52 protein-coding genes, 3 tRNA genes and 1 pseudogene (2 of these 56 only partly in view) are annotated in these 56,038 nt (G+C 66.2%); 26 read left to right on the forward strand and 30 right to left on the reverse strand.

Annotated features, from left to right (window positions below):
* Positions 1 to 10 carry the 5' end (the start) of an RNA chaperone Hfq gene (gene hfq / locus PXJ20_RS15835; RefSeq protein WP_421029425.1) on the reverse strand. Its footprint begins 479 nt before the window's first position, so the window shows 10 of its 489 coding nt (coding positions 1–10); it begins with the start codon at positions 8 to 10; its stop codon lies off the left edge, out of view.
* Positions 11 to 460: 450 nt separating this feature from the next.
* Here hfq and PXJ20_RS15840 point away from each other — a divergent pair, with 450 nt between their 5' ends.
* The 6 genes from PXJ20_RS15840 to PXJ20_RS15865 all read left to right on the forward strand — a co-directional run bounded on the left by PXJ20_RS15840 (position 461) and on the right by PXJ20_RS15865 (position 5,067).
* Entirely contained in the window at positions 461 to 601 is a 141-nt protein-coding gene (locus PXJ20_RS15840; RefSeq protein ID WP_413212002.1) for a hypothetical protein, read from the forward strand.
* A gap of 11 nt (positions 602 to 612) precedes the next feature.
* Positions 613 to 1,152 (forward strand): RNA polymerase sigma factor, encoded by a 540-nt coding sequence (locus PXJ20_RS15845; protein ID WP_017776579.1) that lies wholly within the window; start codon positions 613 to 615, stop codon positions 1,150 to 1,152.
* On the forward strand, positions 1,149 to 2,003 hold the full coding sequence (locus tag PXJ20_RS15850) for an anti-sigma factor family protein (protein ID WP_421029424.1): 855 nt from the start codon (positions 1,149 to 1,151) through the stop codon (positions 2,001 to 2,003). The genes PXJ20_RS15845 and PXJ20_RS15850 overlap by 4 nt, the downstream gene beginning before the upstream one ends.
* A 304-nt stretch (positions 2,004 to 2,307) precedes the next feature.
* The gene (locus PXJ20_RS15855; RefSeq protein WP_421029423.1) at positions 2,308 to 2,808 is read left to right on the forward strand and encodes a hypothetical protein; all 501 of its coding nucleotides are present in this window, start codon (positions 2,308 to 2,310) and stop codon (positions 2,806 to 2,808) included.
* 163 nt (positions 2,809 to 2,971) lie between these two features.
* Positions 2,972 to 4,552: an FAD-binding oxidoreductase gene (locus PXJ20_RS15860; protein WP_421029422.1), complete on the forward strand. Its 1,581-nt coding sequence runs from the start codon at positions 2,972 to 2,974 to the stop codon at positions 4,550 to 4,552.
* 44 nt (positions 4,553 to 4,596) lie between these two features.
* Entirely contained in the window at positions 4,597 to 5,067 is a 471-nt protein-coding gene (locus PXJ20_RS15865; protein WP_421029421.1) for a hypothetical protein, read from the forward strand.
* A gap of 81 nt (positions 5,068 to 5,148) precedes the next feature.
* On the opposite strand, the gene PXJ20_RS15870 is transcribed toward PXJ20_RS15865, so the two are convergent.
* The 8 genes from PXJ20_RS15870 to PXJ20_RS15905 form a co-directional block, all read right to left on the reverse strand.
* Positions 5,149 to 6,177 (reverse strand): DUF1571 domain-containing protein, encoded by a 1,029-nt coding sequence (locus PXJ20_RS15870; protein ID WP_421029420.1) that lies wholly within the window; start codon positions 6,175 to 6,177, stop codon positions 5,149 to 5,151.
* 289 nt (positions 6,178 to 6,466) lie between these two features.
* Positions 6,467 to 8,257 (reverse strand): AMP-binding protein, encoded by a 1,791-nt coding sequence (locus PXJ20_RS15875; protein WP_421029419.1) that lies wholly within the window; start codon positions 8,255 to 8,257, stop codon positions 6,467 to 6,469.
* 65 nt (positions 8,258 to 8,322) lie between these two features.
* Positions 8,323 to 9,624, reverse strand: a complete 1,302-nt coding sequence (locus PXJ20_RS15880; RefSeq protein WP_421029418.1) for an acetyl-CoA C-acetyltransferase — start codon at positions 9,622 to 9,624, stop codon at positions 8,323 to 8,325.
* Positions 9,625 to 9,688: 64 nt separating this feature from the next.
* Positions 9,689 to 10,672, reverse strand: a complete 984-nt coding sequence (locus PXJ20_RS15885) for a MaoC family dehydratase (protein WP_421029417.1) — start codon at positions 10,670 to 10,672, stop codon at positions 9,689 to 9,691.
* Entirely contained in the window at positions 10,645 to 12,060 is a 1,416-nt protein-coding gene (locus tag PXJ20_RS15890) for a 3-oxoacyl-ACP reductase (RefSeq protein ID WP_421029416.1), read from the reverse strand. The genes PXJ20_RS15885 and PXJ20_RS15890 overlap by 28 nt, the downstream gene beginning before the upstream one ends.
* A gap of 150 nt (positions 12,061 to 12,210) precedes the next feature.
* On the reverse strand, positions 12,211 to 14,721 hold the full coding sequence (locus PXJ20_RS15895; RefSeq protein ID WP_421029415.1) for an acyl-CoA dehydrogenase: 2,511 nt from the start codon (positions 14,719 to 14,721) through the stop codon (positions 12,211 to 12,213).
* A 355-nt stretch (positions 14,722 to 15,076) separates the two neighbouring features.
* Positions 15,077 to 16,015, reverse strand: coding sequence for a TetR/AcrR family transcriptional regulator (locus tag PXJ20_RS15900; RefSeq protein ID WP_421029414.1), 939 nt, complete (start codon positions 16,013 to 16,015; stop codon positions 15,077 to 15,079).
* 395 nt (positions 16,016 to 16,410) lie between these two features.
* Positions 16,411 to 17,631 (reverse strand): MFS transporter, encoded by a 1,221-nt coding sequence (locus tag PXJ20_RS15905; RefSeq protein ID WP_017776591.1) that lies wholly within the window; start codon positions 17,629 to 17,631, stop codon positions 16,411 to 16,413.
* Between the two features lie 480 nt (positions 17,632 to 18,111).
* Here PXJ20_RS15905 and PXJ20_RS15910 point away from each other — a divergent pair, with 480 nt between their 5' ends.
* The gene (locus PXJ20_RS15910; RefSeq protein ID WP_421029413.1) at positions 18,112 to 18,543 is read left to right on the forward strand and encodes a carboxypeptidase regulatory-like domain-containing protein; all 432 of its coding nucleotides are present in this window, start codon (positions 18,112 to 18,114) and stop codon (positions 18,541 to 18,543) included.
* A 155-nt stretch (positions 18,544 to 18,698) separates the two neighbouring features.
* On the opposite strand, the gene PXJ20_RS15915 is transcribed toward PXJ20_RS15910, so the two are convergent.
* From PXJ20_RS15915 to PXJ20_RS15970, 12 genes are all read right to left on the reverse strand, one after another.
* The gene (locus tag PXJ20_RS15915) at positions 18,699 to 19,019 is read right to left on the reverse strand and encodes a hypothetical protein (RefSeq protein ID WP_421029412.1); all 321 of its coding nucleotides are present in this window, start codon (positions 19,017 to 19,019) and stop codon (positions 18,699 to 18,701) included.
* A 388-nt stretch (positions 19,020 to 19,407) separates the two neighbouring features.
* The gene (gene opgC / locus PXJ20_RS15920; RefSeq protein WP_277596304.1) at positions 19,408 to 20,514 is read right to left on the reverse strand and encodes an OpgC domain-containing protein; all 1,107 of its coding nucleotides are present in this window, start codon (positions 20,512 to 20,514) and stop codon (positions 19,408 to 19,410) included.
* A gap of 366 nt (positions 20,515 to 20,880) precedes the next feature.
* Positions 20,881 to 20,965, reverse strand: a tRNA-Leu gene (locus tag PXJ20_RS15925).
* Between the two features lie 101 nt (positions 20,966 to 21,066).
* Positions 21,067 to 21,756 carry an SDR family NAD(P)-dependent oxidoreductase gene (locus tag PXJ20_RS15930; RefSeq protein ID WP_413211990.1) on the reverse strand — a complete coding sequence of 230 codons (690 nt, stop codon included), beginning with the start codon at positions 21,754 to 21,756 and terminating at the stop codon, positions 21,067 to 21,069.
* A 46-nt stretch (positions 21,757 to 21,802) separates the two neighbouring features.
* Positions 21,803 to 22,585: a DeoR/GlpR family DNA-binding transcription regulator gene (locus PXJ20_RS15935; RefSeq protein ID WP_421029411.1), complete on the reverse strand. Its 783-nt coding sequence runs from the start codon at positions 22,583 to 22,585 to the stop codon at positions 21,803 to 21,805.
* 165 nt (positions 22,586 to 22,750) lie between these two features.
* A complete protein-coding gene (locus tag PXJ20_RS15940; RefSeq protein ID WP_421029410.1) occupies positions 22,751 to 23,956 on the reverse strand; it encodes a sialidase family protein in 1,206 nt (401 codons plus the stop codon).
* A 62-nt stretch (positions 23,957 to 24,018) separates the two neighbouring features.
* Positions 24,019 to 25,440: a sodium:solute symporter family protein gene (locus tag PXJ20_RS15945; RefSeq protein ID WP_421029409.1), complete on the reverse strand. Its 1,422-nt coding sequence runs from the start codon at positions 25,438 to 25,440 to the stop codon at positions 24,019 to 24,021.
* Positions 25,441 to 25,533: 93 nt separating this feature from the next.
* Positions 25,534 to 27,963: a 4-hydroxythreonine-4-phosphate dehydrogenase PdxA gene (gene pdxA, locus PXJ20_RS15950; protein WP_421029408.1), complete on the reverse strand. Its 2,430-nt coding sequence runs from the start codon at positions 27,961 to 27,963 to the stop codon at positions 25,534 to 25,536.
* Positions 27,960 to 29,129, reverse strand: coding sequence for an iron-containing alcohol dehydrogenase (locus PXJ20_RS15955; protein ID WP_421029407.1), 1,170 nt, complete (start codon positions 29,127 to 29,129; stop codon positions 27,960 to 27,962). Before PXJ20_RS15955 ends, pdxA begins: the two co-directional genes overlap by 4 nt.
* A gap of 109 nt (positions 29,130 to 29,238) precedes the next feature.
* On the reverse strand, positions 29,239 to 30,126 hold the full coding sequence (dapA, locus tag PXJ20_RS15960) for a 4-hydroxy-tetrahydrodipicolinate synthase (RefSeq protein WP_421029406.1): 888 nt from the start codon (positions 30,124 to 30,126) through the stop codon (positions 29,239 to 29,241).
* 42 nt (positions 30,127 to 30,168) lie between these two features.
* Positions 30,169 to 31,317: a porin gene (locus PXJ20_RS15965; RefSeq protein WP_199539909.1), complete on the reverse strand. Its 1,149-nt coding sequence runs from the start codon at positions 31,315 to 31,317 to the stop codon at positions 30,169 to 30,171.
* Positions 31,318 to 31,791: 474 nt separating this feature from the next.
* Positions 31,792 to 31,876: transfer RNA gene (locus tag PXJ20_RS15970), tRNA-Leu, on the reverse strand.
* A 274-nt stretch (positions 31,877 to 32,150) separates the two neighbouring features.
* On the opposite strand from PXJ20_RS15970, the gene rnr reads away from it, so the two are divergent.
* The 3 genes from rnr to rpiA all read left to right on the forward strand — a co-directional run bounded on the left by rnr (position 32,151) and on the right by rpiA (position 36,307).
* On the forward strand, positions 32,151 to 34,643 hold the full coding sequence (rnr, locus tag PXJ20_RS15975) for a ribonuclease R (RefSeq protein WP_277596298.1): 2,493 nt from the start codon (positions 32,151 to 32,153) through the stop codon (positions 34,641 to 34,643).
* A 34-nt stretch (positions 34,644 to 34,677) separates the two neighbouring features.
* Complete coding sequence (rlmB, locus tag PXJ20_RS15980; RefSeq protein ID WP_017776605.1) at positions 34,678 to 35,427, forward strand: 23S rRNA (guanosine(2251)-2'-O)-methyltransferase RlmB; 750 nt, start codon at positions 34,678 to 34,680, stop codon at positions 35,425 to 35,427.
* A 184-nt stretch (positions 35,428 to 35,611) separates the two neighbouring features.
* On the forward strand, positions 35,612 to 36,307 hold the full coding sequence (gene rpiA, locus PXJ20_RS15985; RefSeq protein WP_421029405.1) for a ribose-5-phosphate isomerase RpiA: 696 nt from the start codon (positions 35,612 to 35,614) through the stop codon (positions 36,305 to 36,307).
* 99 nt (positions 36,308 to 36,406) lie between these two features.
* On the opposite strand, the gene PXJ20_RS15990 is transcribed toward rpiA, so the two are convergent.
* Positions 36,407 to 37,687 carry a glycosyltransferase family 4 protein gene (locus PXJ20_RS15990; protein ID WP_421029404.1) on the reverse strand — a complete coding sequence of 427 codons (1,281 nt, stop codon included), beginning with the start codon at positions 37,685 to 37,687 and terminating at the stop codon, positions 36,407 to 36,409.
* Positions 37,688 to 37,850: 163 nt separating this feature from the next.
* Between PXJ20_RS15990 and PXJ20_RS15995 the strand changes: the two genes are divergently transcribed.
* The 8 genes and pseudogenes from PXJ20_RS15995 (at position 37,851) to PXJ20_RS16030 (ending at position 43,981) form a co-directional block, all read left to right on the forward strand.
* Entirely contained in the window at positions 37,851 to 39,179 is a 1,329-nt protein-coding gene (locus PXJ20_RS15995) for a glycosyltransferase family 4 protein (RefSeq protein WP_421029403.1), read from the forward strand.
* A gap of 73 nt (positions 39,180 to 39,252) precedes the next feature.
* Positions 39,253 to 39,675, forward strand: coding sequence for a helix-turn-helix domain-containing protein (locus tag PXJ20_RS16000; protein WP_026121818.1), 423 nt, complete (start codon positions 39,253 to 39,255; stop codon positions 39,673 to 39,675).
* Positions 39,676 to 39,767: 92 nt separating this feature from the next.
* Positions 39,768 to 40,286 (forward strand): annotated as a pseudogene (locus PXJ20_RS16005) (hypothetical protein).
* Between the two features lie 193 nt (positions 40,287 to 40,479).
* Positions 40,480 to 40,695, forward strand: a complete 216-nt coding sequence (locus tag PXJ20_RS16010; protein WP_421057427.1) for a hypothetical protein — start codon at positions 40,480 to 40,482, stop codon at positions 40,693 to 40,695.
* Positions 40,696 to 40,902: 207 nt separating this feature from the next.
* On the forward strand, positions 40,903 to 41,373 hold the full coding sequence (locus PXJ20_RS16015; protein WP_421057428.1) for an FCD domain-containing protein: 471 nt from the start codon (positions 40,903 to 40,905) through the stop codon (positions 41,371 to 41,373).
* A complete protein-coding gene (locus tag PXJ20_RS16020; RefSeq protein ID WP_421057432.1) occupies positions 41,259 to 41,753 on the forward strand; it encodes a flavin reductase family protein in 495 nt (164 codons plus the stop codon). Before PXJ20_RS16015 ends, PXJ20_RS16020 begins: the two co-directional genes overlap by 115 nt.
* Before the next feature lie 385 nt (positions 41,754 to 42,138).
* Positions 42,139 to 42,858, forward strand: a complete 720-nt coding sequence (locus PXJ20_RS16025; protein ID WP_421029388.1) for a FadR/GntR family transcriptional regulator — start codon at positions 42,139 to 42,141, stop codon at positions 42,856 to 42,858.
* A gap of 145 nt (positions 42,859 to 43,003) precedes the next feature.
* Positions 43,004 to 43,981 carry a Gfo/Idh/MocA family protein gene (locus PXJ20_RS16030; protein ID WP_421029387.1) on the forward strand — a complete coding sequence of 326 codons (978 nt, stop codon included), beginning with the start codon at positions 43,004 to 43,006 and terminating at the stop codon, positions 43,979 to 43,981.
* 186 nt (positions 43,982 to 44,167) lie between these two features.
* Here the strand turns inward: PXJ20_RS16030 and PXJ20_RS16035 are convergent, their stop codons facing one another.
* The 5 genes from PXJ20_RS16035 to PXJ20_RS16055 all read right to left on the reverse strand — a co-directional run bounded on the left by PXJ20_RS16035 (position 44,168) and on the right by PXJ20_RS16055 (position 47,917).
* Positions 44,168 to 45,193, reverse strand: a complete 1,026-nt coding sequence (locus PXJ20_RS16035) for a quinone-dependent dihydroorotate dehydrogenase (protein WP_421029386.1) — start codon at positions 45,191 to 45,193, stop codon at positions 44,168 to 44,170.
* Between the two features lie 148 nt (positions 45,194 to 45,341).
* Positions 45,342 to 46,154 carry an arginyltransferase gene (locus PXJ20_RS16040; RefSeq protein WP_017776637.1) on the reverse strand — a complete coding sequence of 271 codons (813 nt, stop codon included), beginning with the start codon at positions 46,152 to 46,154 and terminating at the stop codon, positions 45,342 to 45,344.
* Positions 46,155 to 46,323: 169 nt separating this feature from the next.
* Complete coding sequence (aat, locus tag PXJ20_RS16045) at positions 46,324 to 47,061, reverse strand: leucyl/phenylalanyl-tRNA--protein transferase (protein ID WP_161978081.1); 738 nt, start codon at positions 47,059 to 47,061, stop codon at positions 46,324 to 46,326.
* 11 nt (positions 47,062 to 47,072) lie between these two features.
* On the reverse strand, positions 47,073 to 47,618 hold the full coding sequence (locus PXJ20_RS16050; protein WP_017776639.1) for an NUDIX hydrolase: 546 nt from the start codon (positions 47,616 to 47,618) through the stop codon (positions 47,073 to 47,075).
* A 222-nt stretch (positions 47,619 to 47,840) separates the two neighbouring features.
* A tRNA-Met gene (locus PXJ20_RS16055) sits at positions 47,841 to 47,917 on the reverse strand.
* 273 nt (positions 47,918 to 48,190) lie between these two features.
* Between PXJ20_RS16055 and PXJ20_RS16060 the strand changes: the two genes are divergently transcribed.
* On the forward strand, positions 48,191 to 48,688 hold the full coding sequence (locus PXJ20_RS16060) for a heme-degrading domain-containing protein (protein ID WP_017776640.1): 498 nt from the start codon (positions 48,191 to 48,193) through the stop codon (positions 48,686 to 48,688).
* A gap of 4 nt (positions 48,689 to 48,692) precedes the next feature.
* Entirely contained in the window at positions 48,693 to 49,031 is a 339-nt protein-coding gene (locus tag PXJ20_RS16065; RefSeq protein ID WP_017776641.1) for a DMT family transporter, read from the forward strand.
* Between the two features lie 103 nt (positions 49,032 to 49,134).
* On the opposite strand, the gene PXJ20_RS16070 is transcribed toward PXJ20_RS16065, so the two are convergent.
* Positions 49,135 to 49,335 carry a hypothetical protein gene (locus PXJ20_RS16070; protein WP_017776642.1) on the reverse strand — a complete coding sequence of 67 codons (201 nt, stop codon included), beginning with the start codon at positions 49,333 to 49,335 and terminating at the stop codon, positions 49,135 to 49,137.
* Positions 49,336 to 49,574: 239 nt separating this feature from the next.
* On the opposite strand from PXJ20_RS16070, the gene PXJ20_RS16075 reads away from it, so the two are divergent.
* Positions 49,575 to 49,964, forward strand: a complete 390-nt coding sequence (locus PXJ20_RS16075; protein ID WP_421029385.1) for a hypothetical protein — start codon at positions 49,575 to 49,577, stop codon at positions 49,962 to 49,964.
* Between the two features lie 126 nt (positions 49,965 to 50,090).
* A complete protein-coding gene (locus tag PXJ20_RS16080; RefSeq protein ID WP_017776644.1) occupies positions 50,091 to 50,369 on the forward strand; it encodes a DUF1488 domain-containing protein in 279 nt (92 codons plus the stop codon).
* Between the two features lie 46 nt (positions 50,370 to 50,415).
* On the opposite strand, the gene PXJ20_RS16085 is transcribed toward PXJ20_RS16080, so the two are convergent.
* Positions 50,416 to 51,396, reverse strand: coding sequence for an NAD-dependent epimerase/dehydratase family protein (locus PXJ20_RS16085; protein ID WP_421029384.1), 981 nt, complete (start codon positions 51,394 to 51,396; stop codon positions 50,416 to 50,418).
* Positions 51,397 to 51,501: 105 nt separating this feature from the next.
* Between PXJ20_RS16085 and PXJ20_RS16090 the strand changes: the two genes are divergently transcribed.
* Entirely contained in the window at positions 51,502 to 52,386 is an 885-nt protein-coding gene (locus PXJ20_RS16090) for a TetR/AcrR family transcriptional regulator (RefSeq protein ID WP_421029383.1), read from the forward strand.
* A gap of 38 nt (positions 52,387 to 52,424) precedes the next feature.
* Entirely contained in the window at positions 52,425 to 53,567 is a 1,143-nt protein-coding gene (locus tag PXJ20_RS16095) for an enoyl-CoA hydratase/isomerase family protein (protein WP_421029382.1), read from the forward strand.
* A gap of 61 nt (positions 53,568 to 53,628) precedes the next feature.
* Here the strand turns inward: PXJ20_RS16095 and PXJ20_RS16100 are convergent, their stop codons facing one another.
* Complete coding sequence (locus PXJ20_RS16100; protein WP_017776648.1) at positions 53,629 to 54,057, reverse strand: hypothetical protein; 429 nt, start codon at positions 54,055 to 54,057, stop codon at positions 53,629 to 53,631.
* A gap of 398 nt (positions 54,058 to 54,455) precedes the next feature.
* Between PXJ20_RS16100 and ssuD the strand changes: the two genes are divergently transcribed.
* Both ssuD and ssuC read left to right on the forward strand, forming a co-directional pair.
* The gene (ssuD, locus tag PXJ20_RS16105; RefSeq protein ID WP_421029381.1) at positions 54,456 to 55,613 is read left to right on the forward strand and encodes an FMNH2-dependent alkanesulfonate monooxygenase; all 1,158 of its coding nucleotides are present in this window, start codon (positions 54,456 to 54,458) and stop codon (positions 55,611 to 55,613) included.
* Positions 55,614 to 55,674: 61 nt separating this feature from the next.
* A protein-coding gene (gene ssuC, locus PXJ20_RS16110; protein ID WP_017776650.1) for an aliphatic sulfonate ABC transporter permease SsuC crosses the window boundary here: on the forward strand, positions 55,675 to 56,038 show its beginning. Its footprint extends 500 nt past the window's final position; only the first 364 of its 864 coding nucleotides appear in the window; the start codon lies at positions 55,675 to 55,677; the stop codon falls past the right edge of the window.

Here is a 56,038-nt window from a genome sequence, read left to right on the forward strand (position 1 = left end):
CGGAAGGCATGGATGTTCGAGGCGGGCGGCGCAACGCCGCAGTAATGGGAAAACGATTGCTCGCCGCGATTCTACCCTGTGTAGGGCGAGCGCGCGCTGACTGGACAAAACACGCCCACTATAGACGCTTGCGCCGGCCTGCGCACTACGAGAGCGTCATGTTACGTCTCGTTACGAACCGAACGCCTCTGGACCGCCTGCCGACCGGCGCGAGTGGCGTGTCTTGTCGCTTGCGCTTGCCTGTGTCCGCGGCATCGGTTTAGGTCGTGCCCGCGATGCGCGTCCGCGCATGCCATCCGGCCGTGCGCCGCCGGAAGAAAAACGGCTTGCCTGGAATAAATGTGTTTGCCCGCGCGTTCAGGTGACAGGTAGCGCATCTGCGGCTGCCTCCCTTGCCCACCGCCATCGTGGCGTGCGGCTTTGCCGCCGCCTGCCGCGAGACGTCTTTCGGAGACGACACATGAAATCGCCACGCCTTTTCTCTCTTTTCGTGATGCTCTGCGCGCTCGCGCTGTCCTCGCTTGCCACGGCGTGCTCGACCGGCAGCGACATGAACTCCAGCAGCAGCGGCCAGTCGAGCGGCAGCAGCGGCGGTTATTGACGAGCCGCGATGTGCTTCGCCGTCCGCCGCAGGATTTCGAATCTGAAGTCGTCAGCTGGTTGCCGCAGGTGCGCCGCTACGCACGTGCCCTGACAGGGGACTCGGCATGGGCCGACGACCTCGTGCAGGACACCGCCGAGCGTGCGCTTTCGCGCTGGTCCGCGTTTCGTCCGCATAGCAATCTGCGCGCGTGGCTGTTCACGATTCTGCGCAACCTCTATGTGGATCAGCTGCGCGGCCGCCGCGAGTTCGCCGTCGATGACGAAAGCGCGCCCTGGCGCAACCTGGAGGCGCCGCGCAGCGAGGTGGATGGACTCGTGCTGCGCGATGTGGAGCGCGCGCTGTACTGCCTGACCGTCGAGCAGCGCGAGGTGTTGCTGCTCGTCGGCGTGGAGGAACTCAGCTATAGCGAGGCGGCCGCCGTGCTCGGCGTGCCGGCCGGCACGGTGATGTCGCGGCTCTCTCGCGCACGCGAGCATCTGCGCATGCTGCTCGCCGCCGGGCCCGCGGCGCGGCCCTGTACGTTGACCGTAGTGAGCAATTCGCGATGAACAACGACGACCACAGCCAGGGCCGGGGCCACACCAATCACGCCGATCCGCCCGCCGACGCGCTCGATGCCCGCACCTTGCAGGCGTTGTCCGCGTTCGTCGATGCGGAACTGCCAGAGCGCGCGCGCACGGAGATCGAGACGCGACTGGCCGCCGATCCCGCCGCCGCGAGCCGCATAGCCGCCTACCGCGCGCAGAGAAACGCGTTGCGCGCGCTGTGTGCGGCGCAGTCGGGTGAAGCGGCATACGAATCGGGCAGTGAAACGGCCTATGTCGTGTTGCGCGCACGCGCGCCGTGGTGGCAGCGCGCGGGGCTGGCCGCGTGCTGGCTCGTCGCGGGCGCGGGACTTGCCATGACGCTCGCCGCGCTCGTTCCGCCGCTCTTCGAACACCACGACGGCTACGGCAAGCCCGCCGCGTTCGCGCAGCGCGCCGACGTGGCCTACGCAGTCTATTCGCCGGAGCGCCGTCACCCCGTGGAAGTGGGGGCGGACGATCAGGCACAGCTCGTCGCCTGGCTTTCGAAGCGGCTCGACCGGCCGCTCTCCGTCCCGTCGCTCGGCGATTACGGCTACACGCTCGTGGGTGGCCGTCTGCTGCCGGGTGACACCGGCCCGGCTGCGCAGTTCATGTACGAGAACGCCGCCGGCACGCGTCTCACGCTTTACGTCACGGGCGCCGCGAACCAGGCGGCCGCGCTGCGCACGTTGCGCGAAGGCGAGCGGCGCACCATCTACTGGATTACCGACCGCACCGGCTATGCGCTCTCCGGCCAGCTTCCCGAAGGCCGCCTGCATGCCATCGCCGTGGACGTCTGCACCGCGCTCGGCGGCAAGCCCGAACAGTGGTGAGCCGCGAAACATCGCGTAATAGGGCCCGCAACGGCCGCGCTGCGCTGCCGGAATAGCGTGGCCCCGGCGAGGCGTTTACAACGTGCAGACCCCGCCTCACGGCGCACGACCGTTCCGACGCGAAGGTGCCTTCGCGACGTTGCTTCAGGCAGGCAGCGCAGCCGAAGCCACGCCGAAGCCCAGCTCGCCAACCGTGCGCCGACGACAGGCGCGGGCCGTTGCAAGACTCAACCGTCGACGGCTTTGCATGGCCTGCGCATGCAGACGCGTGCCCGTTGGCGGTCCTGTTTGCAGGACGAACGTCATGCCGAATACCTTTGCTCGTACTCTGGGATTCACTCTCGCCGCGACGCTGTACGGCTGCGCCGTGCCGCCGCCGAGCGAGACCCTGCCACCCGTGGCAGCCGTGCCGCTGAACGACACGCTGTGCCGCACCATCACGACGACAGCCGAGATAGACGGCCAGCCGCAAACCGTGCGCGGCACCGCCTGCCGCCAGCCGGACGGCACGTGGCGCACGGACGCCAGTCCGCAAGCCACGGTCGTCTATCCGGGCCCCTATGCGGACTACGCCGACTACTATGATGACGGGTGGTACGGCGCCGCGCCTGTTACGGTGGTGGGCGGCGGATTCGTATTCTTCGACGGCTTTCATCACCACCATCACGGGTTCCATGGCGGCGGTTTTCACGACCACGGTTTTCACGACCATGGCGGCTTTCATGGCGGTGGATTCCACAGTGGCGGCATGCACGCCTGGGCCGGCGGCGGCATGCATGGCGGCATGGGCGGCGGGAGGCGTTGAAATACGCCGAGGCGTGCCGACGGGGGCACCGATGAGGGCGCCGATGCGGGCGCCGCCGATGCGCCCCGCACTCAGGACCCCATACCCAGTCTGCCCGAGCGTGAATGACGAAACCAGACGAAACGAGACGAAACCCGACGAGACCCAACCGCTGCCGCGCAACATGACGCCCACCTTGCCACCCCATGTTTCCGCCGCGCGCTTTGCGCAGGCCCTTGCCGCGTTCGGCGCCATCGTCGGTGCGAACCAGGTGTCGACCACGGCCGCCGAACTCGCGCGCTACGCCGACCCGTTCGCGCCGGGCGACGGCGAGCGCGCGTTCACCGCGTCGGCCGTGCTCACGCCGGCGTCCGTCGATGAAGTGCGCGCCGTTCTGCGCGTCGCCAACGAATATGGCGTGCCGCTGTGGACCGTCTCGACGGGCCGCAACTACGGCTACGGCGGCGCGGCGCCGCGTCTGGCCGGCTCCGTGGTGCTCGATCTGCAGCGGATGAACCGTATTCTCGAAGTCAACGAGCCGCTCGGCTATGCGCTCGTGGAGCCGGGCGTCAGCTACTTCGACCTGTACCAGCATCTGCGCACGCACGGCTACCGGCTCTGGACCGACCCGCCCGCCGCGGGTTGGGGCAGCGTGATGGGCAACACGCTCGAACGCGGCTTCGGCTACACGCCTTACGGCGATCACGCGGCCACGCAGTGCGGCATGGAAGTGGTGCTCGCGAACGGCGACGTGGTGCGCACCGGCATGGGCGGCATCGATACCGGCACGGCCTGGCAGCTCTATCGATACGGCTACGGTCCGCAGTTCGATCCGCTCTTCATGCAGTCGAACTACGGCATCGTGACGAAGCTCGGCGTGTGGCTGATGCCGGCGCCGCCCGCGTACTGGATCGTCGAAGTGCAGTTTCCGCGCGAGGACGATCTCGCGCCGCTCATCGAGACGCTGCGGCCGTTGCAACTCGCGGGCACGATCGGCCAGCATGCGGTGATAGAAGGCGCGATTCGCCGCGCCGCGGGCCTCTCGCCGCGCGAGCACTGGTACGACGGGCCCGGCGCCATGCCCGAGAGCGTCGTGGCGTCGATGACGAAGCAACTCGGCGTGGGCCGCTGGAACCTGCATTTCGGGCTCTACGGCGAAGCGGAAGTGATGGCCGCGCAGTACCGCATCGTCGAGCGCGCGTTCGCGTCCGTGCGCGACGCGCGGTTCATCGTGACGAAGTACAGCGGCGACGAACAGCCCACGGCGGGCGGCGCCCGCAACCGCGCGGGCATTCCTGCGATGAGCGCCTTTCGCATGCTCGACTGGCGCGGCGGCACGGGTGCGCACGTGGATTTTTCGCCGCTCTGTCCCGCCACGGGCGGCGACGCCATGCGCCAGTACACGCTCGTCAAGACGCGCGCCGCCGAGTACGGCTTCGACTACTACGGCGGCTTCACCGCGGGCGGGCGGCACCTGCATCACATTTTTTCGGCGATCTTCCCGTCCGGCGATGCGCTCCTCACGCAACAGGCAAGCGACCTCATGCGCGCGTTGATGAGCGACGCGCGCGCCGCGGGCTACGGCGTGTATCGCTCGCATCTCGCGTGGATGGACTTCGCCGCCGCGCAGTACGGCTTCAACGACGGGGCGCTGCTGCGCCTTGCCGAAACGATCAAGGACGCACTCGATCCGCAAGGCGTGCTTTCGCCGGGCAAGCAGGGCGTGTGGCCGCGCGCGTGGCGCAGCGCACGCGGCTATACATGAACGTGCAGAGAGCAGGCAAACGCAGGGACAAAAGAAGGGGCGACGTGGACAGACGCAGGTTCGTGATGACAGGAGGAGGGCTTGCTGCCGGCCTGTGCCTGCCGCCGTGGACGGTGCGGGCGGCGGGCAAGGCCCGCGCCATGGTCCTGTTCGACGAGGCGCTGGTGGCGAAACACGGGTTCGCGCGCTATGTGCGCGACGCGGGGTCGACGGGTTACGCCGCGCTGGACCGGCTGTCTTGCGTGCCGGTCGGCGAGGACATCGCCGAGGCGTGGTACGGCGTGTTGTTGCCCGACTTGCTGCCCGACTTGATGCGCGCGCAGAGCCTGCCGCGCGAGCCGTGGACGTTGGTCGGCTTCACGCGGCCTGCGGATTTCTTCGTGCTCTCGCGGCTCGCGCACATGCAGCGCAGCTTCAGATGGCACGTGCACAGCGAGACCCTGGGCGGCGTACGACGCGACGATCTGCGCAGCGGGCTCGATGAACACGTGTGGTTCACGATCGTGGCTTCATAAGCGTTATTAAGCGTTATTACGCGTGCAGCAAGCCGCGTGGCCGTGGTGTCTTCCGTCACGACACGTCGGTACTACCTTCACTCAAAACCGGTACTCCGGATTTTTCGGGTCGAACGTGAGGTCGTCGAAGGTCTTCGGCGAAATGTGTTCGAACACGATGCGCTCGAAAATCCTGCCGTCGTTGTCGTAGGACTCGATGGTGCGAAACCACGGATGCCGCAGGTCGAGCCCGAGCACTTCCTTCTTCGCGTAGAACGCGGGCCGGCCCGTCGGCGTCTCCCACGTGAACGCGACCACGCGCACGCCGTTCATCGTCTTCACTTCGATCTGGCTCGGGTGCGTGATGCCCGCCTCGGCGAACTTCCTGCCTTCTGTGAGGTACTGATGAACGATGAACGCCGTGCCCAGATCAGTCACGCGATGGTTCGACTGCGCACGCGCGAGCACGCCATCGAGCGAGGCCCATAGCGGCATCACGTTGAGCAGGCCGCCCAGGTGGCCGTACATTTCGTCGCGGCGCTTCGACGCGTCGTAGATAATTTCCTGGCCTGCGTGCGCACCGTCAGGCAGCCACTTCGCGTAGATGCGCAGCGGCTCGTGCGCCTCGTGCACGAGGCGCACGAGCATGTGATCGGGTTTGCCCGGCCAGATGCCGCGCACGCGTTCGCTGCGCCACATCGTGAATTCGCAGGAGGGGTAGCCGCCCGAACCGGTGGCGAGATAGCGCGGCAGCGTGAGCGGATCGAGCGATTCGAACAGCGAGACGAGCTGGCCGTCGTCGAGCTTTTCGAGCAGACCGCTCTTCGCGGCATGCGCGAGCCAGGCGACCTGCGCGTCGGGCGCGAGCTTGCCGGCCTCGCCGGGCGGCACGTTGGCGATACGGGGCGAGGTGGGGGAGGTGGTGGAGGTGGTGGAGGTGGGAGGCAGTGCCGTTGCGGCCACTTCGGCGGGGGCGTTCGCCGGGGCATCGGCGGAAGCGTTCGCGCTGCCTGCGTCTGCTTCTGCGTTTGAGTCCGCGTCGCTTGCGGTTTGAGCAGCGACTGCATGCGCGCCGGACGACTCGGCAGCCAGGGCTGCGGGCACCGGCGCCAACGCGGCGGGCACTGCCATGGTCACCGCCAACGCCACCGCGGTAGCGAACGCGGCGACACGCGCGCCGATATGCCGGGTCAGTGCAGCAACGCCACTGCGCGACGAACCCCTGGCTGCTTCAGCGGCAACCCCGTCAACTCCGGCAGCGGCCGCAACATCACCACGCCCCCACAACCCCTGCAAGACAAACGCAAGCAAGGCGTGGCCACGCCCTGCCGCCGGTGGATGCTTCATCGTTCACTCTCCATGTTGGGCGAAAGGAGCCGCCACAGGCTCCTCGGCGCCGGCAAATGGAAGAGTAAACGGTTCAGCCGCGCGTTTGCTTCCGCAATTCCTCGTCGCGCAATTCGCGGCGCAGGATCTTGCCCACGTTGGTCTGCGGCAGCGACTCGCGGAACTCCACTTCCTTCGGCACCTTGTAGCCGGTCAGGTGCTTGCGGCTGAACTGGATTACCGCCTCGGCCGTGAGCGACGGGTCGCGCCGCACCACGAACACCTTCACGTGTTCGCCGTGCGCGGGGTCGGGCACGCCGATCGCCGCCACTTCGCGCACGTCGGGATGCATCGCGATCACGTCCTCCACTTCGTTCGGATACACGTTGAAGCCGGAGACGAGGATCATGTCCTTCTTGCGGTCGATGAGCCGGATGAAGCCGCGCGCGTCCATCACGCCGATGTCGCCCGTTGCGAGCCAGCCGTCTTCGTCGAACACCTTCGCGGTTTCGTCGGGGCGGTTCCAGTAGCCCTTCATGACCTGCGGACCCTTCACGCACAACTCGCCCGGCTCGCCGATGTTGGCCCAGTTGCCGTCGTCCTTCCTGAAACGCACCTGGGTGGAGGGCGCCGGCACGCCGATCGAGCCTTCGAAGTCGTGCAGGTTCGACAGATCCACGGGGTTCATCGCGACGATGGGCGAGCATTCCGTGAGCCCGTAGCCTTCGATGATCGGCTTGCCCGTCACGGCCTTGAAGCGCTCGGCCACGGCCTTCTGCGTGGCCATGCCGCCCGCCATGGCGAGCTTGAGCCCGGAGAAGTCGCGCTTGCGGAATTCCTCGTTGTCGAGGAACGCGTTGTAGAGCGTATTGACTGCCGTGATGCCCGTGAACTTCTCGTGGCGGATGATCTTCATCACGCGCGCTGTGTCGCGTGGATTCGCAATCAGGATATTGCGGCCGCCGAGGCCCATGAAGATGAGTGCGTTCACCGTGAGCGAGTAGATGTGATAGAGCGGCAGCGGCGTGAGCACCGTTTCCACTTCGCCCGTGAGCTGACCCGCGGACCACGCCTTCGCCTGCAGCAGATTGGCGATGATGTTGCGATGCGTGAGCATCGCGCCCTTCGCCACGCCCGTGGTGCCGCCCGTGTATTGCAGGAACGCGATGTCGTCGTGGCCTGCCTGCACGGGCGTGTGCGGGCGGCTGTAGCCGAGCGCGAGCGCATCGAGCAGCCGCACCGCGCCGGGCAGCCGGTACTCGGGCACCATCTTTTTCACGCGCTTTAACACGAAGTTGATGAGCCGGCCCTTCAGGTTGAGCCCGTCCGCGAGCAGGTCGCCCAGCGCCGTCACGATCACGTTGCGCACCTGCGTGCCGGGCAGGGCGTCCTGCACGGTCTTCGCGAAATTCTCGAACACGATGATGGTCTGCGCGCCGCTGTCCTTCAGTTGATGCGCAAGCTCGCGCACCGTGTAGAGCGGATTCACGTTGACGACGATGCCGCCTGCCTTGAGCACGCCGAAGAGCGACACGGGGTACTGAAACGTGTTGGGCAGCATGATGGCCACGCGGTCGCCGGGCTTCACGCCGATGGACTGCAGATACGCCGCGAGCGCCGTCGCCTTGCGCGCAAGTTCGCCGTAGGTCATGTCCTCGCCCACGCTCACGTAGGCCACGCGCTCGCGAAACTGCGCGATGCATTCGTCGAAGAACTGGACGATGGACGCGTACTGGTTGACGTCGATCTCGTGCGGCACGTCGGACGGATACGAGGCATACCAGATGCCGTCGGTGTTGGGCGCGGGCCTTATCGAGCCGGCGCCCGCAGCGGGCACGGTGGGCGCTGTCGGCACGGTAGGTGCCGTTGGGATAGGTTGGTTCATCGCTTCGTCTCCTGACTATTCTTGTAGGGAAATCGTGTGCACGCGTGCTTGCCTGAACGGCGAGCTTAGCGCTCCAGTATCGCGACCACGCCCTGGCCTCCCGCCGCGCAGATCGAGATCAGGCCGCGTGCCGTGCCTTCGGGTTTGCCGAGCTGGGTGAGCATCTTGGCGAGGCTCGCCACGAGCCGGCCGCCCGTGGCCGCGAACGGATGCCCCGTCGCGAGCGACCCGCCGTTCACGTTGAGCTTCGCCGCATCGATGGGGCCGAGCGGCGCGTCCAGTTGCAACTGCGTGAGGCAGTACTCCTCGTCCTGCCAGGCGGCGAGCGTGCAGAGCACCTGCGCCGCGAAGGCCTCGTGGATCTCGTAGAGGTCGAAGTCCTGCAGCATGAGGCCGACGCGTGCGAGCATGCGCGGCACGGCGTAGGCGGGCGCCATCAGCAGGCCTTCCTTCTTCTCGAAGAAATCCACCGCGGCGGTCTCGTAGGCCGTCAGATAAGCGAGTACCGGCAACCCGCGCGCCGCGGCCCAGGCCTCGCTTGCGAGCAGCACGGCCGAGGCGCCATCGGTGAGCGGCGTCGAGTTGCCGGCCGTCATCGTGCCGGCGTCGCGGTCGAACGCGGGCGTAAGCGAGGCGAGCTTTTCGGCGCTCAGGTCGGGACGCAGATTGTTGTCGCGCGTGAGGCCGCGGTAGGGCGTCATGAGGTCGTTGAAGAAGCCGCGCTCGTAAGCGGCGGCGAGCTTGCGATGGCTGTCCAGCGCGAGCGCGTCTTGCGCCTCGCGCGCGATGTTCCAGCGCTTGGCCATCAGTTCGCAATGCTCGCCCATCGAAAGCCCCGTGCGCGGCTCGACGTTGCGCGGCAGCTGCGGCTTCACGAGCATGCCGGGCCGCAGCTTCGCGAGCGCACCCACGCGCGCGGCGGTGCTTCGGCCGCGATTCGCTTCGAGCAGGATCTTGCGCATCTTCTCGTTCACGCCGATAGGCGCATCCGAGGTCGTATCCACGCCGCCCGCGATACCGGCCTCGATCTGCCCGAGCGCGATCTTGCCGGCCACCAGCAGCGCGGCTTCGAGGCCCGTGCCGCAGGCCTGCTGCACGTCGTAGGCGGGCGTTTCCTTCGCGAGCGTGGTGGAGAGCACGGACTCGCGCGTGAGGTTGAAGTCGCGCGAATGCTTGATGACCGCGCCCGCGGCCACCTCGCCCAGGCGCTCGCCATGCAGGTTGAAGCGATCGACAAGCCCTTGCAGCGCGAACGTGAGCATGTCCTGATTCGACGCGGTAGCGTAGGCGGTGTTCGAACGGGCAAACGGAATGCGATTGCCGCCGACAATTGCGACACGGCGCACGGCGGGAAGCGGCAGAGTCATGCGGGGCTCCTGGTCGTGGTTTTACAGCCAATCGTTGTACGGGCTTTGCGGCGGCGCGCGGCATTCATCGCAGCACCCATTGGAACCGGCCGCGCAGATGCGGCTTCTCGCCTGCGGCGTCGCGCACCTCGAACTCGCGTTCCACGAGCGAAGTGGCCGCGCTCCAGAGCGATGCTTCGCCCGGCAGCGCGAGCGGCAGCTTGAATTCGGCGCTGGCACTCGCGCTGGCGAGCGGCTTCGGCGGCTGCAGCGCGGCGCACGCGCGCCCGAGCGTCCACATGCCGTGCGCGATGGCACGCGGGAAACCGAATACTTTCGCGGAGAGCGCGGTGAGGTGGATCGGGTTGTAGTCGCCTGAGACGCTCGCATAGTCGCGGCCCAATTGACGCGGCAATTGCCAGCGCGCCAGCCGCGCGAGCGCGTCGCGCTCGAACGCCATGCTGTCGAGCGGGTCGCCCGTTGCGGCGATGCCGCGCTTCAGGTACACGCTCTCGCCGTCCCAGACCGCTTCGCCGCGCCGGTACACGCGCGAATTGAGCACGAATGCCTGGCCTTTTTCGTGGCGCAGCAGCGCGCCGAACTCGGCCTCCACGCGCAGCACGTCGCCTTCGGCAAGCGGTTTGCGCAGATGCACGTGATTGGCGAGATGCACGATGCCGGGCGCGGACCACGGAAACGCCGGGTCGGTGAGCAACATGAGATGCAGCGGGAATGCGAGCACGTGAATGAACGTGAGCGGCACGCCGTGCTCGGGAATGAAGCCGCACACGCGCGCGTAGCGCTCCATCGCGAGCGGGTCGAGCGTGACGGCAGGGCGTACCAGCCGCAGCGCCGGCAACACGTTCACGCGATGGCGTCGCATGAGCCCCGCGAGTGCGCGCGCGTAGAGCACCGCAGGAGCGGGGACGCGTTCAACGACGACGGTCTTCGGACGCCGCGTTGCGGAGGGCTCGCCATGTTGCGATCCGTTTCCGCCTGCGTGTCCTGGTCCCTTGCCGAATGGCTGCCCGCTGTTCACGGCTACGCTCCAATCAGGCTCTGACCGCATACGCGCACCACCTGGCCCGTCACGCCCGCGCTGCCTGGATGCGCGAGCCATGCGATGGTCTGCGCCACGTCCACGGGCTGGCCGCCCTGGCTCATCGCGTTCATGCGCCGGCCGGCTTCGCGAATCGCGAGCGGCATCTTCGCGGTCATCTGCGTTTCGATGAAGCCGGGCGCCACCGCGTTGATCGTGATGCCGCGCGCACGCAGCGGCGCGGCCATGCTCTCCACGCGCCCGATCACGCCGGCCTTCGAGGCCGCGTAGTTGGTCTGGCCCACGTTGCCCGCAATGCCGCCAATCGACGACACGCACACGATGCGTCCGCCGTCGCGCAGCGTGCCGGCGTCGAGCAGCGCGTCGTCGATGCGCTCCTGCGCGCTCAGGTTGATGTCGATCACACTGCGCCATGCCTCGACGCTCATCTTCGCCACGGTCTTGTCTTTGGTGATGCCCGCGTTGTGCACGACGATGTCGATGCCGTTTTCGTCGAGCGCCGCGGCGATGTCGGCGGGCGCCTCGGGCGCGGTGATGTCGAAGGCGAGGGCGGTGCCGGCGATCTGGCGCATCGTCGAGTCGAGCGCGTCGCGGGCCGCGGGAATGTCGATGCCCATCACGTGCGCGCCCTGGGCGGCGAGTTCGTGCGCGATCGCCGCGCCGATGCCGCGCGCGGCGCCCGTCACCATCGCGCGGCGGCCGGCAAGCGGGCGCTGCCAGTCGAATGTGTCGGGCAGGTCCGGCATAACGGGTGCATGTTCGATGCGCACGACCTGGCCCGACACATAAGCCGAACGCGGCGAGAGCAGAAAGCGCAGTGTCGATTCGATGCCGTGCGCGGCGTCCGGCGCCACGTAGACGAGATTCGCGGTGATGCCGCGCCGCGCTTCCTTGCCGAGCGAGCGCACGAAGCCTTCGAGCGCGCGCTGCGCGGTCCACTGCCGCGCGCTCGCGCAGTGCTGCGGCGTGCGGCCCAGCACGACGAGACGCCCGCAGCGCGCCACCGAGCGCAGCGCGTCGTGAAAGAACGTGTAGAGCGGTTCGAGATGCCGGCTGTCGTCGATGCCCGATGCGTCGAAGATCAGCGCGCTCACGCGCGCGGGCGAGCCCGCGTCCACGGGCTCGAAGCGGCCCGTCATGAGACCGTGCCGTGCCGCGAGCGGCATCCACAGCGCAGCGCTCTCGTGCGCCACGCTCGTCATGCCGAGCCGCGCGATCATGCCGGCGAGCGCGTCGAGCCATTGCGGCTCGCGGCCCGCGCCGATCGCGACGAGCCCGTCGAACTCGGGCTGGTCCGCGCGATAGCGGCGCAGCACTTCCGGCTTCGGCAGCCCGAGCGAGCGCACGAGCTTGCCGCCGAGCGGCGAGTTCACGAAGTTCAGGTAAGCGTCGTTCATCTTCGTGGTGGTCCTCGTAAGGGGCGCGCGTTGCGTTGGATTCTCGTTGGATGTCGTGGTGGCGGTGACGCTAGCGGGCGTTCGTAGTCTCGTGTCTTCACGCGCGTGCCTGCGCGCTTGTCCTCGTGCCCGTCCGCGTGTTGTGCCCGCTCATGCGGCCAGATCCATCGCCTTTTCCAGTGCCTCGCGGCGTTTTTGCAGGCCCGTGAGCATATCGAAGTCCGGTGCGAAATCGTCCACCTTGACGGCCTCGGCCGCGTAGCGCGCGTAGTCGTCGAGCGTCTGCCGTTCGTCTGCATCGATCAAGCCTTGCTGCTGGGCGCTCGTGGTCCAGGCGGCGAGCGCGGCCATGCTTTGCGGCATCGGCGCGAGCCTGCCCGCGTGCACGGCGTCGCGCAGCCTGCGCTCGATGTCGGCCACGCGCGGGCTCAGCGCAAAGACCAGTTCGCCGTAGCCGATCGCGTCCACCTCGACAGGCGGCACGTACGAATCCGCGACGAGGCGCTCGCGTGCGGCGCCGGGCGTCTGCATCAGCTCGGCAATCTGCGTGCCGAGTGCATCGGACGGCGCGCGATGCGGCAGGCCGAACGGGAACGCCAGCGCGCGCACGAGCCACGCGACGGCGCGGTTCGGGTAATTCGCGAGCACGCCGTCAATGGCCTGCTGCGCCGTGAAGAGCGCATCTTCCACGCCCCAGCGCACGAGCGGCAGGTCGTCCTGCTGGCGGCCTTCGTCCTCGTAGCGCTTGAGCGTCGCCGAGATCAGGTAGAGCTGGGCGAGCACGTCGCCGAGTCGCCCCGAGATGCGCTCGCGCCGCTTGAGGTCGCCACCCAGTACGAACATCGAAACGTCCGCGAGCAGCGCGAACACGACGGATAAGCGTGTGGCCGCGCGATAAAACGGCGCGAGCGTGGCGTCGGCGCGCTGTGGCGCGCGAATGAAGCGGCCGCCTGTCAGTCCGTAGACGAGGCTGCGCACGGCGTTCGAGAGCGTGAAGTTGAGGTGCCCGAAGAACGCCGCATCGAACTCGCGCAGCGCGCGTGGATAGTCCGCTTCGCTATGGCTCTCGCGCGTTGCAGTCATTTCCTTGAGCACGTAGGGATGGCAGCGTATCGCCCCCTGGCCGAAGATGATGAGGCAGCGCGTGAGGATATTCGCGCCTTCCACGGTGATCGCGATGGGCACCTGCTGATAGGCGCGCGCGAGGAAGTTCGACGGTCCCATGCAGATGCCTTTGCCGGCGACGACGTCCATGCCGTCGTTGATCACTTTGCGGGCGCGCTCGGTGATGTGATATTTCGCGATCGCCGAGATCACCGACGGCTTCTCGCCCAGATCCACGGCTTGCGCGGAGAGCCGGCGCGCCGCGTCCATCACGTAGAGATGACCACCCATGCGGCCGAGCGCTTCCTGCACGCCCTCGAAGCGGCCAATCGCCGTGCGGAACTGGCGGCGCACGGCGGCGTAGGCGCCGGTGCCGCGCACCGCGAGCTTCGCCATGCCGACGTTCGATGAAGGCAGCGAGATGGCGCGTCCCGCGGCGAGGCACTCCATCAGCATGCGCCAGCCGTTGCCCACCTGAGCACGGCCGCCGATCACCCAGTCGAGCGGAATGAAGACGTCCTTGCCCCAGTTCGGGCCGTTCTGGAACACGGCGTTGAGCGGCCAGTGGCGCCGGCCGATCTGCACGCCGGGATGCGTCGTGGGAATCAGCGCGCAGGTGATGCCGGGCTCGTCGTCGGGGCCGAGCAGATGGTCGGGGTCGAGCGCGCGAAATGCGAGACCCAGCACGGTGGCGATCGGGCCGAGCGTGATGTAGCGCTTTTCCCAGGTCACGCGAAAGCCGAGCGTCTCGCGGCCCTCGAACAGCCCCTTGCAGACAATGCCGACATCGGGAATGGCAGCCGCGTCGGACCCGGCATAGGGGCTCGTGAGCGCGAAGCACGGAATTTCTTCACCGCGTGCGAGACGCGGCAAGTAGTGATTCTTCTGCTCTTCGGTGCCGTAGTGCATGAGCAGTTCGGCGGGGCCGAGCGAATTGGGCACCATCACCGAAACAGCCGCCGCCGAACAGCGCGTGGCGAGCTTCATGATGACCTGCGAATGCGCGTACGCGGAGAATTCCTTACCGCCGTAGCGCTTCGGAATGATCATGCCGAGAAAGCCCTGCTCCTTGATGTAACGCCACGCTTGCGGCGAGAGGTCTTGCCAGACAGCCGTGGTGTCCCAGTCGTTCGCGAGATGGCACAGTTCCTCGCATTCGTGGTCGAGGAATGCCTGCTCCTCGGCGGTGAGCGTGGCGGGGCCGTGTGCAAGCAGGGCGTCCCAATGCGGGCGTCCGGCGAAGAGTTTGGCATCCCACCACACGGTGCCGGCTTCGATGGCATCGCGCTCGGTGGGCGACATCTCCGGCAGGATGCGGCGGAACGTATCGAGCACGGACCTTGTGAGCCATGTGCGGCGCAGCGGCTTGAGCGCGAGCACCAGCGCGGGCAGCACGACGACAACAGCGAGCAGCACTGTGCCCAACGTGCCCGCAACACCCGCAAGGTGCGCGGCGGCAACCCACACGATCGATGCGGCGAGCCACCACCCCGCATGGGCCTCGACGTAAAGCAGCGCGGCCGCGCCGATGACGAACGCAACGATGAACCACGACATGGCGTTTTCCTCCCTGATTAGCCTGTCTGCGACCTGTTCACGTCGATGCCGGCGGGCGAGTGCAAGCCCGTGACTGGCGTGAAGCAGTTTTGTTGTTGTCGGTGTGGGCCGCTCAGCCGGTCTTATAGCCGTCTTGTTAGCGGACCGTGTTTGTCGATTGTGTTTGTCGATTGTGTTTCTGCGGCCATGTTTCCGGTGTGCGAGGCGTGGCCACACCCGCGCCTCGCACACCGACGCCCGCTTGTCCTCCCACTCAGGTGCCTTTCCAGGTGATGCCGCGGGTGCCTCGCGGGTGCGGTGCAGGTGCAAAGCAGGCGCCTGCTAAGCGCCCGCTAAGCGCCTGCTTTGCCCGCGATCACATCGCGCCGCTTGCGGCCCGATGCAGTGTCGATCCCGAGGCCACGCCGCCGCCCGGACGCTCCGCTTCACGCGCCGCCGAACCCGGCGGCGCCGCGGACGAGGTGGCCGATGCGTCGCCGGACGGCGCAGGTGGCGTGCTGCCTTCCGCCTTCAGCGCGGGCGCCGACGCCGACGCCGACGCCGACGTCGTGGCTGCGGCTGCCGTGCTGCACGCCATCGCCTCCACACCATCGCCCGCGTCGCCCAGCACGGCCGCGAACATCGCGAGCTGTGCCGAGTCGGGCAGCGGGGCTTTCAGCGCGGACACCATCAGCGAGGCGAGCCGCGCGATCAGTTGCAGGTCGTTCATCGACTTGCCCTGCGAGAACTCGGAGATGAGGCGGTCCGTATCCGCGCCCGCGAGCACGCCGGAGAGCGCGCCGATGGCGAAGTGCAGGCGCCAGCCCAGTTCCTCGCGCGGCAGGTGGGGCAGCGCACGCTGAAACGCGGCGAAGAACCGCTCGGCAACCGACGCGTAATGCGCATTCAGAAAGTCGCGAATGAACGACGACGGGTCCGTATAGGCACGGCCCAGGAGCCGCAGGAACGCGCGTCCGCCCACGAGCGGATCGCGCGAAAGACGCAGCGCGGGAATGAACATCGCGCCCAGCACGTGCTCGCAGGTGAGCCGCTCGCCGAGCAGCGCGTCGAAGCGGTCGAGCAGTTGAAGCCGTGCTTCGTTGAGACGGTCGAGCCGGCGCGAGAGCATTGCGTGGATCAGCGCTTCCTTGCTGCCGAAGTGATAGTTGACCGCGGCCAGATTGACCTCGGCGCGCGACGTGATCTGCCGCAGCGACATCGCTTCGTAGCCGAACTCGACGAACAGGGTCTCGGCGGCATCGAGGATGCGGGTTTTCGTGTCGCCGGTGGCCCGGCTCGTGTTGCGGACTGCCATGTTGCGCCTCCATTGCCGGTGGCCCGGCACGCAAACAAGCGATTCAAATTTTTAATTGAAACAGGCGTTTTACCGAGAATACGAGACAGCTTGGTCGAGCGTGAAGAGGTGAGCGTGGACGGACTCCTCTAAAAAGGCGGCCCTATGACGTGCCGCAATGCAGGTGCACTGCACAATGTGCTACGCGAAACGCGCTCCGATACTCGACGAGCGCGCCGCGGCACAACCGAAAAATCGACGAAAAACAAACGAAAAAAGCCGTCCCGATTCGTCATCGGGACGGCCTCGTAAGAACTGCTGTGGCCGGCGGACCAGTGGTCCGCCTGATTGAATGCTTGTGGTGTTGCTGCGTTGAAACGGGCGTACGCCGCGTTGCTGTCCGAACGATGGACCCGCTAGTCGATCGACAGCACCTGTTTCGCGGATTGTGTCATATCTATGCCGCGCCGTTCACGGCTGAAAAGAATCAGCGCGGCGATGACGACCGCCACGGTGCCGGCGACGGCCGCGAGCGCAAACGAGTAGTCGTTGCCCCGGCTCACGGCAATGGATGCCTGCATCGTGGCATTGACCGAAGCCAGCAGGTTGCCCAGCTGATAGACGAGCCCCGGGAACGTCGCGCGAATTTCGTCGGGCGAAATTTCGTTCAGGTGCACGGGAATCACGCCCCATGCGCCTTGCACGGAGATCTGCATCAGGAAGGCGCCAGCCGCGAGCGCGACTGCACCGCTCGAAAACGCCCACAGCGGCAGCACGGGCAGTGCGATCAGGGCCGCGATGAAGATAGCCCAGCGACGACCGATCTTTTCGGAGAGCGAGCCAAAGAACAGGCCGCCCACAATCGCCCCGACGTTCAGCACAATCGCGATGAGCGAAACCGTATGCGCGTCGAAGTGATGCTGTTCACGCAGGAAGGTCGGGTACAGGTCCTGGCTACCGTGCGAGAAGAAGTTGAAGCAGGTCATCAGCACGATGGCGTAGAGCGAGAGGCCCCAGTTGCGCTTGAGCGTCTCGACGAGACCGGGCCGATGCTTCTTTTCCATGGCCTTCCACGCCGGCGATTCGGGCACGCTTGCACGAATGTAGAGCACGAGCAGCGCGGGCGCTACGCCCACGAAGAACATGCCGCGCCAGCCGATGTACTGATAGAGCACGCCGAACACCACGCTCGCCAGCAGATAGCCGCTCGGGTAGCCCGCTTGCAGGAGACCCGAGACGAAGCCGCGCGCGTGCGCGGGCACGGTCTCCATGGTGAGTGCCGAGCCCACGCCCCATTCGCCGCCCATCGCGATGCCGAAGAGCGAGCGCATGACGAGCAGCGTGGTGAGATTGGGCGAGAAGCCCGAGAGCAGTTCGAGCAGCGAGTAGCACGCGATGTTGACCATCAGCGTGGGACGACGTCCGAATTTGTCCGCCAGCCGCCCGAAGATCAGGGCGCCGATCGGCCGCATGGCAAGCGTCAGGGTGATGGCAAAGGCAACGGCGGGAATTTTCGTATTGAATTCCGCAGCGATATCTTTCAATACGAAAACCATGAGAAAGAAATCGAATGCGTCGAGCGTCCAGCCCAGATAGGCGGCGATCGTTACGTTTCTCTGTTCTCGCGTCCAGCTCATTTGATTTTTCTCCTGTGTCTGCGGTGCTCCGCGCAGTTGGGCGAAAGCAGCGAGGCGCCCGGCACGCCCCGTGGTGCGGGCTTGCGGCGAGTGTACGCCGACGTTTAAACGTCTGCATGAAACTCGCTGCCAAATCGGTACTAATCCCTGGTTAATTCGAGTCGGAATGAAAGCTTTATGTATTTAATGTATTGATAATGTAAATATCAGGGACTCGTATCAAGCATTTCCCGTGCATATTGCAATGCAATAGATTCGGCAAAAAATTGCGGCGGCCGCTGCGAATGAACGCGCGTATGAACGTGCATATGAACGCCCCACGAACGCTTGCATGAACCCGGAAGCCGTGCCATCCGTGCGCGTGGCGCTTCCTTGCGCCGATTAAGCGCGCTTTAAGCCTCGCCCCCTACCTTCAAGCGCGGCGCGTGGGATGTTTGCGTCCTATGCGCCTCCATCGACGTGACCAGCAAGGAGGTCGATATGAACAAGCGTGCCATTCTGTGGTTGCCCGCGGGCGTGCTCGCGGCGGCGTGCGGTTTGCAGTTCGCGTATGGCGCCGAACCGGGCTTGCCGCCCATGCAGCGCGCGGGCGCGATCAGCTATCTGTCGGGTGGTGTCGGGAGCGACCAGTCCAGCGCGATCAAGAGCGTCATGCACCGTTATCCGCTCGTGCTCGAGTTCGTCGGCAAGACCGGCACCGACAACGAATATCTGGCGGACGTGCCGGTGCATATCGCGGACGCGCACGGCAACAACTTGCTGACCACGAAGGCCAACGGGCCTTTCATGTTGCTCTCGCTACCGCACGGGCGCTACGTGGTCAGCGCGAACTACAACGGCAAGACTGAGCGGCGCGAGGTCGATATCGAAGCCGCCACGCGCGCCCATGAAATGTTCGTGTGGCAGATGTAGCGGGTGGCGCGCCGCGTGCAGGCGAAGCGGCGTGCCGCCCTGCGAGCGTGCCGATGCGCGGATTGTGCGGGACGTATCGCGCAAAAAGCCGCGCGCCCGGCTGCTTCGCATGAGCAGGCGGGCGCGCGGATGAAGCGGCGGAAAGGGTGGCGCGATCAGTAGCGCGGAGGCGGACGGTGGTCGTCGCGATGATCGTCGTGCATGCGGTGCGGCGGACCCGGATCACGCGGATGGTGACGCATCCACTCGTCGTGCGCCCAGTAGCGGCGGCCGTCCCAGTAACGGTCGCCATGCCAGCCTATCGAGACGTGCAGGTCGACCGGCATCAGATGGGCCGCGGGAGCCTCGGCCGCCATGTAGCCCGGGGCATAGCCCGGCGCGTAGCCAGGTGCGTGCTGAGCCATGGCCGCGCCTGCGGCAAACAGCGTGCAGCCGCCGGCGAGTGCGGCGACGAAAGGCTTGAGTTTTGATCGCATGAGCGTGTTCTCCGTTGAAATGGCGGCATGGCGATTGAGCCGCCCTTGCCGCGTCGCGTGGTTTTACCGGTTGCAGTGCGTCCCATGGTACGGACGCGTGCTTGCGCAAACGTAATGGGTTGTAAATGAGTGTTCCGCAATATTCGGGGCGCGGGATGCCGCCGCTGCGTGAGCGATCACAGGCTCGCTGCAGCGTGCGGCGAAACACGCGCGCTTCGCCGCGGGGCAAGCGGTTTCGAGCGCGCAGCGTTCACGACGGCTGGACAATCTGCCGTTACAACGCTCACAGCGCGGAAATCGTGAGTGCTTCGTGCGTGCGGGCCGTCCGTCGTGCCACGGCCCAACTTCGATGCAGACGTCTGCGATTGGAGAGCGCGCCGGCACCGCGCTATACGGTTTGCCGCGTCGCGATTGCGCGGCGCATGGCGCGCTCGGGCTGACCATTGTTGCCGTAGCGTCCGACGAGACACAGCGTGCCGATCACGAACGCGTCGCACACCAGGCCCGCGAGCCAGGGAAAGGGTTGCGCGATGGCCGCGTGCGTGGCCGTGTCCACTGCCACGGAAAGCACGCTGCCCAACACGAAGCACACGAGCCCGCGTCGGCCTACCGAGACGATCCACGGCGCCCGGACGGCGAGTTGCCTGACCCAGCCCGCGTGCGTCGCGCGCGCGGCGAGCCATGCGATGGCCACGAAGTTGCCCACGCGCACGAAGGCGAGGTTCTGCTTGAGTTCGCCCGCAAGCGGATGCGCTTCGTGCAGGTGGGCCGCTGCAAGAGCGAGCACGAGCGCAAGCGCCGCCACACTGCAGAGCGCCGCAAGCGGCGAGGCATGGATGCGCGTGTCGATGGGCTGTGCGCGCGCGAGCATGCCGAGCACGAACATCAACTGCCACGCAAACGGATTGAACGACCAGGTATCCGAGGCGGTGGCCGGCAACAGCGCGAGCGCCTCCGGCGCCAGCCACCATAACGCGATGCTGCTGGCCAGCAGCATCGCGGGCCGGCGTGCGGCGGCCGGCACGGCGAGCGGTACGGCGAGGGCGAACAGCACGTACATCGGCAGCACCGCGGAGAGATACGGCTGACGCCGGAACGATGCGACCTCCAGCAAGAGGCCTGCGGGCCGCGCGAGGAAGTCTGTCCAGTCTGTGTAGCGCACGAGCGGCGAGTCGAGGTGCAGGCCGAGCAGCAAGGCGCCGCTCGCGAGCATCAGCGCCGCCGTGAGCAGATACGCGCCGTAGATCTGGCCGCTGCGTTTCACGAAGCGCTTGCGGGCGGCCGATTCGCCGCGCCGCATGCAGACCGCGGCCCATGCCGCCGCCGATGCGTAGCCGCCGAGAAAGACGAACACCTCCGACGAGTCGCAGTACGCGAAGTTGTGCAGCGTGAACTTCGCAAGGACGCTGCCGGAGTTGTGGTCCACGGCAATGACGAGGAGGACGAGACCCCGGAAGAAGTCCACTTCGAGCGATCGCCGCACGTCCGTCTGCATCGTCTGTTGCTCGCAAGGAAGCCGGCCTCGGCATGCGTGGGCACGCGTCCACGCCATGACGGCGCCACGCGCCGCGAGAGGCGCGGCGCGCATGCGTGCCCGGCGTCAGCCGGCGTTTCAGAGTGAGCGTTCAGGATACGGGGGCGAAGATGGCGCCAGGCTGACAGCGTCCCGGCAGGGCTGACACGTCTGACACGTCGCGGTGGCGAATGACGGCATTGCGGACGGCGCCACGCTCGCGAAGGGACGGACGATAACGAAGGGAACGGGACAGAGCAGGCCGGCTCAGTACGCAGCCGAGGAAGAGATGAACCAAAGAAAAACGTGGACCAAAGAAAAAGGCCAGCGTGCGCTGGCCTTTGAATCTGGTGCCCAGGAGAGGACTCGAACCTCCACGGAGTTACCCGCTAGTACCTGAAACTAGTGCGTCTACCAATTCCGCCACCTGGGCAGGTGCTCTGCTTTCGCTTGATCCCGTCGCCTGGTTCAGCGAGGTGCCGCGAAGCAAAGACCGGCATTATAGCCGAGCGTTTCAGCTTGTCAATCGCGACGCTAGTTCAACGAACTCCCGCCGCAGACCATGATCTGCTGTCCCGTGACAGCGCCTGCGTCTTCGCCCAACAGCCAGGCGACGAGCGATGCCACTTCTTCCACCTTCACGTACCGGCCAATGGGCGGCAGCACCGGTGCGCTGGAGGTGCGCTGCGGATCGTTCAGCATCGGCGTTTCCGTTGCGGCGGGCGACACCACGTTGACCGTAATGCCGCGTGGTGCCAGTTCGATCGCCCATGAGCGCGCCATGCCCACCATCGCGGCTTTGGCCGCTGCGTACTGGCTGCGGCCCGCCGCGCCGCCCGACACGCGGCTGCCGATCAGCACGATGCGCCCGCCGTCGCGCATCGAAGGCGCGAGTGCATCGGCAAGCGCCGCGGCCGCGCCGACATGCAGGCGCCACATCGCCTCGCCACCGGGCAGATCGAGGCCGCCGAGTCTCGCCGTCTTCATGAAGCCCGCAGCGTGAACCAGGCCGTCCACTGCGCCTAGCTCGCGCGCCAGCGGCGCAATGGCGTCGATGTCGCCGAGGTCCACGGGCACGTATTGGAAAAGCCGAAAGCGCGCCTCGCCGAAATCGGGCCGGCCGCGGCTCATGCCGATCACCTCGCAGCCGTCCTTCAGCAACCGCGCCGCAACCGCGTGGCCGATGCCCGAACTCGCGCCAGTCACTACGATGCGTCTCGTCATGTGTTGTCCTGCATGCGGGCTCGATTCATTTCGATTCATTCGTGCTTCAGTGCCCGCCCGCGCGAGGCGCGCTCACCGATTCGATCGTGATGCCCGCTACGTTCTCGAACGCGTGCAGGCCGGCGTGTGGCGCCGTGGCATCCGTAATGAGCGTCCACGGTTTTTCGATGGGCGCCCAGTGTTGCTGGCTGTCGCGATTGAGCTTGTCCGAGGTCGCGAGCACGAAGATGCTGGCCGCCTGACGCATGAGGCATTCCTTCAGATACGCCTGATCCGCGGTGGCTTCGCACAGGCCGCGCCCGGGCACGACGCCGTCCGCGCCCAGGAAGGCTTTGTCGACGGTGATGCGCGTCAATGCGAGCTGAGCGATGGCGCCAAGCGTGCACATGCTGGACTCGCGCACTTCGCCGCCTATCAGCGTCAGGTGGACCTTGCTTGCCGCGAGTATCTGCACGACGAGCAGGTTGTTGGTGACCACCTGGACGTTCTCGCGGCCGGCGAGTGCGCGCGCAAGCGCCGCTGTCGTCGTGCCGCTGTCGAGAAAGACGGTGTCGCCCTCGGCCACATGGGCGGCGGCGGCCTGGCCGATAGCGTCCTTCTCCGCCCGGAAGGTTTGCCGCCGCTGTTCGAGGGACTCTTCGCGCGCATGCATGCTGACCGACGCCGCGCCGCCGTAAGTGCGCAGAATGAGCCTTTCGTCGGCCAGCGCCCGCAGGTCGCGGCGCACAGTGGCTTCAGACATGCCGAAGTGTTCGCACAGTTCGGCCACTTCCGTCATGCCTGACAGGACAGCCTTGAGCATCGCCTCGCGGCGGCGGGCAACTTTCATATTTCGGTCGGTGACGGGTTCGATGCGCCGCCTGCGGACATGGCGGGCGGCGGGGCGCACGGTTCGGCGCGACGGTAGTTTATCCATTTCCCGTTTTCCGTGTCTCTTTCAGCCTGTCTTTGCGCCGCCTTGCGGCACCGGTCGAGCGTGCCCGTGCTCCTTGCTTTATGCCTGCGCAGGGCCTGCCGACGCGACCCAGTCTTCCGTCACGCACACGTATTTGATGCGCTGGCGAAAGTAGGTGTAAGCGATGTGCAGGCGTCCGTCGGCGGACTGCACGATGGACGGATACGAAAATTCGCGGTTCAGCTTGTCGGTCGAATTGTTCGTCATGCAGTAGCCGTCGCCCGTTTCGAGGTTGCGCGCGATAGGCCAGGTGCGGCCGCCGTCCGTCGACACGGCGAGCGTCATCGGCGCGCGTGGCGCACCCCAGAACGCGGTGCCGCGCGCCGACGCGGCCTGCGTCACCAGCGTGCCGCTGTCTTCGGCGTCTTCGATGTCGTCATAGAGCGACGCGCGGCGTTGCGTGCTTTGCGCGGCGCTGCTGTGGTTGAACACGAGACCCAGATGGCCGTTGGCGAGCACCACGAACTGGATCGACGAATTGTTGTTGGGCAGATCGAGCGGCTGCGGCTCGCTCCACGTGCGGCCGTCGGCGGAGCGGCTGAGATAGATGTGGTCGGCCCAGCGGCTGCGAAAGAGAGCGACGAGCGATCCGTCGTGCAGCACCTGGATGTTCATATGCACGCACCCGATGCTGCCCGGTACGTCGTGCTCGCTCCAGCTCGTGCCGTTGTCGGTTGAGCGCATCACGACGCTGATGTCGTCGTTGCCCGACCATCGTTCGCCCGCTTTGACGCGGCACAGGAACACGGGGCACAGCCATGCGCCGTCGGGCGCGACGACGATGGGTTGCCGCACGAAGGTGCCGGGTGTGTCGAACAGCGTGTCGATCGGCCCCCAGGTGTGGCCGTTGTCGGCGGAAATGCGCCGGCGCACGATCGACGTGTTCTGATGCCCCGACAGCTGCGCCGTGTAGATGAGCCACAGTTTGCCGTCGGGCGCGGCGAACAGCACCGGGTTCTGTTCGGAGCGCGTCGGGTCTTCGGAAAGGCGCACGGGTTCGGTCCATGTCGAACTGCCTTGGGGCAGTCTCGAGAGATAGATCGAGATGTCGGGCACGCCTTCCTGGGTGCCGCCGAACCACGCGCAAAGCAGGTCGCCGTTGTCGAGCGCGAGCAGATTCGCGGCGTGATTCTGCACCGTTGCGGCAGGCAGATAGGCATCGACGCGTGCATCGTCGCCAGGCGCGGGATGCAATTGGCCCGGCATCGCGGTGGCCTGTGCGGGCAGAGTGGAGTGGCTCGTCATGATCGAATCCTGAAACGGTAGGGCGTGTGGTGCGTACGAAGTGTCGCGGTGGGTGCGAGGCCTCACGAATCCGTGCGCGCAATGCGGCCTTGTTCGACTGGCGCACCGTGGTTAGACGAACGGAACAGCAGCCTTTCGATGACCATCACGACGGCCGGCGTGAGAAGCGCGACATACATGTTGTCGACGCCGAACGGATTGCCCAGCAGGAACCAGGCAGTGGTGGCAACGGTGGCGAGCGCGAGCGCCCAGATCGCGCCGCGGTTGCTGTTGAAGAAGGGCAGATAGATGCCCATCAAGGCGACCACGGTCACGGTGAGCCGCAAGGCGCGGGTGAAGAACGACAGCGCGAGAATCTGCGGCACGAACAGCACGAAGACGAGCGGCAGGAAGCCCACCACGAGCGAGATGAGGCGCGTGGTGCGCAGTTCGCGTTCCGGCGAAGGGCGGTAACGCGGCACGTAGAAATCCTTGACGATCAGCGAGGCGATGGCGAGCGCCACTGTGCTGACGCTCACGAAGATCGACGCCACGAGCGAGACCGTCACGATGCCCGAGAGCAGCGGATGCATGTGCTGCAGGAAGATAGGCAGCGCATAGAGGCTCTTGATGCCGGGGAACAGGAACTTCGCGGCCACGCCGAGAAAGCCGAGCGCAATCGCAATGGGCACGCAGAGCACGCCGGCCATCAGCGTCGCGTTACGCGCTTCGTTTGCGGACTTCGCGCCGGAAATGGCCTGAATGATGAACTGCGTGGAGAAGATGGCGCCCGCCGTGCCGATGATCCACGCGCCGATCGTGCCGCCGCTCAGCATGCCGTTCCACGTGAAGTATTGAGCCGGCATGCTCTGCATCATGGGCGCAATGCCACCCGTCATCGAGAGCGCCACCCACACGAGAATCGCGATGCCGAGCAGCTTCACGGCGCTGTGCAGGATCGTCACGTAGGCCACGCTTTTCAGGCCGCCCCACGCGAAGTAGATCGTGCTCACGACCGCGGTGATGAACGCCGCTGTCGGCAGATTGACGCGCATGACCGTGGATATCGCAGCCGCGCCGCTCACATAGTTGCCCACGTTCACGATGAAGAGCGCGTAGATCATGATGGCCGACACGACGAGCCTGGCCGACTTGCCGTACTTCTGCGCAATGAAGCCCGAGATGGTGAATTCGCCGGACCGGTAGAGCCGCCGCGCCATGAAAAGCCCGAAGAACAGGAAGCCGATGGAGGCGGAGATCACCGACCACGATGCCGCGATGCCCACGTTGAAGGCTTCCTGCGAGGTGCCGATGGTCGACTTGGCGCCGATGTACTCCGACATGAGCAGAATGGCGATCACGATGGCGGGCGTGGAGCGCCCCGCCACCATGAACTGCTCGGTGGTCTTGCTGCGCAGCCGGATGCTGATCCACGCCGTGATGACGATGTACACGACGACCATCGCGACGATGACGGCCGTGTCCCATGCGGTGAAATGATTCATTGCTGTCTCCGATTGTTGTTGGCTGCGGGCGCGCCTGGATACAACGCCCGTCTGGGTCATGCACGGCGCGAGCCGCGCATGACTGCAATAGCGTTACGCGGGTTGCACCGCGCGGCGCGTCGCCAGGTCTCGTGCCTGCTTGAGCGCTTCCAGCATGCTGCGTTCGTCGGCGATGCCCTTGCCGGCGATGTCGAATGCGGTGCCGTGATCCACCGACGTACGAATCACGGGCAAGCCGACCGTGACGTTGACGCCGGCTTCCAGACCCATCACCTTGACCGGGCCGTGTCCCTGATCGTGGTACATCGCTACGACCACGTCGAAGTCGCCGCGCCCCGCGCGGAAAAACAGCGTGTCGGCGGGCAGCGGGCCTTCGACATCCCAGCCGCGTTCGCGCAGCACGTTGACGGCGGGGATGATCTTCTCCTCTTCCTCGCCGTAACCGAACAGGCCGTTTTCGCCCGCGTGCGGGTTGATGCCGCACACACCGATGCGCGGCGATTCGATGCCTGCGCGCACGAGCGTGTCGTGAGCGCGTTCGATCGTGCGCTGCACGAGTCCCGGCTCGATGCGGCGAATCGCGTCGAGCAGGCCGATGTGCGTGGTGACGTGAATGACGCGCAGCTTCGGCGCGACCAGCATCATCGAGACTTCGGGAATGCCCGTGAGATGCGCGAGCATTTCGGTATGCCCAGGAAAGATGTGGCCGCCCGCGTGCAGGGCTTCCTTGTTCAGCGGCGCGGTGCAGATCGCATCCAGTTCGCCCGCCGAGGTGAGTTCCACGGTGCGCGCGATGTATTGATAGGCGGCATCGCCCGCGACGGGGGAGAGCTTGCCGTAGGGCAGGTCGGCGGGAATCAGGCCCAGGTCGATGCAATCGACTTCGCCGTAAGTGAAATGCGCCTGCGCGGGCGTGGCAATGGAGCGGACCGTCAGCGTCACGCCGGCACGGCGCGCCGCATCGACTAACCGCCGCGAGTCGCCGATCACGAGCGGACGGCAACTGTCGTAGACCGACGCGTGCGCGAGGCTCTTCATGATGATTTCCGGTCCCACGCCGGCGGCATCGCCCATCGTGATGCCGATTACGGGACGATATGTCATAGCTTCCTCTTTGCTGGATGCACTGGATGTGCTCGATGCGCTGGATGGATGCGGCGCCTGCCCGTGCGCCTGTTGTGCGACGGCGAGCCGCCGCCACGCGCGATACAGAGTGTCGGGCCGGCCGAAGCCACCCGCCTTGGTGACCACCGGCAACGTTCTGCCGGCATGCGCGGCGACGAGCAACGGCACGCCGCTTTCGATTTCTTCGGCCACGTGCAACGTCGCCACGCCCATCTGCGAGAGCAGCGCACGCGCCGTTTCGCCGCCCGTGGCGATGAGCGCCGCGGCGTGTTCGGCGGCGGGCGCGAGCCGCGCGGCGAGCTGCCGCGCGAGCAGCACACCGTCGGCCACGTCAAGGCGGCCGCGCTGACTCAATGCGACGACGACATGGCGGCCCTGCGTCAATGCGTTTGCGACCTGCGGGGTCAACGCGAGCGTGGCGGCATCGACGGGGTCGAGCAGCGCCTGCGCGTCGACTTCGACGAGGTCGATGGCTTCGCCTGCGTCTCTCACCGTGGCGCACAACGTTGCGGCTTGCCCATGCGAGACGCTGGACATGCTGCCCACTACGGTCAGCACGCCACGCAAGCGCGAATTGCCCGCCACGAATGCGCCTGTACGTGCCTCTTTGCTCGCGCCGCTCACACCGCTTGCACCGCTCACACTGCTCGCCCGCATCGACGCCGCATGCATGTCGACCACCGGAGCGGCGAGCCCGGCGGACCCGACCCAGAACACGTCGTCGAGCGTGATGGACGCGTTCGCGATCGCGGCAAGGTCTTCTTCGGTCTCGCTGTCGCAGACCACGGCCTGCCGTCGGTCATGCTGGCAGACGGCAAGCCGTGCATGCAGCGACGCAGTGCCCTGGCGTACCTCGTCGAGCCCGATGTGGGCCACGCGCAAGCCCGCATCGCGCAGCATTTCGCACAGATCGGCCGTGCCGGCGAGGTGCTCGTTGCGCCAGACCTCGGACGCTTCCACGGGTTCGCCGAACAGGTACTGCCGGCCGTTGCGCGTCGTCCTGCCCGCAGCCGGAAAGGCCGGCGCGACGATGGCCATGCCCGCGAGCGGAACGAGGGCCGCGATTTCGGCGGCCACGTTGCCGCGCAGCGTCGAGTCGATCTTCTTGTACACACGGCGACCGTGCGCATGGGCTCGCCATGCCTCTACGTTCGCGCGCGCCGCCTCTGCGGCGGCGTGGCGGCGCGTATCGGTGTCGATGGCGAGCACATCGGCGTCGCGGGCTTCGCAGGTCTCGCCGATGTCGAGGCTCACGATCGCGCTTAACCCCGCGTTCAACCCCGTGTTTAGTCCCGCGTTTAGCCCATAACGTGCGCATGCCGCGACGCAGTCGGCGGTACCCGACAGGTCGTCGCCGATGAACAGCAAGCGTGCAGGGCTAATGGATGGCGCGTTCATGGCAGCAGCCGACGATAGATCGCCTTGATGTCGTCAAGGCTCAACGGCTTCGGATTGTTGCCGAGCAGGCGCTTGACCTTCGAGGCGGCCACCGCGAGCGCATCGAGATGGTCTTCGCTGACGCCGAAGCGGCGCAGGTCCTGCGGAATGGCCAGCGCTGCGGTCCATTCGCGAATGCGCGCGAGCAGCTTTTCCGCCGCTTGCGCGTCGCTGTCGTCGTGGTGCGCGATAGCGAGCGCATGCGCCACGTTAGCAAGACGCGCTTCGATCGCGTCGCGATTGAATTGCATGACGTGCGGCAGCAGCATCGAGTTCGCCACGCCGTGCGTGACGTTGAACATGCCGCCGAGCGGGTAGGCGAGCGCATGCACGGCGGCCGTGCCGGCCGCGGTCAACGCGAGGCCGCCGTACATGGAACCGAGCAGCATGGCTTCGCGCGCCTTCAGCGACTGCCCGTTGTCATAGGCTTCGAGCAGGTTGCCGCCGATCAGGCGCATCGACTCCATCGCGTACATGTCGCTGACGGGATTGGCCTTTGTCGAGATATACGATTCGAGCTCGTGAATGAAGGCGTCCATGCCCGTTGCCGCGGTGATCGGCTTCGGCAGATCGAGCGTGAGCGTGGCATCGAGTATCACCAGTTGCGGCAACAGAAAACGGCTCACGATGCCGACCTTCAGCGCTTCGTCGGGCAGCGTGACGATGGCGTTCGGCGTGACTTCGGAGCCCGTTCCCGAGGTGGTGGGCACCAGAATCAGCGGCACGCCGGGCGAGGCGATCAGGTCGATGCCGAGCCACTCGCGCAGCGGCTGCGCATTCGTGAGCCGCACGGCGAACAGTTTGGCGGCGTCCAGCACGCTGCCGCCGCCGATCGAAAGCACCGCGTCGGGCGCAAACGGCGCGATCTGCTCGCGGTAGACGGACTCGACGTTTTCGATGCTCGGCTCGGGCTCGACGTCGCGCACGATCAGCACCTGAATGTCCTTCTGTTCGAGCGCCGCGACAACGCGACCCGCCACGCCGTTGGCTTCCATGACGGGCTGCGTGATGAACGCCAGGCGGCGCACCGGCCGGTCGAGCAGCGCGAGCCGCTCGGGCAGCTGCGCGAGGCTGTTGGGGCCGTGCACGATGTGCGGGACGGTCTGGAAGTGATAGACGGCGGTCATGTCGAAAATCTCTGGGGCTGGCGATCGTGGGAGCGTGGCAAAAAAGGTTGTGGCAAAAGGTTGTGGCAAATACGGATTGGCGAATGCGGGTGGCAAAGATGTCCTGCGTTCAACCCACGCGCGGGTAATGCGCGAGCGCTTTGGCAAGACGCTCGCGCGCGGCGGCATCGAGCGGCTGCGCGGGTGAGCGTGCGGGACCGGCGGGCATGCCGAGCATGGCTGCCGCAGTCTTCAGCACGACGGGCATCGTGCCGAGCGCGAACGCATCGCGCAGGGCGCGCAGCGATTCCTGCGCGCGCCGCGCCGTGTCGATGTCGCCGGACTGGAAGCTGTTCCAGATCGACATGACGACACTGGGCACGGCGTTCGTGGTGGCGGCAACCGCACCGTCGCCGCCGGCGATGAGCGTCCACAGGATCATCGAATCCGTACCGGTGAACACGGCGAAATCGTCGCGGCGCAGGTTGATGAGTTGCAGCAGGCGATCGAAATCGCCACCGCTGTCTTTGATGCCGCGAATGTTGGGAATCTCGGCGAGGCGCCGCACGGTGTCCACGTTCAGCGTGACCCCGGCCTTGGCCGGAATCGTGTAGAGCATCACGGGCAGCGACGTGCCGCGCGCAATGCGCTCGTAGTGCGTGAAGAGTTCCTGCTGCGTCGCGCCGTTGAAGTACGGCGTGATGACCGAAACGGCATCGACGCCGACGTCCTCCATCTTGCGGTTCAGCTCGATCACGTCGCGGGTCGCATACGCGCCCGTGCCCGCAATGACGGGCACGCGCGAGCGGGCCTGATCGACGGCGATGCGCGCCACGCGCAGTTTCTCCGCCTCCGAAAGCGCGATGAACTCGCCGTTCGTGCCGAGCACGAAGAGGCCGTGCACGCCGGCGTCGATCAGACGATCGACAAGCGTGCGCAAGCCGGCTTCGTCCACTTCCTCGTTTTCGCTCATCGGTGTGATGAGGGCAGGGACGATGCCCTTGAACGCGATTGACATGCTGTTCTCCACAATGCCTGCTGACTGCTTGCTGCGTGGGCCTCAGAACTTGTGGCGCAAGCCCAGTGCCGCGGCGATCTGATGCGAATTGCTCGATGCCGCGACCGGCCACAATGCCGCGACGGCCGCTTTGCCGGTCGAGTCGATGCCGCTTGCGCGCTGCCAGGCGGTGGTCAGATAGACGTCGGTGCGCTTCGAGAGGAAGTAATCAGCGCCGAGGTTCACCTGGTTGTAGTGCGCGTCGCCCGCGCCGTGGGTGCGCGTGTACTCATACGCTACGCCCATCAGGAGCGTCGGCGTGAACTGATAGTTGAAGTTGATTTCGGCGTTGTCGAACACGGCCGTTGCGCCCTTGTAGCGCGCAATCGGCGCGGACGCGGCACCGGAGCCGAGATCCTCGAAGCGCGAGTTCGAATAGACGAGGCCGAGCCTGGCGGCGCCGAACGTGTAGTTGCCCGCCACCGACGTGACACGCTGCGTGCGTGCCGACGTGTAGCCCGAGAAGATGGGCGTGTTGTTCGGCGAGATGGCGGCGGCGCCCGCTGTGCCGTCCCACAACGCGGTGTTGGGCCGCGACGTGTCGATGTACGAAACGCCCAGCGCGAGCGGGCCGCGGTTGTAGCCCGCCGCGAGGCTCCAGATGCGGTTGTTGCTGAAGTTGCCGGCGGTGCCGCCGAAGCTGAACAGGGCGCCCGCGCGCAAGCCGCCGTAGTCCTGCGAGAGGAACTTCACGCTGTTGCTGATGCGGGAATTGACATACAGGTTGTCGGTGTCGCCGGGGTGCGCGCCGATGCCGCCCGCCCACTGGTTCGCGGCAACGAGCGGCCCCACGAAATCGGCCGACGGTTCGTTCTGGCGCCCCAGCGTCACGGTGCCGTACGGCGTGCCGAGGCCCACCCATGCCGCGCGCCCGAACATGCGGCCGTTCTGCCCCAGCGTACCGGTCGTGCCGCTGAAGCCGTTTTCCAGCGTGAAGATCGCCTTCAGGCCGCCGCCCAGGTCTTCCGATCCCTTGAGGCCCCAGCGGCTGCCCGACTCGACGCCGCTCGACATCTGATAGTTCGTGCCGCCTTTCTGATTGTTCGTGTACATCAACGACGTGTCGATCAGACCATAAAGCGTGACGCTGCTTTGCGCGTGCGCCGACATCGCGACGCCCAGCATGCCGAACAGTGCGAGGGACCTTCTCATTGGTTTCGTCTCCATAGTGTCAGTCAGTTTTTTTGATTGAATCGATCGTTTCTGCCGGGGCGTCTGACCGAAATATCGGCATCCGACACCGCGGGATTGATCGACTCGGTCAGTTTATGTGATCGATTTGGTCGAATCAACTACAGGTAAACCCGGTTTGTGATTGAAACGAGCATTTTGAGCGCGCGGATGCGGATCGAGCGCAAAACCGGTGTGGCGGCCAGAGGAGGGTGAGGAAGGCACGAGCGCAGAAGGCAGCGTCTTGTGTGCCGACGGATGGGGGACGAGGGATCGGTGGGTAGTCGTGCTGAGCCCGGCGGCGGAAGAAAAAGCGCCCCGCGAATCAGACAATTCGCGAGGCGTTCTGAGCCGGCCGTGTGGCGGGGCTATGTGCTGCTCGGCGTGGGAGGGCGATGCGTTACTGCGGACGCCGCCGGAAAAAGAAAAAGGCCAGCGTGTGCTGGCCTTTGAATCTGGTGCCCAGGAGAGGACTCGAACCTCCACGGAGTTACCCGCTAGTACCTGAAACTAGTGCGTCTACCAATTCCGCCACCTGGGCAGGTGCTCTGCTTTCGCTTGATCCCGTCGCTGATTCAGCGAGGTGCCGCGAAGCAAAGATTGCCATTATAAAGGCTCGTCGAACGCTGTCAAGCAATTCGAGCGGTCGGTCAGTACGGCGCGCGCACGGCATCGGAGTGCCCGTTTCACCGTGCCGCAAGGCGGACGGCGCGTCATGCACGGGTGTTAGAATGGCCCGCAGCAGGCCGCCCGGCGCGCTTGCCGCGTCTCATCGACCGACGTCCCACGCAACGAGAAAAACCATCGACAAGCCCTTGAGCAAATATCCGTACCCGATTCCGAGCCGTGAAGAAATCCTCGGCGTGCTGCGCACGAGCGATTCTCCGCTCACGGCGAACGACATCGCCGAAGCGCTCGCCATCAAGCGCCAGGAGCGCGAAGGTTTCTTCCGGCGGATCGCCGCCATGGAGCGCGACGGCCAGATCCGGCTCGATGCGCGCGGGCACTACCAGCTGACTCATCCATCCAGTTTCGTGGCGGGCCGCGTGCAGGGGCACCGCGACGGCTACGGCTTTCTCGTGCGCGACGACGGCCAGGACGATCTGTTCCTGCCGCAGCCCGAGATGCAGAAGGTCATGCACAACGACCGCGTGCTTGCGCGCATCGTGGGCTTCGACCGCCGCGGGCGTCCTGAAGGGCACATCGTCGAGGTCACGGACCGCGCGAACCGCCGCGTGATCGGGCGCCTGCTCAACGAGAACGGCGCGCTGATCGTGGCGCCCGAAGACAAGCGCATCGGCCATGACATTCTCGTCACGCAGAACGCCAAGAAGGCCAAGGTGGGCCAGGTCGTGGTGGTCGAGTTGACCGACTTCCCGAGCCGCCATTCGCAGCCGCTCGGCCGCGTGGTGGAAGTGCTGGGCGACATCGACGACCCCGGCATGGAAATTGAAATCGCGGTGCGCAAGTACGGCGTGCCGCATGCATTCAGCGACGCCGCGCTCGAAGAAGCCGCAAAGCTGCCCGACGAGGTGCGTCCTGTCGACGTGCGCCATCGCGTGGACCTGCGCGACGTGCCGCTCGTCACGATCGACGGCGAAGACGCGCGCGACTTCGACGACGCCGTCTACTGCGAGCCCGTCAAGGTAGGCCGCGGCGACGGCTTTCGCCTGATCGTCGCGATCGCGGACGTCTCGCACTACGTGCGCCCCGCGAGCGATCTCGACGTGGACGCGCTCGAGCGCAGCACCTCGGTGTACTTCCCGCGCCGCGTGATTCCCATGCTGCCCGAGAAGCTCTCGAACGGGCTCTGCTCGCTCAATCCGCACGTGGACCGCTGCGTGCTGGTGTGCGACATGGTCATCACCACGCGCGGCGAGATCAAGGCGTACCAGTTCTATCCGGGCGTCATGCATTCGGCCGCACGGCTCACGTACACCGAAGTGGCCGCGGTGCTGAAGAACACCAAGGGGCCGGAAGCCGCGCGGCGCGCCGGCCTTCTCGATCATCTGCAGAACCTGTACGGCGTCTACAAGTCGCTGTTCGCGGCGCGCCAGAAGCGCGGCGCGATCGACTTCGACACCACCGAGACCTACATCGTCTGCAATGCGCAGGGCAAGATCGAGCAGATCGTGCCGCGCCAGCGTAACGACGCGCACAAGCTCATCGAAGAATGCATGCTGGCCGCGAACGTCTGCGCGGCCGACTTCATGAAGCGCAACCGGCATTCGGGCCTGTACCGCGTGCACGCCGGTCCCACGGCCGAGAAGCTCGAAAACCTGCGCACGTTCCTGCGCGGCATGGGCCTCTCGCTCGGCGGCGGCGAGACGCCTCACGCGAGCGACTACGCGGCGCTGATGGCGCACATCCGCGACCGGCCCGACGCGCAGATGCTGCAGACCATGCTGCTGCGCTCCATGCAGCAGGCGGTCTACAGCCCCGACAACATCGGCCACTTCGGCCTTGCCTACGAGGCGTACGCACACTTCACGAGCCCGATTCGCCGCTATCCCGACCTGCTCACGCACCGCGCCATCTACGCAGTCCTGCAGGGCAAGAAGTACCAGCCCGAAACGCCCGCAGGCGTCGCGCTCAACACGGCGCTGTCGCCGCGTGCCCGCGCGATGCAACAGGAAGACGAGGAAAAGCACGGCCGGCGCGGCCGTCCGAACACGGCGATCTGGGAAGAGCTGGGCCTGCACTGCTCGGCCAACGAGCGGCGTGCGGACGAAGCCTCGCGCGACGTCGAAGCATGGCTCAAGTGCTATTTCATGCGCGACAAGCTGGGCGAGGAGTACGGCGGCATGGTGAGCGGCGTGACGTCGTTCGGCATCTTCGTGCAGCTGGATGCGCTTTTCATCGAAGGCCTCGTGCACGTCACGGAACTCGGCTCCGACTACTTCCAGTACGACGAGATCAAGAACGAACTGCGCGGCGAGCGCACGGGCATTCGCTACCGTCTTTCGGACCGCGTGCGCGTGCAGGTGAGCCGCGTGGACCTCGACGCACGCAAGATCGACTTCCGCCTTGTGCGCGACACGCTCAAGAAGCCGCTGGCGGGTCGCGGCGCGCCGGCCGAGAAGGCAACGGCCGAATCGGCCGGGCCGCGCGTGCGGGCGCTGTCGCCGCGAGACGTGCGCGAGGCGCGCGAAGGCCAGGACGGCCCGCGCGGCAAGAAGGCCGCGCCCGCTCCGAATGCCGCCGTGAAGGCGGCCCGCGCCGCGCGCGGGGCGACCAAGACGGCGAAGAAGCACGCCGCACCCAAGGCCGCCGCGAAGGGCAAGGGCACGTCGCGCAAGAAGCGCTAATACCGCCAAAAGTATTCAAAGGTTTGTCTCATCCATGTCACGTCTCAAGGTTCTATACGGGTTCCATGCGGTTACCGCGCGGCTGCGCCACGATGCATCGACGGTCGAAGATGTCTATTACGACGCCACGCGGCGCGACCGCCGCATGCAGGACTTCCTGCATTTCGCCAAGGAGGCGGGCGTCCGGCTGATTGCCGCCGACGAAACGCGCCTCTGGGGCCTTGCGCGCACCGAGCGCCATCAAGGCGTGGTGGCGCGCGCGGGCGACCTGCCGCTCGCGCAGAACCTGGCCGAGCTGCTCGACGGCATTCAGGGCACGGCGCTCCTGCTCGTGCTGGACGGCGTCACCGACCCGCACAATCTGGGCGCCTGCCTGCGCGTGGCCGACGCGGCCGGCGCGCACGCCATCATCGCGCCGCGCGACCGCTCGGCGGGCCTCAATGCAACAGCCGCCAAGGTCGCGAGCGGCGCCGCGGATACCGTGCCGTACATCACCGTCACGAACCTCGCGCGCGCCCTGCGTGAACTGAAGGAAGCCGGCGTCTGGGTGATAGGCACCGCGGGCGATGCGCAGGCAAGTCTCTACGACACGAAGCTGGACGGCCCCGTGGCGATCGTGATGGGCGCCGAAGGCGAAGGCATGCGCCGCCTCACGCGCGACACCTGCGACGAAGTCATGCAGATTCCGATGGCGGGCACGGTGGAAAGCCTCAACGTGTCCGTGGCTTCCGGCGTGTGTCTCTTCGAGGCCGTCCGGCAACGGCACGCGAAGGCAGGCGCCTGAGCGGACGCCTGAGCTGCCGGTTGAGCAGACGCCTTAGCGCGGCAGAGGGCAGAGAGCAGAGAGCGGCGAGGACAGGGAGCGCGGACCATCCAGGGCGCTTCGGTCCGACTCCGGTAAACTTGCGTGTTTTCCGCGCCTCACGCGGGCTGGTTTCTCCGCTTCCTCCTTAAAGCCGCCTCATCCCATGACTCAAGACGAACTCAAGCAACTGGTCGGCCAGGCCGCCGCCGACTACGTAAACGCCAACGTGCCGGAAGGCGCCGTGATCGGCGTGGGCACCGGCTCCACCGCGAACTGCTTCATCGACGCGCTCGCCGCCACGAAGCACCGCTATCGCGGCGCGGTGTCGAGCTCGGTGGCCACCACCGCGCGGCTGCAGCAGCACGGCATCCAGGTGTTCGATCTCAACGAGATCGAGTCGCTGCCCGTATACGTGGACGGCGCCGACGAAATCGATCACCGCGGCGCCATGATCAAGGGCGGCGGCGGCGCGCTCACGCGCGAGAAGATCGTGGCGTCCGTGGCCGACGTGTTCGTCTGCATCGCGGACGCCTCCAAGCGCGTGGACGTGCTGGGCCAGTTCCCGCTGCCCATCGAGGTCATGCCGATGGCGCGCACCGCGATCGGCCGCCGGGTGGCGGCGATCGGCGGCGTGCCCGTGCTGCGCGTCGCGAAAGACGGCACGCCCTTCATCACCGACAACGGCAAGGAAATTCTCGACGTGAAGGGTCTCGCCATCAGCGACCCGTGCGGCCTCGAAGCCGTCATCAACGCATGGCCGGGCGTCGTCACCGTGGGCCTGTTCGCGCAGCGCGGCGCGGACCTGTGCCTGCTCGGCACCGAAACCGGTGTCGAAACCATCACCTACGCGAAGCACTGAGCGCGTCACGGCATCACGCGAGGTCTCGCCCTTCGAAGGACGAGGCCTCGCCCATCAAGGCCTCGTGTATCAAGAACTCCTGTATCAAGGCCTCATGTATCAAGGACTGACACAGCCGATCGCGCGGGTCATCTGCTCGACATAGACGTCGAGCGAGAAATAGCGCTGCGTGTCGATGAGCGCCTGTTCGGCGAGGCGCTGCGCGAGTTCGGGCGCCGCGCGCAGCGTCTCGATCGCATCCACCAGCGAGTTCAGGTCGCCAGGCGCCACGAGCCAGCCGTTGCGGCGATGCCGCACGATCTCCTTCACGCCGCCCGCGCCCGCCGCAATCACGGGCCTGGCCGCCGCCATTCCTTCGATAATCACGCGCCCGAACGGCTCGGGTTCCGTCGAGGTATGCAGGATCACATCCATCGCCTTCATCCACGCCGCCATGTCGTCGCGAAAGCCTGCGAAGTGCACGCGGTCGGCTACGCCGAGCCGTAGCGCCTGGCGGCGTAGCCGCTGCGCGTAATCGTCCTCGCCGAAGAGCGCCGCGCCCACCAGCACGAGGTGCACGTCGGGCAGCCGCGGTAGCGCCGCGATGGCGATGTGCTGGCCTTTCCACGGCGCAAGCCGTCCGAAGAGGCCCGCGAGCCACGCGCGCTCGGGCAGGCCGAGGCGGCGGCGCAGCGCGGCGAGATCGGCGCCGTCCACATTCGCGAACGCGTGCGTATCGATCCCGTTGTGCACGACCGGAATCGCCGCGAGCGGAATGCCCGTGAGCGACGCGAGCGATTGCGCGGAGGCCCGCGAATTGGCCACCACGTGATCGACGAGATGACGTGCGATGAACTTCACCGCGAGCAGTTGCATGGACCCGAAGTGATCGGCCGACATGATGTCGTGCAGATGCCAGATGACGGGCCGCCTGTGCAGCGGCTTGCCGAGCGCACCGAGCACGAGCGCCTTCTGCGTGTTGAGGAACAGCACGTCGTAGCGCTTCGCGGCCTCGGCGATGGCGCGCACCTGGCGCACGATGGCCGGCAGCGCGAAGAGCCAGCGAAAGCGCAGCGCTTCCTTGCTGATGCCCGACACGCGCGCCTCGCTCGCTACGCTCACGTTCACGCCGAGCGACGCCAGCCGCTCGCGAAACGGCCCGTCCGAGAGCAGCAGCACGGCGCCGCGCGCGGCGAACGCCTGGGCGAGCGGCAGCAGCGAGAATTCGGCGCCGCCCAGTTGCCCGCTCTGATCGACGAAGAGCACGGTGGATTTCGCTTTGAGGCCGGACACAAGCGCGCCATTGGGCGAGCCGGCCACGGCGCCCACTGCAGACCCCACCGCCGACGGCTGCGCCTGCGACAAGCCATGAGCCGCGCCACGGAGTTCGGATGCATTCATCGGCGCTTACCTCGCGAAGGCGTGAAGAGAGTGGCGAGAGGTCTCGCATCTGGCCGCCATTATTCTCGTTACGTTCCCTGAATTGTGTGGTCGCGCGCACGCACGGCAACGCATAAGCCGTCTTACACTCGTTCGCGAGATACGAAACCAGGGGGCGGGGAAGATGAAAGTCGCGATCGTGCACGACTGGCTCGTGCAGCCAGGCGGCGCGGAGAAGGTGCTGGAGCAGATCATCCGGTGTTTTCCCGACGCGGACCTGTTCAGCCTCGTCGACTTTCTCGAGGACCGCACGCCCGTGTGCGGCAAGCCGGTCACCACATCGTTCATCCAGCATCTGCCGTTCGCGCAGCGCCGCTATCGCGGGTATCTGCCGCTCATGCCGCTCGCCGTCGAGCAGTTCGATCTCTCGCCGTACGACCTCGTCATCACGAGTTCCTATGCGGTGGCCAAGGGCGTGCTGGTGGGCCCGGACCAGACCCACGTGAGCTACGTGCATTCGCCCATGCGCTACGCGTGGGACCTGCAGCACGCGTATCTGCGCGAGGCTCATCTCGAACGCGGCCCGAAGTCGTGGGCGGCGCGCGCGTTGCTGCATTACCTGCGCGGCTGGGATGCGCGTTCGGCCAACGGCGTGGACCGCCTGATCGCGAATTCGCATTTCGTGGCCCGCCGCGTGATGAAGACGTACCGGCGCGAGGCCGCGGTCATCGCACCGCCCGTGGACGTCGATCGCTTCGAGCCGTGCAGCGCAAAGGAAGACTTCTATCTGACCGCCTCGCGCATGGTGCCGTACAAGCGCATCGACCTCATCGTCGAAGCGTTTTCGCTCGTGCCCGAACGCCGGCTCGTCGTGATCGGCGACGGCCCGGGCTTTGCCGCGATACGCGAGAAAGCCCGACCCAACGTGACGGTGCTCGGCTACCAGCCGTTCGAGGTGCTCAAGGACCACATGCAGCGCGCGAAGGCGTTCGTGTTCGCCGCCGAAGAGGACTTCGGCATCGTGGCCGTAGAGGCTCAGGCGTGCGGCACGCCCGTGATCGCCTATGGCAAGGGCGGGGCGCTGGAAACGGTCGTCCCGCTCGGCGAGCCGCAACCCACGGGCGTGCATTTCGGCACGCAGAGCGTGGCGTCGCTGCTCGAGGCCGTGGACCGCTTCGAGCGCGAGCAGTCGAAGATCAGCGCCGCGGCGTGCCGCGAAAATGCCGAGCGGTTCAGCGCGGCGGCCTTCAGGCGCGCTTTCATGGTGGAAGTGACGCGCACCATCGCGGCCGCGAGAACCGGGCTGCACGGCAGCCATGCGAACCATGAACGCTACGAGCGTGTGCCGGCTTACGAGCGTTACGAGGGCCATGAGGGCCATGAGGGCTACGCGGATCACGAGGCCCGCGAACCCGCTACGGATTCCGAATTGAGTTTCGACGTGAGGCAGGCGCCGGCCATGCCTCGCGATGCAGTGGGCGGCAGCATGGCAGGTCGCATGTGGGGCCGCTGAAAGACCCGCTTCAAGAGAAGACAGATCGATGCCTCCGTAGCGGGGCACACACCACAGAAGGGGCCATACGACAATGAACGCAGAACCTTTTAACGGGGGCTTCCCCGACATCGCGAGTGCGTGGATGCTGCTGCAACGGCAGATCCTGCTCAAGCCGATCCGCAGCGAAGCCGACTATCAGCGCATGCTGCGCCTCGCCAGCCAGCTCACCGCGCAGATCAACGGCAACGCCGACAGTCCGCTCGCGGACCTCGTCGGCGTGGTGAAGGACTTGATCCAGGTATGGGAGACCCATCGCGTCTCGCTGCCCAAGGCTGCGCCGCGCGAAGTGCTGCGTGAACTGCTGCGCACGCATGGGCTCAAGCAGAAGGACCTCGCCGACATCGCATCGCCCACGGTCATTAGCGACATCCTCGCGGGCCGCCGCGCCATCAGCAAGAACGTCGCGAAGGCGCTTGCCGAGCGCTTTCATACGGACGTCGGGATCTTTATCTGATTCCGGCCGGGGTGGCAGCGCGGTGATGCGTTGCCGCCCGTCGCCACCATCGCCGCTTATCGCCACCGCAGCAACGCTTTCCGCGCATTCCGATGGCCGGCTCGGGCCTGCGTGGGCGTGCACGGCGTGGTGGTGCGGACCGCCGATGTTGTGCTTCGTCGCGGCCAAGGACCGCGTGCAGAGCCGCGAAGGCGATCGTCGGCAAGCTCGTTGGCGCAACACGGCGAGGAGGCGAGCATCATCGCCGCGTCGAGCGGCCGTGGGGCTGTTATGACTCGTCGCCGCGGGGAGCGCTTCCCAGGTCAAGGCATCGTCGTAGGCCGGGCGGGCGGCTCTCGCTGCAGATGCATCATCACCGCGCCGAGCATTGGGTCACGTAGAGCGGCACGGCCCGTGTGACGCGCGGCGACGAAGTGTTCCTGATCTCCGAGAACGAGTTCCACCTATATTCCGCTCGGCGTGAAGCACCGGCTCGAAAACCTGGCAGACGCTCGAGATCATCGAGGTGGAAGTCGGGCGGCTATCTCGGCGAAGACGACATCGTGCGCTTCGACGATCAGTACGGGCGTGCGGGAGAGCACGAAGACGCGCTCGCGTGGCAAAGAAAGTAGCTGGGAAAATCCATACAAAACTGCTTACAAATCAACGGCAGGAAACTGCAAATCACAAGAATCGGGAAATCAAAGGCCTGACGGGATCGCCCGGGACACACCGGTATTCCCGGAAAGCGGGTACGGACAGGGCGCGTTTGCCGCGCCATCTTTGCGTCAGGAGATATCCTGGCTGGCGGTTCATGCACCTCGCATGGCAACTTACGACTGGGTTCGACGAAGCACGAGGGCCCACGCAGCAACCGTCAAACAGGCGCGCTTACGCGGCATCGGGGAAGGGGTCATGGAACTGGGGAACAAGGAACGCTCACTCGTGAGCAAGGTCATGGATGGCTTTATTTCGGGCATCGTCGAAGAACGTTCATGGCGCGATCCTGCCGCCGCAGGATGTACTGTCCAAAGAGCTTGACGTGAGCGTACGGTCATGCGCGAAGCGCTGTCCATGCTGCTCGCACGCCACATGCTCGACGTGGCTCCAAGATCGGCACGCGCATTCGTCCCATGCGCGACTGGCGCATGATCGACGAAGACGTGGTGAGCTGGCGTTTTCGCGCGAAGCCGGACAAGAACTTTCTGCGCGACGTGATCGAGTTCCGCGCGCTGATCAGCCTGCCGCGTGCGCGCGCTGGCAGCCGAGCGCGAGCGCAGCGGATCTCGCAGGCATTCGCGAAGCCTACGAGGCGCTGCGCCAGACGAGTCCCGCGAAGCCGGCTGCGAAGCTGCCGACACGCTTCTGCACACGCGCATTCTCGCTGCGAGCGGCAATCAGTTCTATCAGCAGATGGCGGCGATCATTCGCGGCGCGCTCACGCTCGTGGGGCCCATCCCGAGCCAGCGCGAGGACGGCTGGACTAACGCGGTCAACGCGCACGGCAGCGTGGTCGACGCGGTCGATGCGTCTCCATGCGTGAGACCTCGCTTGCATCGGTGCCTGCGCCTGCGGCTCCAACGATGGAGCCCGACGTGCAGCGTGTGGCCGAGCTGCCTGTCGATGCGGGCGAGCGCTTGTTGCGGCGCGCGTTCGGCCGCTTCGCGACCGGCGTCGTGGTGGTCTCCACCGGCTGTGGCGAGACGCTTCACGCCATGACGGCCAACGCGTTCATGTCGGGCTCGCTCAGGCCGCCGCTCATCGTGGTCTCCGTGGGGCAGCGCGCGCGCATGCACGAGCGGCTCATGACGCACGAACTCTTCGCCGTGAGCGTGCTCACCGACGAGCAGGAAGCGCACAGCCGGCACTACGCGGGCGAACATCAAACATGGCTCGCGCCGCATTTCAGCGAGGCGCAGGGCGTGCCGGGTATAGCATGGCTCGACCGCGCCGTGGCGCGGTTCGCAGCGCGCGTAGTGGACCGGCATCCGTGCGGCGACCATACGCTCTTCATCGGCGAGGTACAGGCCTTCTCGCTCGAAGACCACGCACCGCTGCTGTTCTTCGGCGGTCACTATGCGAACGTCAGGCATCGTTGAGTTCGGGACTGTGTGGACGTTCTATCCGTGCAACACGTGAGCTACATGCGAGCCGCACCTGACGATACCTGGGAGTCTGGAATAATTTCGCGCTCGTTTGACAACGAGGCTTGACGGGCGTGGCTGACGAGGCTACGAACCCCTTCGATCATTGCAAGCTTTGCCGGTTTTTTGCACGTTACGCGAGGCCTGCCGGCGCCCATTGCTAACCGCGTTGCAGAGTTGAAACAATTCTTCAGAGGGATAACCCTGTCAGGACGTTTCCCACTGGCGCAGTGCCCACGAAGCAAGCAATTTATTGTTAGATGAGAAGAAGAACACAGACGCGAGGGCGCTTCTTCATCAGTCTTCATAGACAGGCGAAAGCCATATCGGGGAGAGTGCCATGGAAACGGCCAACAAGGATCGTTCGCTCGTCAGCAAGGTGATGGATGGCCTGGTGTCGGGCATCGTCGAGGAAAAGTACGGAGCCATCCTGCCGCCGCAGGATGTGCTCTCCAAGGAGTTCAACGTCAGCCGCACGGTGATGCGCGAGGCGCTGTCGATGCTGCTCGCGCGGCACATGCTCGACGTGCGGCCCAAGATCGGCACGCGCATACGACCCATGCGCGACTGGCGCATGCTGGACGAGGACGTGGTGAGCTGGCGTTTTCGAGCCAAGCCCGATTCGCAGTTCCTGCGCGACGTGATCGAGTTTCGCGTGCTGATCGAGCCGAGGGCATCGGCGCTCGCGGCCATGCGCGCCACGCCTGCCGAGGTCGCCGGCATTCGGGAAGCGTTCGACGCGTTCCGCTCCATCGCTCCCAACGACCCCGCTTATCAGGATGCCGACGAGTTGTTGCATACGCGCATCGTGGCCGCGAGCGGCAACCAGTTCTTCCAGCAGATGGCGGCTATCGTGCGCGGTGCACTGTCTGCGGTGAATCCGATCATCATGCGCAAGGAAAGCGCTTGGGAGACGGTTGTGCGTACGCACGGACGCGTGGTTGAAGCGATCGAGCAGCACGATCCGAAGGAGGCCGAAGCAGCTTCGCTCGCGCTGATCGACTTCACCTCCGACGAAGTGGAGCAGGCATTCACGGTCTCGCATGCGGAGCGCGTCTGAGCCATTGAACGAGGACGCGCGGCAGGGCGTCTGGCTGGCGATTGCTTGATCGCCGGTTGTGCGGGTTGCGTCGATGCCCGGCTGCGGGTGGCCGCTGTTGCTGCGACAATGGCGGCTCCCTCACCACAGCCGCACTCCCGAATCGATGAGAGACGACGCCGTCATCCGCTGGGGCATCGTCGGCGCGGGCCGCATTGCGCGCCGCTTTGCCGAGAGCCTGAGACACGTACCGCACACCCAGCTTGCCGCCGTCTGGTCGCGGCGTGCCGAGACCACGACTGCCTTTGCGCGCGACACCGGTTGCGCCGCTGCCCCGAACCTTGATGCCCTCTTGTCCGCGGGCATCGACGCCATCTATATCGCCACGCTGCAAGATACCCACGCGCAGTACGCCATCGCGGCGCTCGACGCCGGACTCCATGTGTTGTGCGAGAAGCCGGCCACCATCAACGGCGCGCAGCTGGAGCGCGTGATCGATGCCTCGCATCGCGCCGGACGGCTTTTCATGGAGGCCATGAAGCCCCCGTTCTATCCGCTCTACCGGAAGTTGCGCGCGCATCTGGCGGTGGACCCCATCGGCGAAATCGGCCTCGTGCGCGCGGGTTGCGCGGTTTCCACCGTGCCTGCCGACCATCCGTCCTTTTCGTTCGAGCATGCGGGCGGTGCGCTGCTCGACATCGGGATCTACGAGATGTTTCTCGCCGTCGACTGGTTGGGTGCGCCGCTCGAGATTCAAACCACGGGGCGGCTCGGCCCCACCGGCGTGGACACCTTCGCCGCGCTGAACTGCCGCCACGAGCGCGGCATCGCACAGCTCTTCTGCGGGCTGGACCTGTACGGCAAAGGCGACGCCTTGCTGGCGGGGCCTGCAGGCCACGTCACGATTCAGGAGAACTGGTGGAACCCGGTGCGCGCCACCGTGCGTTATGCCGACGGACGCAGCGTAGAGCTGGAGGCGCCGTTCGAAGGCGGCGGTCTCAATTACGAGACCGCGCATTTCTGCGAGCTGATTCGGGCGGGCCGGCTGGAAAGCCCCGTGATGACGCACGACACGTCGCGCCACATGATTGCGATGGCCGACGCGTCGCGCGCGGCGCTTGGCTTGCGCTTCGCGGGCGAATGAATGGGCGGATGAATGGGCGAATGAATGGGCGAATGAATGGGCGAATGAGGGCGCGAATGAGGGCGCGAAGCGCGAATCGATCGATGGCCGATCGATCTGCCGCGCGTGGCCCCGTGTCCGCCGCTGGCAGGCAGCGGGGCAGGCCGTGAGTCGCTGAGCGGCTCGGGCAGGCGCCTCGATCGGTCTCTACGACGCCAATGCCCGCACGCACTCGCCGACGAGCGCCGGGCCGCGATAGATGAAGCCGGTATAGAGCTGCACGAGCGAGGCGCCCGCGGCCAGCTTTGCGCGCGCGTCTTCGCCCGAGAAGATGCCGCCCACGCCGATGATCGGCACGGTGTCGCCCACTTCGGCGCGCAGCTTGCGGATCACCTGGTTGGACAGGTCGAATACCGGTTTGCCCGAGAGGCCGCCGGCTTCGTCCGCGTGCGGCAGGCCCGCGACAGCGGTGCGCGAGAGCGTGGTGTTGGTCGCGATCACGCCTTCGATGCCATGGCGCAGCAGCGTGCCCGCAATCGCCTTGACCTGCTCGTCGTCGAGATCGGGCGCGATCTTGAGCACGAGCGGCACGAGCTTGCCGTGCAGGTCGGCGAGCCGCTGCTGTTTGTCCTTGAGCGCGGCGAGCAGCGCGTCGAGTTCGCCCGCGCCCTGCAACTGGCGCAGATTCTTCGTGTTCGGCGACGAGATGTTGATCGTCACGTAGCTCGCGAACGGATAGACGCGCTCGAGGCAATAGAGATAATCGTCGGCGGCGCGCTCGATGGGCGTGTCCGCGTTCTTGCCGATGTTGAGGCCCAGCACGCCGCGATAGCGCGCGGCCTGCACGTTCTTCACGAACTGGTCGACGCCTGCGTTGTTGAAGCCCATCCGGTTGATGATGGCGCTGGCCTCGGGCAGCCGGAACATGCGTGGCCGCGGATTGCCCGGCTGCGCACGCGGCGTGACCGTGCCGACCTCGATGAAGCCGAAGCCGAGCGAGGCGAGACCGTCGATGGCCGCGCCGTCCTTGTCGAGCCCGGCCGCGAGCCCCACCGGATTGCGGAACGTGAGGCCCATCACCGTGCGCGGCGCATCGGCCACGTGCGGCGCGACGAGGCCCGCGATGCCGGTACGGCCGGCCGCGCCGATCGCGCGCAGGGTGAGATGGTGGGCGTTTTCCGCGTCCATGCGGAAGAGCTGGGCGCGCAAGAGCGGGTAGAGGGAACTGAACACAGCGGACGGGCCGTGGCGGCCGGAAAATGGGAACCCGGTATTTTACCGGCAATCGGAGCGGTTCCCGGTTCCCGGCGCGTCCGTTCGTTCGAGCGGCGCTCGGCGAGGCTCAGCGAGGTTCAGCGAGATTCAGTGGGCTCAACCAGATTCAGCCGCCGTGCGTACCCTTCATCGCCGCGTCCACCGGCGGCAAGCCGACGTGATGCGGATTGATGACTTTCCAGGCGCCATCGAAGAGCCCTTCGAGCGGCCGGAAGTTCGACTTGTACGCCATCTTCGGGCTTTCGCGAATCCAGTAGCCAAGGTAGACGTACGGCAGTTGCAGACTGCGCGCCTGCTCGATCTGCCAGAGGATGTTGTAGGTGCCGTAGCTCGCGTGGGGCGCGTCGGGCTCGAAGAACGTGTAGACCGACGAAAGCCCGTCGCCGAGGATGTCGATCATGCTCACCATGCGCAGCACGCCCGGCGCGTTCGGATGGTGCGGGTCGGGCTCGCGGAACTCCACGAGGCGCGAGTTGATCCGGCTTTGCAACAGGAACTGCTCGTACTGGTCGCGGCTGTCGCGGTCCATGCCGCCGCCCGCGTGCCGCGCGGACTGGTAGCGCATGTAGAGCGCGTAGTGTTCCTCGTCGTAGTGAAGCGGCGAGACGGTGGCAACGAGATCGCTGTGCCGCTTCCACGCACGGCGCTGCGTGCGGCTCGGCGTGAATCGCGCGGCTGGCACACGCACCGGCACACAGGCGCGGCAGCCGTCGCAGTACGGGCGATAGGTGAATACACCCGAGCGGCGAAAGCCGGCCTTTACGAGATCGGTGTAGACGTCGGAGTTGATGAGATGGCTGGGCGTAGCCACCTGGGAGCGCGCGATGCGTCCCTCCAGATAACTGCAGGGGTAGGGCGCTGTGGCATAAAACTGCAGCGCGGAAAGCGGTGAAAGCGGCAGCTCGTTAGGATGAGTCACTTGGCAGCTCTCGATGCGTTCTGTGGGGCGGAACCCGCCGCGCCAGCCCCGCCACCCCCGCCAGCCCCATTTGGCGCCCCCTTTGACGACCGCTTTGCAACCGCCGCGACGAAGCCGCGAATGTGCGGCAGACCGCGGCGTGCGCTATCGAGCCATCGGGGCCGTCAGGTTATGCGGACCGTGCGATCAGATCGGCGAGGACGCTCTTGTCGAACCGCCAGGGAATGGATGCGGCGTCGACGGACACGCGCACATGCTGCACGAACGCTTTGCGCGCGATTTCGCGGCCGCCGAGCGACGCCAGATGGGACGTGTTTTGCTGGCAGTCTATCATTTCTACTTCGTGACAGCGCAAGTGCGCGACCAGCGCGGCGAGGGCGATTTTCGAAGCGTCGGTGACCTCGGCGAACATCGATTCGCCGAAGAACATGCGGCCGAACGAGACGCCGTAGAGGCCGCCCACACGCCTGCCGTCGAGCCAGGTCTCCACGCTGTGCGCGTCGCCCCGGCGGTGCAGCGACGTATAGGCATCGATCACGTCGGCCGTGATCCATGTGCCGCGCTGGCCGTGACGCGGCACGGTTGCGCAGGCGCGCATGACGGCGGGGAAATCGGCGTCGACGCGCACTTCCCACGCGTCGTCGCGCAGCACTTTCTTGAGCGTCTTCCTGAACGACGGCGACACCTTGAACTCGCGCGGACGCAGGATCATGCGCGGGTCCGGGCTCCACCAGAGCACGGGCTGGCCGTCCGAGTACCACGGGAAAATGCCATGACGATAGGCGTCGATGAGGCGCGAGGGGAGCAGGTCGGCGCTTGCCGCGAGCAGCCCGGGCGCGCCGCTCGACGCGCCGAGCGCGCGTTCCACGGGCGGGAACGGATCGTCGGGTCCGAGCCAGGGCACCATGCTCGTGGGGCTCAGCCTTCCCGCAGCGAGCGGAGGATGTCGCCCGTGTGCAGCCCGTAGCTGCCCGAGGCGCGGTCGGCGAAGAAGAAGCGCAGCGTCTGTCCCACGGTGGGGAAGGCGATGTCGTCCCAGGGAATCTCATGCTCGTCGAAGAGGCGCACTTCGAGGCTTTCCTCGCCTGCTTCCACGTCGATATCGAGCAGACGCGCCATGTAGAAGAGATGCACCTGGTGCACGTGCGGAACGTTGAGCAGCGAGAACAGGCTCTGCACTTCCACGCGCGCGCCGGCTTCCTCGAGCGTTTCGCGCGCGGCCGCTTCCGATGTGGTTTCACCCATCTCCATGAAGCCGGCCGGCAGGGTCCAGTAGCCGTAGCGCGGTTCGATGGCGCGGCGGCACAGCAATACCTTGTCGTCCCAGACGGGAATCGTACCGACCACGTTGCGTGGATTCTGATAATGCACGGTGCCGCAATGCGCGCAGACGTGGCGCTCGCGGTTGTCGCCGGGCGGAATGCGCAGGCTGACGGCGTGGCCGCAGATCGAGCAGAATTTCATGGGATGGGGACGGTGAACGGTGATGCGAGTGTATCACCGTGCGCGTGCCCGCACGGAGGCTGGGCGGGGGCTGGAATACAGCACGGAAGGCATGCCACAAAAAGGGCGGCGTGCTTTCCGTGCTGCATGCCAAAAACAAAAAAGCCCACCGAGTGGTGAGCTTTCTGATTTTCGCGCATTTGCGTAATGCCGCATCCTGCTGGTGAATACGGCAAACGGATCTGGTTGCGGGGGTAGGATTTGAACCTACGACCTTCGGGTTATGAGCCCGACGAGCTGCCAGACTGCTCCACCCCGCGTCCGTCGAAAGATGAAATTATAGGGTAAAGCCGGCATGCGCGCAACACATTCTCTGAGAGCGGTGGAGAAACTGCTCACCGATGCGTCGTGTGCCCCGCGTCGTCATACGCCCGTGATCGCACATGTGACGACGTAGATGCCGCGGCGCGCATGGTCGGATGCGTGTCGCCTGCGAGCACGTGCCCGCGTAGGCAGGGCATGGACGCTGGGCTAGAATCGGGGACCATCCGTTGTCTGCCACGCTTTTTCACCATCACGCCGGGTCGAGGAATATGGACATCGCACACGATTTGCAATCGATCACGCACCAGGAAAAGACGCTCGTGTTTCCGCGTTTCGATGCGGACCGCGCGTGGGAAGTCGGCGCGTGGCTTCACGAGATCGCGAAGGCGCGCGCGCTCGCCGTCGTCATCGACGTGCGCACGTTCGGGCAGCCGCTCTTTTTCGCCGCGCTCGACGGCACCACGCCCGACAACGTCGATTGGGCGCGACGCAAAGGCAACGTCGTGGAGCACTTCCGGCGCAGCTCGTACGCCATCGGTCTGCGCATGCAACAGGCGGACACCTCGCTCGCCGAAAAGCATGGATTGCCGGTCTCCGGCTACGCATCGCACGGCGGCGCCTTTCCGCTCACCGTGGCTGGCGCCGGCGTTATCGGTTCGGTCACTGTTTCCGGCCTGCCACAACGCTCGGACCACGAACTCGTGGTCGAGGCGCTGTGCGCGCTGCTCGACGAGGACTACAGCAAGCTCGCGCTCGCAAAGGCCTGAGCCGATGCGACTGCCTGCCTATGCGTGGCTCGCCATCGCCATTCTGGCCGAGGTCGTTGCCACGTCCGCGTTGCGCGCGTCCGACGGTTTTACGCGGTTCGTGCCGTCCGTAATCGTGGTGCTCGGGTACAGCATCGCGTTCTACGGGCTTTCGCTCACGTTGAAAAGCATTCCGGTCGGCATCGTCTACGCGATCTGGTCCGGTGCGGGCATTGTGCTGATTACGCTCGTCGCGCTCGCGCTGTATCGGCAGGTGCCCGATACGGCCGCCGTCGTGGGGCTCGGGCTCATCGTGGCCGGTGTGGTGGTGCTCAACGTGTTTTCGAAGATGGAAGCGCACTGAAGGCCGGGCCGGCACGGCGCGACATCCGCATCGTGCGGCGAATGCCGCTTCTTCACGCCGTGCCGCGTTGCTCGCGGCGTTCCACGCATCGCCCCGCCGCCGTTCAGCGTTTTGCCGCCAGATTCACGCGAATGCCCGCGTCGCCCAGTGCGCGGCGGCTTTCTTCTCCATCGCGCGAAAGTGCGTCTTCCCAGATGCTGATGGCGCGCGAAATATCGATGTCGTGATCTTTCGCGTAGGCGAACCAGTGATTGGCCGCATCCGGTTCCTGCACCTCGCGGTCCTGAAAAAAGTACTTTCCCATGCGTGCTCCACGTCGCGATTCTCCCGATCAATGTGCAGCGCATCATTCGTGCCCGGCGCGACGCGCGCTGTAATGCCCGAAACGACCCGACACGCGCCTTTCTTCGTCCGCAAGGAAACTTCTTGCGCGCGGCGCCGACTCATCACTCAGATAACGACGACCTGGAGCCGCGCGTGCTCGTCAATCGCGAGCAAAAGCCGGGGCGCGAGGGCTCGATCGAACGCAACGGAGAATCCATCATGGCTGAACGTGTCAGTGGCCCGTATCGCGGCTATTACATCAGCGCGGCGGCGCGTCTCGTTACGCCGCCTCCCGCAGCCGAGTCGCACGATGCGGGGCGAGGGCCGGTTCGCCCGTTCCAGGCGCGAACCGATGAACCGGGCGACCTCCAGCAGCGTGGCGGCAGCGAGCCGCACGATCCGCGTGGCGGCAGCGAGCCGCACGATCCGCGTGGCGGCGTCTATGTCGGCTCAGTGAGCCTTTCGCTGGGCGGTCTCGACACGCCGCGCCGCATCGAAACGCTGCTCGAACTGGGCGACGGTCAGCGCTTCGCCTGCGAAGACGACGCACTCGACCAGGTGGAACAAGCCGCACGCGAGTACATCGACCGGCTTTACGGCGAGCCCTGAACGAGCGTGCTCAGCGTGCCGCCACTGGACGGCGGCGCGATGTGCCGGGTACGATAAATCTCTTGCCGTGCTGTAGCCGGTGCTGACCGGCGCGTCATTTCCCGAGCATTTTCTGTCGAGGCAAGCATGGACATTCAATTCTCCCCGGATGCGCCTCTCTACCGGGACGCCAACCTCACGGTCGTATTCGCCGCATTCGTGGATGGCGAGTGCGTGCCGTGCGCCATTTCTGTCGAAGCACTGGAAGATCACTTCGGCGCACGCGCGGCCGACCGCGACGCGTGGATCCGCGCATTCGACTCAGGCCGTTCGCGCATCGAGGCCGTGGCACGCGAACATCTGCGCATCAGTAACGGCACGCCCGTACTGCTCAAGAGCGGACACTTTCCGCCCGACAGGGTCTAGCCTGAACCAAACGCGTGCCCGCCGGCGCTGCGGCTCGCGCCACGTCTCATGCGACGGCATTTTCCGATGCGGGCACTGCGCTACGGGCAGCCTCAAATGCCAGACGAATGCCATCTTCGTACGGCGTTTTCCTGACAGGCCCGATCAGTGCGCGCAACGCGCTGTCGTCGAGCACGACAGGATCGGTCTGCAGATAGTGCATTTCCACCACCTCGCGCAGGATCGGATTGAAGAGTCCGAGTACGCGCAGCGTCGTTTTGCCCGCCACCATCAATTTCGGCTCACGTCCCGCGAGCGCGTAGGCCTGCGTTGCCACTTCACGCTGCGTAATCGTGCCCGCGCCCGCGAGGTGCAGCACGCGTCCGAAGGCGCCTTCTGTACGCGCGAGCGTCTCTATTACGGGGCCGACGTCGGGCACGAACACGTATTCGTGAGGCACGTCGATCGGTCCGATCATCTGGGCTCGCGTGCCGCGCGCAGCGCCCGTGAATACGCCGTCGAGGAAGCTGTTCGTCACCCGCGGCCCGTAGAAGTCCGGTAGTCGCAGCACGAGCGTCGAAAGGCCATTGCGGCCGTACGCGTCGAGCACGAGGTTCTCCTGCGCGAGCCGCATGCGTCCCTTGAACGTGTGCGGTTCGCGCGGATGCGCTTCCGTGACCGGCATGGTCTGCGCGCGTCCGTACGGATATACCGTGCCGACCAGAATCAACCGTTCGACCCCGGCGGCGGTGAGCCCCGCGAGCGTCGTTTCCATGAGCCGGGGATGCAGTTCAAACCGGTTGTAGGGCACGCCGACGAGATACACGGCTGTTTGCAGACCGGTGGCGGCTGCAGCGACCGAGTTTGCGTCTTCGGGATTCCACGTCGCGATCTCGGCGAGCGGATCGTTGCCGAATGCCGTTTCGAGCGCCTTGCGCGAGCGCCCGATCGCCCGCCACGGTCGGCCAGCGGCGCGCAGTGCGGCTGCAATGCTCGCACCGATGGCGCCTGTGGCCCCCAGCAATCCGACTCTGCCTGCGTTTTCCATGACTGTTGCGCTCCTGGGCAAGTTCTACTTTGGACTGAACACTGTTCACTGAACGGTGTTCAGTTTAATTTGACTTTTCAGGATGTCAACCGGAGAATCACCCGCATGGGAATCGCCGAACGAAAGACACGTGAAAAACAGGCGCTGCGCGAGCGCGTTCTCGACGCCGCGCGTCGCATCGTCATGCGCGACGGTTTTGCCGCGCTCTCCATGCGCAAGATCGCGGACGCCATCGAATATTCGCCCGCCACGCTGTACCTGTACTTCAAGAACCGCGACGAGATTGCGCATGCGCTGTGCGCCGAGGGCTACGCCCAGTTGCTGGAGACCTTCGTCCCACTCGCCGCCATCGAGAACCCGCGCGAGCGCCTGCATGCGCTAGGCCGCGCGTACGTCGCGTTCGGTCTCGCGCATCCGCAGACCTATCGGCTCATCTTCATGGAAGACCCGAGCTACACGAGCGCGACGCTCGCGGGCAACCGCTCGGACGACAGCGGCGACGCCGCATTCCAGATGATGATCGACGCGTTCGATGCGCTGCGCGACGCGGGCAGGCTGCCGTTGCCGTCCACGGCAAGCGCCGTGTGGGCCGAGGCGCTGTGGTCCACTTTGCACGGCATCGTGGCGCTGCAGCTGACGTGTCCTGCGTTTCCGCATGCGGCGCCTGAACTGCTGGTCGACGTGGCATTGGGAGCCTGGTTTGCCGAGCCGGGCAGGGCGGCGAAGATGCGCGGCAAGGCGGCCACGAAGCCGCGTGCCCGGTTGGCGGCGAAAGCCGGCGGGAACGTGGCGAAGAAGGTGCAAGCGCTGTCGGACACGGACCCGGACCCGGACCCGGTCGCGGGCCCGGACGTGAGGCGCAAAGCGGCGTTGCCGGCAAAGGCCAGTGCAAAGCCGGCCCCGAACGCAGGCAGCGAAGTCGCTGCAGATTCCGCGGCACCCGCAAGCCCCACCGTGCCCGCTATGCGCCGCAAAGCGGCCCGTGCGTGATACCGTAGCTCCTCACGTCTGCCCGCTGCTTTCACGCCATGAATCAAACACTCTCTTCCGGCGCTGCGTCGTCGTCGCAAGGCGACGTCGTTACGCGCGTTGCGAACCGCGTCGGCTTTATCGAACTCGAGCGCCCGCAGGCGCTCAATGCGCTTTCGACGGACATGATCCGTGCCATGCATGCGGCGCTCGAGCGTTGGCGCGAGGACCCCGACGTGCTCGCGGTGGTGGTCCGCTCGCCGCACGCGCGCGCGTTCTGCGCGGGCGGCGACATCCGCTTTCTTTATGAGGCGGCCCGCCGCGGCGACCAGGACGCGCTCGATACGTTCTTCACCGAGGAATACCGGCTCGATCACGCGATCTTCACGTACCCGAAGCCCTACATCGCGCTCATGAACGGCGTCGTGATGGGCGGCGGCATGGGGATCTCGCAGGGTGCGCATCGCACGGGCGGCCTGCGTGTGGCGACATCGTCGACGCGCATGGCGATGCCCGAGACGCGCATCGGCCTTTTTCCCGACGTCGGCGTGGGCTGGTTCCTTGCGCGCACACCCGGCGCGATCGGCCGCTATCTCGCGGTGACGGGCGAAACGATCGGCGCGGCAGACGCGCTCTATGCAGGCCTTGCCGATACCTACGTGGACGAGGCGGCGTTGCCCGCGCTGGTGGAGGCGCTGCAGACGGAGCCGTTCGAACGCGGCGCCGACGTGGTCGCGCTCGTGGAACGCGAAGCCGCCCGGCACAAGGTCGTACCGACGCCCGACACCTCCACGCTGGCCGACACGCGCACGCTCATCGACCGGCATTTTTCGCACGCGGACGTGCCGGCTATCCTCGCGTCGCTCGAATCGGAACAGGATTGCGCCGCAGCCGAATGGGCCGAGCGCACGGTGGCTGTGCTGCGCGAACGCTCGCCGCTTTCGATGGCGGTGTCGCTCGAAGTGGTGACGTGTTCGGAAGGTTCGATGGCGTGCGCGCTGCGCCGCGATCTCGATCTCACGCGCTCCACGTTCGCGCATGGCGATGTGATGGAGGGCATTCGCGCCCGGATCATCGACAAGGACAATCGCCCGGCATGGCGCATTGCGCGCATCGAAGACGTGACGCCCGAAGACGTTGCGCGCATGTTCGAAAGCCCGTGGACGCCGCAGACGCATCCGCTGCGGGAACTGCTGGGTTAATGCCGCGTTAGCTGCAATCTTCGGACGGGTACGGGCGCGACCGGCGTATTCGAACCAGACACTATTCGTCGCCGCCCGCGTCGCTCATGAAAGCGCGCATGAACACCAGCGCGCCCCAGCCCCACATCGCATTGGCCGCGAAGCCCATGGCAAGGCGCGGCAGCATGTTGCCGCTCGGCCAGATGCCGCGAATGGGATCGACCACGAAGACGGCGGCGGCCGTGAGCACGATGCCGCCGAACATGAATGCCGGCACCCAGGGCGCGGGGCGGGCGGGCGACACGCGCAAAAGCCAGGCCATCAGCACGGCCCACACGGCGCTCCAGATGGCATTGGCAAGAAAGTCGGGCAGCCCGAGCGGCACGAAGGGCGCCGTGGAAAAGCCTGTGGCGTCGATCAGTCCCGCTGCGTGCAACAGTGCGAGCGTCGACTCGTGAAAGAACAGCGAAGCCAGAAAGCCGGACATGAACGGCAGAATGAATTTTTGCATGCGCGAGCTGCCTGAAAGGGTGCGGCGCGCCTTGGACGCTACAGGCGCGAACCCGAATGTGCGCCATTATATCGGCGCACTGCTTTTGCCCTGTGCGCCCGGATACGCCGCTTCGTAGCCGCGGAACGTTCCGCGCGCCGCAGGGCTCGCAATATGCCGCGTTGTATGCCCGGGCATCAGGCTAATCACGAAAGCGGAAAACCTAAGCTCAAAAAAATCGTTCAAAAGGAGAGACCGCGTCCATAGACTGCTTTCCCATGCAGGCGGCAACGCCGCCACCGGCAAGCCGCCGTTCCACGGCGCTTGTGCACGTTTTTCGGGGAAGCTGTCGCGATGACCTTGCTGTTGCCGATCCTGCCTGCCTCGTCCCCTTCGTTTCGAACAAGCAGGAGCAACGCATGAATGTGTTCTGGTTCATTCCCACGCACGGCGACACGCGCTATCTGGGCACCTCCGAAGGCGCACGCGCCGCGGACCTGCCGTACTTCCAGCAGATTGCGGCGGCCGCCGACACGCTCGGCTACGAAGGCGTGCTGCTGCCCACGGGACGCTCGTGCGAAGACGCGTGGGTCGTTGCATCGAGCCTCATTGCCGCAACGAAGCGGCTCAAGTTTCTCGTGGCGATTCGCCCCGGCATTTCGTCGCCGGGGCTCGCCGCACGCATGGCCGCGACCTTCGACCGTCTCTCGAACGGGCGTCTCATCATCAACGTGGTGACGGGCGGCGATGCGGTGGAACTGGAAGGCGACGGTGTGTTCGTCGATCACGACACGCGCTACGAAATCACCGACGAGTTTCTGCACATCTGGCGCGGGCTGCTCGAAGCCTCGCATCGTGGCGAGTCCATCGACTTCATCGGCACGCATCTGCGCTCGAAGGGCGGCAAGCTGCTGTATCCGCCGGTGCAGCAGCCGCATCCGCAACTGTGGTTCGGCGGTTCGTCGCCGGCCGCGCACGAGATGGCCGGCGCGCACATCGATACCTACCTCACGTGGGGCGAGCCGCCTGAGGCCGTCGCGAAAAAGATCGCGGACATTCGCGCGCGCGCCGCGGCACACGGGCGCGAGATTCGCTTCGGCATCCGGCTGCATGTGATCGTGCGCGAGACCGAAGACGAAGCGTGGGCCGCCGCAGACCGTCTCATCAGCCGTCTCGACGACGAGACCGTGGCGCGTGCGCAGGCCGCGTTCGCGAAGATGGATTCGGAAGGGCAGCGGCGCATGGCGGCGCTGCATGGCGGCAAGCGCGGCAGCCGCGAGGATCTTGAGATCTATCCGAACCTGTGGGTGGGCGTCGGGCTCGTGCGCGGCGGCGCGGGAACGGCACTGGTCGGGAGTCCGGAGCAAGTGGCTGCGCGCATGCGCGAGTACGCGGACCTCGGTATCGAGACGTTCATCCTCTCCGGTTATCCGCATCTCGAAGAGTCGTATCGCTTCGCGGAGCTCGTCTTTCCGCTCTTGCCGGGGCGCGCGCGTGCGAAGACGGGCGGCCCGCTGTCGGGACCGTTCGGCGAGGTGGTGGGCAACCACTATCCGCCGCGCGCGAGCCAGAGTTGAGCCGCGCGGCTGAGTTGGCTCGCCTGCCGGGCGCATTGCACGAAGCAAGGAGGACGTTCACATGACGCAGTCCGCAGTCACAAGTGGGCCGCCGCGCCACCATCGAGCCGCTGGCGGCATTCAGTCCGGGTACGCTGTGCGGGCAGCGCTCACGAAGGCCGGCGCGCATCTCGCGCCGTGGATCGTGCCATTCGCCGTGCTGCTGGCGTGGGAGTTGGCGGCGCGCAGCGGCGTGCTTTCCACGCGCGTGCTGCCGGAGCCGCTCGCGGTAGTGAAGGCGGCGTGGTCGCTCATTCAGTCGGGCGAAATGTGGGCCGACGTCAAGGTGAGCACGTGGCGCGCGCTGTCGGGCTTCGCCATCGGCGGCGGCATTGGCCTCGCGCTCGGTCTCGCGACAGGGCTCTTCAAGCCCGTGGAAGTCGCGC

Origin of the sequence: Paraburkholderia sp. A1RI_3L (genome assembly GCF_048957895.1) — a bacterium.
GTDB lineage: Bacteria > Pseudomonadota > Gammaproteobacteria > Burkholderiales > Burkholderiaceae > Paraburkholderia > Paraburkholderia kururiensis.

Excerpts from the sequence above, each read along its gene's own strand:
- PXJ20_RS15840 (WP_413212002.1), top strand. The coding sequence starts at position 461 with ATGAAATCGCCACGCCTTTTCTCTCTTTTCGTGATGCTCTGCGCGCTC.
- PXJ20_RS15850 (WP_421029424.1), top strand. The coding sequence starts at position 1,149 with ATGAACAACGACGACCACAGCCAGGGCCGGGGCCACACCAATCACGCC.
- PXJ20_RS15855 (WP_421029423.1), top strand. The coding sequence starts at position 2,308 with ATGCCGAATACCTTTGCTCGTACTCTGGGATTCACTCTCGCCGCGACG.
- PXJ20_RS15860 (WP_421029422.1), top strand. The coding sequence starts at position 2,972 with ATGACGCCCACCTTGCCACCCCATGTTTCCGCCGCGCGCTTTGCGCAG.
- PXJ20_RS15870 (WP_421029420.1), bottom strand. The coding sequence starts at position 6,177 with ATGGCAGTGCCCGCCGCGTTGGCGCCGGTGCCCGCAGCCCTGGCTGCC.
- PXJ20_RS15875 (WP_421029419.1), bottom strand. The coding sequence starts at position 8,257 with ATGAACCAACCTATCCCAACGGCACCTACCGTGCCGACAGCGCCCACC.
- PXJ20_RS15880 (WP_421029418.1), bottom strand. The coding sequence starts at position 9,624 with ATGACTCTGCCGCTTCCCGCCGTGCGCCGTGTCGCAATTGTCGGCGGC.
- PXJ20_RS15885 (WP_421029417.1), bottom strand. The coding sequence starts at position 10,672 with ATGCGGTCAGAGCCTGATTGGAGCGTAGCCGTGAACAGCGGGCAGCCA.
- PXJ20_RS15890 (WP_421029416.1), bottom strand. The coding sequence starts at position 12,060 with ATGAACGACGCTTACCTGAACTTCGTGAACTCGCCGCTCGGCGGCAAG.
- PXJ20_RS15895 (WP_421029415.1), bottom strand. The coding sequence starts at position 14,721 with ATGTCGTGGTTCATCGTTGCGTTCGTCATCGGCGCGGCCGCGCTGCTT.
- PXJ20_RS15900 (WP_421029414.1), bottom strand. The coding sequence starts at position 16,015 with ATGGCAGTCCGCAACACGAGCCGGGCCACCGGCGACACGAAAACCCGC.
- PXJ20_RS15905 (WP_017776591.1), bottom strand. The coding sequence starts at position 17,631 with ATGAGCTGGACGCGAGAACAGAGAAACGTAACGATCGCCGCCTATCTG.
- PXJ20_RS15910 (WP_421029413.1), top strand. The coding sequence starts at position 18,112 with ATGAACAAGCGTGCCATTCTGTGGTTGCCCGCGGGCGTGCTCGCGGCG.
- PXJ20_RS15915 (WP_421029412.1), bottom strand. The coding sequence starts at position 19,019 with ATGCGATCAAAACTCAAGCCTTTCGTCGCCGCACTCGCCGGCGGCTGC.
- opgC (WP_277596304.1), bottom strand. The coding sequence starts at position 20,514 with ATGCAGACGGACGTGCGGCGATCGCTCGAAGTGGACTTCTTCCGGGGT.
- PXJ20_RS15930 (WP_413211990.1), bottom strand. The coding sequence starts at position 21,756 with ATGACGAGACGCATCGTAGTGACTGGCGCGAGTTCGGGCATCGGCCAC.
- PXJ20_RS15935 (WP_421029411.1), bottom strand. The coding sequence starts at position 22,585 with ATGAAAGTTGCCCGCCGCCGCGAGGCGATGCTCAAGGCTGTCCTGTCA.
- PXJ20_RS15940 (WP_421029410.1), bottom strand. The coding sequence starts at position 23,956 with ATGACGAGCCACTCCACTCTGCCCGCACAGGCCACCGCGATGCCGGGC.
- PXJ20_RS15945 (WP_421029409.1), bottom strand. The coding sequence starts at position 25,440 with ATGAATCATTTCACCGCATGGGACACGGCCGTCATCGTCGCGATGGTC.
- pdxA (WP_421029408.1), bottom strand. The coding sequence starts at position 27,963 with ATGAACGCGCCATCCATTAGCCCTGCACGCTTGCTGTTCATCGGCGAC.
- PXJ20_RS15955 (WP_421029407.1), bottom strand. The coding sequence starts at position 29,129 with ATGACCGCCGTCTATCACTTCCAGACCGTCCCGCACATCGTGCACGGC.
- dapA (WP_421029406.1), bottom strand. The coding sequence starts at position 30,126 with ATGTCAATCGCGTTCAAGGGCATCGTCCCTGCCCTCATCACACCGATG.
- PXJ20_RS15965 (WP_199539909.1), bottom strand. The coding sequence starts at position 31,317 with ATGAGAAGGTCCCTCGCACTGTTCGGCATGCTGGGCGTCGCGATGTCG.
- rlmB (WP_017776605.1), top strand. The coding sequence starts at position 34,678 with ATGTCACGTCTCAAGGTTCTATACGGGTTCCATGCGGTTACCGCGCGG.
- rpiA (WP_421029405.1), top strand. The coding sequence starts at position 35,612 with ATGACTCAAGACGAACTCAAGCAACTGGTCGGCCAGGCCGCCGCCGAC.
- PXJ20_RS15990 (WP_421029404.1), bottom strand. The coding sequence starts at position 37,687 with ATGAATGCATCCGAACTCCGTGGCGCGGCTCATGGCTTGTCGCAGGCG.
- PXJ20_RS15995 (WP_421029403.1), top strand. The coding sequence starts at position 37,851 with ATGAAAGTCGCGATCGTGCACGACTGGCTCGTGCAGCCAGGCGGCGCG.
- PXJ20_RS16000 (WP_026121818.1), top strand. The coding sequence starts at position 39,253 with ATGAACGCAGAACCTTTTAACGGGGGCTTCCCCGACATCGCGAGTGCG.
- PXJ20_RS16010 (WP_421057427.1), top strand. The coding sequence starts at position 40,480 with ATGGCAACTTACGACTGGGTTCGACGAAGCACGAGGGCCCACGCAGCA.
- PXJ20_RS16025 (WP_421029388.1), top strand. The coding sequence starts at position 42,139 with ATGGAAACGGCCAACAAGGATCGTTCGCTCGTCAGCAAGGTGATGGAT.
- PXJ20_RS16030 (WP_421029387.1), top strand. The coding sequence starts at position 43,004 with ATGAGAGACGACGCCGTCATCCGCTGGGGCATCGTCGGCGCGGGCCGC.
- aat (WP_161978081.1), bottom strand. The coding sequence starts at position 47,061 with ATGGTGCCCTGGCTCGGACCCGACGATCCGTTCCCGCCCGTGGAACGC.
- PXJ20_RS16050 (WP_017776639.1), bottom strand. The coding sequence starts at position 47,618 with ATGAAATTCTGCTCGATCTGCGGCCACGCCGTCAGCCTGCGCATTCCG.
- PXJ20_RS16060 (WP_017776640.1), top strand. The coding sequence starts at position 48,191 with ATGGACATCGCACACGATTTGCAATCGATCACGCACCAGGAAAAGACG.
- PXJ20_RS16065 (WP_017776641.1), top strand. The coding sequence starts at position 48,693 with ATGCGACTGCCTGCCTATGCGTGGCTCGCCATCGCCATTCTGGCCGAG.
- PXJ20_RS16070 (WP_017776642.1), bottom strand. The coding sequence starts at position 49,335 with ATGGGAAAGTACTTTTTTCAGGACCGCGAGGTGCAGGAACCGGATGCG.
- PXJ20_RS16075 (WP_421029385.1), top strand. The coding sequence starts at position 49,575 with ATGGCTGAACGTGTCAGTGGCCCGTATCGCGGCTATTACATCAGCGCG.
- PXJ20_RS16080 (WP_017776644.1), top strand. The coding sequence starts at position 50,091 with ATGGACATTCAATTCTCCCCGGATGCGCCTCTCTACCGGGACGCCAAC.
- PXJ20_RS16085 (WP_421029384.1), bottom strand. The coding sequence starts at position 51,396 with ATGGAAAACGCAGGCAGAGTCGGATTGCTGGGGGCCACAGGCGCCATC.
- PXJ20_RS16090 (WP_421029383.1), top strand. The coding sequence starts at position 51,502 with ATGGGAATCGCCGAACGAAAGACACGTGAAAAACAGGCGCTGCGCGAG.
- PXJ20_RS16095 (WP_421029382.1), top strand. The coding sequence starts at position 52,425 with ATGAATCAAACACTCTCTTCCGGCGCTGCGTCGTCGTCGCAAGGCGAC.
- PXJ20_RS16100 (WP_017776648.1), bottom strand. The coding sequence starts at position 54,057 with ATGCAAAAATTCATTCTGCCGTTCATGTCCGGCTTTCTGGCTTCGCTG.
- ssuD (WP_421029381.1), top strand. The coding sequence starts at position 54,456 with ATGAATGTGTTCTGGTTCATTCCCACGCACGGCGACACGCGCTATCTG.